45 protein-coding genes, 1 rRNA gene and 1 pseudogene (2 of these 47 running past the window's edge) are annotated in these 54,487 nt (G+C 28.9%); 45 read left to right on the forward strand and 2 right to left on the reverse strand.

The genetic code is table 11. From position 1 onward, the window contains the following. The 16 genes and pseudogenes from ACMX2D_RS04310 to ACMX2D_RS04380 form a co-directional block, all read left to right on the forward strand. A protein-coding gene (locus ACMX2D_RS04310; protein WP_414972834.1) for an RnfABCDGE type electron transport complex subunit G crosses the window boundary here: on the forward strand, window positions 1-315 show its 3' portion. 264 nt of this gene lie to the left of the window's left edge; the window shows 315 of its 579 coding nt (coding positions 265-579); its start codon lies off the left edge, out of view; it ends in the stop codon at window positions 313-315. A gap of 10 nt (window positions 316-325) precedes the next feature. After that, entirely contained in the window at window positions 326-940 is a 615-nt protein-coding gene (gene rsxE, locus ACMX2D_RS04315) for an electron transport complex subunit RsxE (RefSeq protein ID WP_009448318.1), read from the forward strand. After that, window positions 940-1,515 carry an electron transport complex subunit RsxA gene (gene rsxA / locus ACMX2D_RS04320; RefSeq protein WP_009447967.1) on the forward strand — a complete coding sequence of 192 codons (576 nt, stop codon included), beginning with the start codon at window positions 940-942 and terminating at the stop codon, window positions 1,513-1,515. The genes rsxE and rsxA overlap by 1 nt, the downstream gene beginning before the upstream one ends. 10 nt (window positions 1,516-1,525) lie before the next feature. Continuing rightward, window positions 1,526-2,359: an RnfABCDGE type electron transport complex subunit B gene (locus ACMX2D_RS04325; RefSeq protein ID WP_414971502.1), complete on the forward strand. Its 834-nt coding sequence runs from the start codon at window positions 1,526-1,528 to the stop codon at window positions 2,357-2,359. A gap of 142 nt (window positions 2,360-2,501) precedes the next feature. Continuing rightward, a complete protein-coding gene (gene fusA, locus ACMX2D_RS04330) occupies window positions 2,502-4,562 on the forward strand; it encodes an elongation factor G (protein WP_414972835.1) in 2,061 nt (686 codons plus the stop codon). A 144-nt stretch (window positions 4,563-4,706) separates the two neighbouring features. Beyond that, the gene (locus tag ACMX2D_RS04335; protein WP_414972836.1) at window positions 4,707-5,291 is read left to right on the forward strand and encodes a TetR/AcrR family transcriptional regulator; all 585 of its coding nucleotides are present in this window, start codon (window positions 4,707-4,709) and stop codon (window positions 5,289-5,291) included. Between the two features lie 422 nt (window positions 5,292-5,713). Beyond that, entirely contained in the window at window positions 5,714-7,930 is a 2,217-nt protein-coding gene (locus tag ACMX2D_RS04340; RefSeq protein WP_414972837.1) for a hypothetical protein, read from the forward strand. A 112-nt stretch (window positions 7,931-8,042) separates the two neighbouring features. Continuing rightward, window positions 8,043-8,999, forward strand: a complete 957-nt coding sequence (locus tag ACMX2D_RS04345) for an RluA family pseudouridine synthase (protein WP_414972838.1) — start codon at window positions 8,043-8,045, stop codon at window positions 8,997-8,999. 64 nt (window positions 9,000-9,063) lie between these two features. Beyond that, entirely contained in the window at window positions 9,064-9,348 is a 285-nt protein-coding gene (locus ACMX2D_RS04350; RefSeq protein ID WP_414972839.1) for a CC/Se motif family (seleno)protein, read from the forward strand. A 157-nt stretch (window positions 9,349-9,505) separates the two neighbouring features. Then, window positions 9,506-9,664, forward strand: a pseudogene (locus ACMX2D_RS07185) (hypothetical protein); the annotation flags it as partial. Between the two features lie 39 nt (window positions 9,665-9,703). Beyond that, a complete protein-coding gene (locus tag ACMX2D_RS04355; RefSeq protein WP_414972840.1) occupies window positions 9,704-10,243 on the forward strand; it encodes a GNAT family N-acetyltransferase in 540 nt (179 codons plus the stop codon). A 25-nt stretch (window positions 10,244-10,268) separates the two neighbouring features. After that, window positions 10,269-10,718 carry an ASCH domain-containing protein gene (locus ACMX2D_RS04360; protein ID WP_414972841.1) on the forward strand — a complete coding sequence of 150 codons (450 nt, stop codon included), beginning with the start codon at window positions 10,269-10,271 and terminating at the stop codon, window positions 10,716-10,718. Window positions 10,719-10,863: 145 nt separating this feature from the next. Next, window positions 10,864-12,690 (forward strand): glutamine--fructose-6-phosphate transaminase (isomerizing), encoded by a 1,827-nt coding sequence (gene glmS, locus ACMX2D_RS04365; protein ID WP_414972842.1) that lies wholly within the window; start codon window positions 10,864-10,866, stop codon window positions 12,688-12,690. A gap of 46 nt (window positions 12,691-12,736) precedes the next feature. Then, window positions 12,737-13,543, forward strand: a complete 807-nt coding sequence (locus tag ACMX2D_RS04370; RefSeq protein ID WP_414972843.1) for an HAD family hydrolase — start codon at window positions 12,737-12,739, stop codon at window positions 13,541-13,543. 8 nt (window positions 13,544-13,551) lie between these two features. Further along, window positions 13,552-14,742 carry a GspE/PulE family protein gene (locus ACMX2D_RS04375; protein ID WP_414972844.1) on the forward strand — a complete coding sequence of 397 codons (1,191 nt, stop codon included), beginning with the start codon at window positions 13,552-13,554 and terminating at the stop codon, window positions 14,740-14,742. Between the two features lies 1 nt (window position 14,743). Beyond that, window positions 14,744-15,832 carry a type II secretion system F family protein gene (locus ACMX2D_RS04380; protein ID WP_414972845.1) on the forward strand — a complete coding sequence of 363 codons (1,089 nt, stop codon included), beginning with the start codon at window positions 14,744-14,746 and terminating at the stop codon, window positions 15,830-15,832. 50 nt (window positions 15,833-15,882) lie between these two features. Here the strand turns inward: ACMX2D_RS04380 and ACMX2D_RS04385 are convergent, their stop codons facing one another. Beyond that, window positions 15,883-17,595, reverse strand: coding sequence for an MFS transporter (locus ACMX2D_RS04385; protein ID WP_414972846.1), 1,713 nt, complete (start codon window positions 17,593-17,595; stop codon window positions 15,883-15,885). Between the two features lie 371 nt (window positions 17,596-17,966). On the opposite strand from ACMX2D_RS04385, the gene ACMX2D_RS04390 reads away from it, so the two are divergent. The 9 genes from ACMX2D_RS04390 (at window position 17,967) to ACMX2D_RS04430 (ending at window position 25,458) form a co-directional block, all read left to right on the forward strand. After that, a complete protein-coding gene (locus ACMX2D_RS04390; protein WP_414972848.1) occupies window positions 17,967-19,244 on the forward strand; it encodes a DUF1576 domain-containing protein in 1,278 nt (425 codons plus the stop codon). A 2-nt stretch (window positions 19,245-19,246) separates the two neighbouring features. Further along, on the forward strand, window positions 19,247-19,606 hold the full coding sequence (locus ACMX2D_RS04395) for a hypothetical protein (RefSeq protein ID WP_009448387.1): 360 nt from the start codon (window positions 19,247-19,249) through the stop codon (window positions 19,604-19,606). A gap of 99 nt (window positions 19,607-19,705) precedes the next feature. After that, the gene (gene sufC, locus ACMX2D_RS04400; RefSeq protein ID WP_414972850.1) at window positions 19,706-20,446 is read left to right on the forward strand and encodes a Fe-S cluster assembly ATPase SufC; all 741 of its coding nucleotides are present in this window, start codon (window positions 19,706-19,708) and stop codon (window positions 20,444-20,446) included. 2 nt (window positions 20,447-20,448) lie between these two features. After that, complete coding sequence (gene sufB, locus ACMX2D_RS04405) at window positions 20,449-21,864, forward strand: Fe-S cluster assembly protein SufB (RefSeq protein ID WP_414972851.1); 1,416 nt, start codon at window positions 20,449-20,451, stop codon at window positions 21,862-21,864. A gap of 11 nt (window positions 21,865-21,875) precedes the next feature. Next, window positions 21,876-22,907, forward strand: a complete 1,032-nt coding sequence (locus tag ACMX2D_RS04410; RefSeq protein ID WP_281703737.1) for a SufB/SufD family protein — start codon at window positions 21,876-21,878, stop codon at window positions 22,905-22,907. 1 nt (window position 22,908) lies between these two features. Next, window positions 22,909-24,138, forward strand: a complete 1,230-nt coding sequence (locus ACMX2D_RS04415; RefSeq protein WP_414972853.1) for an aminotransferase class V-fold PLP-dependent enzyme — start codon at window positions 22,909-22,911, stop codon at window positions 24,136-24,138. Next, entirely contained in the window at window positions 24,128-24,553 is a 426-nt protein-coding gene (sufU, locus tag ACMX2D_RS04420) for a Fe-S cluster assembly sulfur transfer protein SufU (protein WP_004832840.1), read from the forward strand. Before ACMX2D_RS04415 ends, sufU begins: the two co-directional genes overlap by 11 nt. A 48-nt stretch (window positions 24,554-24,601) precedes the next feature. Further along, window positions 24,602-24,922, forward strand: coding sequence for a DUF1294 domain-containing protein (locus ACMX2D_RS04425; protein ID WP_269755359.1), 321 nt, complete (start codon window positions 24,602-24,604; stop codon window positions 24,920-24,922). Between the two features lie 8 nt (window positions 24,923-24,930). Then, window positions 24,931-25,458, forward strand: a complete 528-nt coding sequence (locus ACMX2D_RS04430) for a GNAT family N-acetyltransferase (protein ID WP_414972855.1) — start codon at window positions 24,931-24,933, stop codon at window positions 25,456-25,458. 128 nt (window positions 25,459-25,586) lie between these two features. Here the strand turns inward: ACMX2D_RS04430 and ACMX2D_RS04435 are convergent, their stop codons facing one another. Then, a complete protein-coding gene (locus tag ACMX2D_RS04435) occupies window positions 25,587-25,736 on the reverse strand; it encodes a hypothetical protein (RefSeq protein ID WP_009448088.1) in 150 nt (49 codons plus the stop codon). 281 nt (window positions 25,737-26,017) lie between these two features. On the opposite strand from ACMX2D_RS04435, the gene rpoB reads away from it, so the two are divergent. The 20 genes from rpoB to ACMX2D_RS04535 form a co-directional block, all read left to right on the forward strand. Continuing rightward, the gene (rpoB, locus tag ACMX2D_RS04440; RefSeq protein WP_414971521.1) at window positions 26,018-29,782 is read left to right on the forward strand and encodes a DNA-directed RNA polymerase subunit beta; all 3,765 of its coding nucleotides are present in this window, start codon (window positions 26,018-26,020) and stop codon (window positions 29,780-29,782) included. A 23-nt stretch (window positions 29,783-29,805) separates the two neighbouring features. Then, window positions 29,806-33,450 carry a DNA-directed RNA polymerase subunit beta' gene (gene rpoC, locus ACMX2D_RS04445; protein ID WP_414972875.1) on the forward strand — a complete coding sequence of 1,215 codons (3,645 nt, stop codon included), beginning with the start codon at window positions 29,806-29,808 and terminating at the stop codon, window positions 33,448-33,450. Window positions 33,451-33,502: 52 nt separating this feature from the next. Further along, entirely contained in the window at window positions 33,503-34,588 is a 1,086-nt protein-coding gene (locus ACMX2D_RS04450; protein ID WP_414971523.1) for an MGDG synthase family glycosyltransferase, read from the forward strand. A gap of 66 nt (window positions 34,589-34,654) precedes the next feature. After that, on the forward strand, window positions 34,655-35,041 hold the full coding sequence (locus ACMX2D_RS04455; protein ID WP_414971524.1) for a hypothetical protein: 387 nt from the start codon (window positions 34,655-34,657) through the stop codon (window positions 35,039-35,041). Window positions 35,042-35,437: 396 nt separating this feature from the next. Continuing rightward, window positions 35,438-36,157 carry an ABC transporter transmembrane domain-containing protein gene (locus ACMX2D_RS04460; protein WP_414972856.1) on the forward strand — a complete coding sequence of 240 codons (720 nt, stop codon included), beginning with the start codon at window positions 35,438-35,440 and terminating at the stop codon, window positions 36,155-36,157. An 84-nt stretch (window positions 36,158-36,241) separates the two neighbouring features. Continuing rightward, on the forward strand, window positions 36,242-37,036 hold the full coding sequence (locus tag ACMX2D_RS04465; protein WP_414972857.1) for an ABC transporter ATP-binding protein: 795 nt from the start codon (window positions 36,242-36,244) through the stop codon (window positions 37,034-37,036). Window positions 37,037-37,319: 283 nt separating this feature from the next. Next, a complete protein-coding gene (gene prfA, locus ACMX2D_RS04470; RefSeq protein ID WP_414971526.1) occupies window positions 37,320-38,390 on the forward strand; it encodes a peptide chain release factor 1 in 1,071 nt (356 codons plus the stop codon). Between the two features lie 5 nt (window positions 38,391-38,395). After that, window positions 38,396-39,295 carry a C39 family peptidase gene (locus ACMX2D_RS04475; RefSeq protein WP_414972859.1) on the forward strand — a complete coding sequence of 300 codons (900 nt, stop codon included), beginning with the start codon at window positions 38,396-38,398 and terminating at the stop codon, window positions 39,293-39,295. Between the two features lie 2 nt (window positions 39,296-39,297). Next, window positions 39,298-40,068: a YwaF family protein gene (locus tag ACMX2D_RS04480; protein ID WP_414972861.1), complete on the forward strand. Its 771-nt coding sequence runs from the start codon at window positions 39,298-39,300 to the stop codon at window positions 40,066-40,068. An 84-nt stretch (window positions 40,069-40,152) separates the two neighbouring features. Continuing rightward, complete coding sequence (locus ACMX2D_RS04485; protein WP_414972862.1) at window positions 40,153-40,731, forward strand: NUDIX hydrolase; 579 nt, start codon at window positions 40,153-40,155, stop codon at window positions 40,729-40,731. Window positions 40,732-41,079: 348 nt separating this feature from the next. Continuing rightward, complete coding sequence (locus ACMX2D_RS04490) at window positions 41,080-42,633, forward strand: ATP-binding cassette domain-containing protein (RefSeq protein WP_414972864.1); 1,554 nt, start codon at window positions 41,080-41,082, stop codon at window positions 42,631-42,633. Between the two features lie 305 nt (window positions 42,634-42,938). Continuing rightward, the gene (locus tag ACMX2D_RS04495; protein ID WP_414972865.1) at window positions 42,939-44,012 is read left to right on the forward strand and encodes a D-alanine--D-alanine ligase family protein; all 1,074 of its coding nucleotides are present in this window, start codon (window positions 42,939-42,941) and stop codon (window positions 44,010-44,012) included. A 2-nt stretch (window positions 44,013-44,014) separates the two neighbouring features. Continuing rightward, a complete protein-coding gene (locus tag ACMX2D_RS04500) occupies window positions 44,015-45,385 on the forward strand; it encodes a UDP-N-acetylmuramoyl-tripeptide--D-alanyl-D-alanine ligase (RefSeq protein ID WP_414972867.1) in 1,371 nt (456 codons plus the stop codon). Between the two features lies 1 nt (window position 45,386). Next, the gene (locus ACMX2D_RS04505) at window positions 45,387-46,514 is read left to right on the forward strand and encodes a M20/M25/M40 family metallo-hydrolase (RefSeq protein ID WP_414972869.1); all 1,128 of its coding nucleotides are present in this window, start codon (window positions 45,387-45,389) and stop codon (window positions 46,512-46,514) included. Window positions 46,515-46,522: 8 nt separating this feature from the next. Beyond that, window positions 46,523-49,429, forward strand: a complete 2,907-nt coding sequence (locus tag ACMX2D_RS04510; RefSeq protein ID WP_414972871.1) for an insulinase family protein — start codon at window positions 46,523-46,525, stop codon at window positions 49,427-49,429. A gap of 284 nt (window positions 49,430-49,713) precedes the next feature. After that, entirely contained in the window at window positions 49,714-50,883 is a 1,170-nt protein-coding gene (locus ACMX2D_RS04515; protein ID WP_414972873.1) for a double-cubane-cluster-containing anaerobic reductase, read from the forward strand. Beyond that, window positions 50,883-51,638: an acyl-CoA dehydratase activase gene (locus tag ACMX2D_RS04520; RefSeq protein ID WP_009447856.1), complete on the forward strand. Its 756-nt coding sequence runs from the start codon at window positions 50,883-50,885 to the stop codon at window positions 51,636-51,638. Before ACMX2D_RS04515 ends, ACMX2D_RS04520 begins: the two co-directional genes overlap by 1 nt. A 691-nt stretch (window positions 51,639-52,329) precedes the next feature. Next, on the forward strand, window positions 52,330-53,169 hold the full coding sequence (gene ispE, locus ACMX2D_RS04525; protein ID WP_414971538.1) for a 4-(cytidine 5'-diphospho)-2-C-methyl-D-erythritol kinase: 840 nt from the start codon (window positions 52,330-52,332) through the stop codon (window positions 53,167-53,169). Between the two features lies 1 nt (window position 53,170). Next, on the forward strand, window positions 53,171-53,995 hold the full coding sequence (murI, locus tag ACMX2D_RS04530; protein WP_414971539.1) for a glutamate racemase: 825 nt from the start codon (window positions 53,171-53,173) through the stop codon (window positions 53,993-53,995). A gap of 296 nt (window positions 53,996-54,291) precedes the next feature. After that, window positions 54,292-54,487: ribosomal RNA gene (locus ACMX2D_RS04535) — 16S ribosomal RNA — on the forward strand; it runs 1,330 nt beyond the window's last position.

The following is a 54,487-nucleotide window of genomic DNA, read 5'->3' on the forward strand; positions in this document are numbered from 1 at the left end:
GTTTTTAAGACTTTAGGAAAAAATGGCTATGGTGGAGATATTTCAATGCTTATGGCTATAAATACAGAAAATAAAACGATAGTTGGTTTTAAAGTTTTAAAACATAGTGAAACACCTGGTCTTGGAAGTAGAGTAACGACTGAAGAATACGCAAAAAGCGTTGTAGGAAATAAAGTTACTGAACATCTAGTTAAAAATTTACATCCGGATGCAGACAATGATATTCAAGCAATAACTGGAACAACAATAAGTGTTAATGCAGTTCTAAACGGATTAAATGCTGCAATAGATGCATTACAAGAACTTGAAAAGTAGGAGGGATAATATGAAATTAAAAAAGATTTTCTTTGATGGTATATTTTCAAATAACCCTGTACTTGTTCAACTTGTTGGTATGTGTTCTGTATTAGCTGTAACAACAAGTGTTGTAAATGCGATAGGTATGGGATCATCAGTAATATTTGTAGTAACTTGTTCAAATATTGTAATTTCCAGCCTTAGAAAATTTATTCCGGATAAAGTTAGAATTCCGGCTTATGTAGTAATTATAGCCACATTTGTAACATTGGTACAAATGTTCTTGGCAGCATATATACCTGCTCTTTACGATAGTTTGGGATTATTTATACCACTTATAGTAGTAAACTGTTTAATCCTTGCGAGAGCAGAGTCTTTTGCATCAAAGAATACAGTTTTTTCATCAATGGTGGATGGAATTGGGCAAGGAGTTGGCTTTACTTTTGCATTGGTTGTACTAGCAAGTGTTCGTGAAGTTTTAGGTAATGGAACTTGGCTTGGTTTTCCAATTCTTGGAAAAAATTATGTAAGTATCGGTGTTATTACACAAGCTCCGGGAGCATTTATTATTCTTGGACTTTTAGTAGCAGGGTTTAATATGTTAAGTAAAAAAGTTAGTGCTAAAAAAGAAGGGGGTAACTAATGGCTACAATATTAAAAATTTTAGTTGCATCAATTTTAGTAAATAACTATGTTTTAGGACAATTCTTGGGAATTTGTCCGTTGATTGGTGTATCAAATAAAGTTGAAACTGCATTTGGTATGGGTATGGCAGTTACATTCGTAATTACAATTTCAAGTGCTGTAACTTGGGTAATTCAAAAGACATTATTGGATACTTTAGGTCTTGAATATTTACAAACAATCGTGTTTATACTTGTAATAGCAACTTTAGTACAATTTGTTGAAATGGTACTTAAAAAAATGAGTCCAAATCTTTATAATGCTTTAGGAGTTTTCCTACCACTTATAACAACAAACTGTGTAGTTTTAGGTGTTGCAATTACAAATATACAAAAAGAATATAATTTGTTAGAAACAATATTTAATGGTTTAGGAGCATCACTTGGATTTTTATTAGCCATTGTTTGTTTGGCTTCTATAAGAGAAAAGTTGGAATTGACAGAAGTTCCTAAAAATCTTGAAGGAGTTCCTCTTACATTAATTACCATTGGACTTATGTCTCTGGCATTTTATGGATTTGCGGGATTAGTATAGAGGTGAGATTATGAATGAAATAATGATACCGGTTTTGTTACTTAGTATTTTAGGTATTTTATTTGCATTGATACTTGCATTTGCTTCAAAAGTATTTTTTGTAAAAGTAGATGAAAAAGTTATACAAGTTAGAAACGAATTGCCTGGAGCAAACTGTGGTGCTTGTGGATTTCCGGGTTGTGATGGTCTTGCAAAAGCCATTGCAGAAGGAACTGCGGGAATAAATGCTTGTCCTGTCGGAGGAGCTGACTTGGTAGAAAGACTTGCAAAACTTTTAGGCACAGAAGCAGGGGATGTTCAAAGAATGGTAGCTTGTGTAATGTGTCAAGGAGATAAGGATTTTGCAAAGGAAAAATACATATATACCGGCATTAGAGATTGTAGGGTAAACAACTCAATGCAAGGAGGAAGTAAGACTTGTGCCTATGGATGTTTAGGATGTGGGACTTGTCAAGATGTTTGTGGATTTAATGCAATAGAAATGATAAATGGAATTGCGGTTGTAAATAAAGAAAATTGTACAGCTTGTAATAAATGTATAGAAATTTGTCCAAAGAATTTAATTGATTTGGTTCCTTATGAACAAACGGTTATGGTAAAATGTAAGAGTTTTGCAGCTGGAAATGTTGTTAAAAATGCTTGTAAAGTTGGATGTATTGGATGTAAAATGTGTGCAAGAGTTTATCCGGAAGCATTTGTTATTGAAAACAATTTAGCTGTTGTAAATTATAAACAAGGTTTAGATGAAGAATTACTTTTACAAGCTGCAGATAAATGCCCTACAAATGCAATTCATCCTGGGTTATTAAAGAAAATGGCTGAAAAAGTAAATGAAGTAGCATAACTTAAGAGCGAGATTATTCGCTCTTTTTTTGTTGTTGTCTCTAGTTTTTTTATAAAAAAACTTGACTTGAAAACATTTCCATATTATAATATTTCTAAGGTATTAATTTATCTATTTTATGATATGTTAGGGGGAATTAGATATGAAATCATATTCTACAGAAAAGATTAGAAATCTTGCATTAGTTGGACATAGTGCCAGTGGTAAGACTTCAGTTTGTGAGGCATTACTTTATAAAACAGGCAATTTGAAAAGACTTGGTAAGGTTGAGGACGGAAATACCGTAACTGACTTTGATAAAGAAGAAATTTCAAGAGGAGTTTCTATTTCAACTGCTGTTGCACCTGTTGAATGGAAAGACTTTAAGATAAATTTAATTGACACTCCGGGATATTTTGATTTTAGTGGGGAAGTTTATAGTTCTCTTAGAGCTTCAGAAGCCGCTTTAGTTGTTTTAGATGCACAAAATGGTATTGAAGTTGGAGCTGAAAAAGTTTTAAAATATACTGAAAGTATTGAATTACCTAGAATTATCTTTGTAAATAAAATGGATAAAGAAAATGTAAACTTTGCAAAAGTAGTTAGTGATTTACACATAGCTTTTGGCAAAAAAGTTATTCCATTTACACTTGCACTTGGCGAAGGTGAAAATTTTAAAGGTATTATTGACGTTTTAAATAAAAAAGCTTATGAATATGATGGATTTGAAAGAAAAGAAGTTGAAATCCCTGAAATAAGAGTTGAAGAAGTAAATCATGTTTATGATACAATAGTAGAAGTTGTAGCAGAAACTGACGATGAACTTATGGAAAAATTCTTTGAAGGAGAAGAATTTAGCCATGAAGAGTTTATGAAGGGTGTAACAAGTGCATTGTTAAACGGTTCTGCTGTTCCTTTAATTTGTGGTTCTGCTACTACAGGAGCCGGAATAGATATGTTGCTTGATATTATCACTGACTATATGCCTGCTCCAAATGATGAAAGAGCAAAAAGAGGTTTTAGAAATGAAGATGATAATGTAAGAAAGATTGATGTGAATGAACCTTTCTCAGCAGTTGTTTTCAAAACTGTTGTTGACCCATTCGTTGGAAGAATATCAATATTTAAAGTTATGAGTGGAAAAATTACTAGAGATACAGAAATTTTTAACTCAACCAAAGATGAGATGGATAAGGCTGCAGGACTTTTCTTCTTAAGAGGAAAAACTCAAATAGAAGCATCTGAAATAGTTGCCGGGGATATTGGAGCTGTTTCAAAACTTAATTTAACTGAAACAGGAGATACTATTTGTGATAAGCAAAATAAAACTCTTTATAAGAAGATTAAATATCCAAAACCAAATCTTTATTTTGCAATAGAACCTAAATCTAAAAATGATGAAGATAAGATTTCCCAAGCTCTTCATAAATTACATGAAGAGGATCCAAGTTTCGTATCTGAAAGAAATGTAGAAACTAAACAACATTTGATAGGTGGGCAAGGAAATGTTCAACTTCAAATAGTTTTAGATAAACTTAAAAATGTTTATGGTGTAGAAACTAATATTATTCCTTTAAGAATTGCTTATAGAGAAACTATTAAAGGAAAGTCTGATGTTCAAGGAAAACATAAAAAACAATCCGGTGGAGCTGGTCAATACGGAGATGTATTTATGAGATTTGAACCTACAACAGAAGAATTTGAATTTACAGAAGAAGTTTTTGGAGGAGCTGTTCCTAGAAATTACTTCCCTGCAGTTGAAAAAGGTATTAGAGATAGTCTTGAAAAAGGGATTTTAGCGGGATATCCTGTTGTGAATGTTAAGGCAACTCTTTATGATGGTTCATATCACCCTGTTGATTCTAATGAAATGGCATTTAAAATTGCTGCTTCTCTAGCATTTAAGAAAGGAATGGAACAAGCACATCCTGTTTTACTTGAACCTATAATGAAAGTTGAAGTTAGAATTCCTGAAAGCTATATGGGAGATGTAATGGGAGACTTAAATAAGAGAAGAGGAAAAGTTTTAGGCATGGAAATGCTTGAGGATGGAACTCAACTTGTTATCGGAGAAGCACCACATTCTGAACTTTTTGAATATGCTATAGATTTAAGATCAATGACTCAAGCAAGAGGGGATTTCTCAATGGAATTTGATAGATATGAAGAAGTTCCTGCAAATATTGCTGAAAAGATTATAGAAGAGTCAAAGATAGAAAAATAGATAATTATAAGAACCCAACCCTTCCACGATGCTTCACATCTGGAGGGTTATCGGGAACCTTGTTGTTTCACAATAAATCCCATCCTTAAAAATTTAAGGATGGGTTTTTGTTAAAATAAATTTTACATAATTAGGAGTAAACAAATGCGAAATGAAAGATTACCTGCAGAAGAGAGAAAATGGCAGATAAGATATAGTGCTAAGGACGTTTTTCTTCGTAAGGGATTTCATAATACAACTATGGAGGATGTCATTGCAAATAGTGGCATGAGTAAGGGTGGAGTCTATAGATATTATAAAAATACTACAGATATGCTCTATGATTTAATGGAAGATGGTTGTGAATATAGATTCGAAATAGTTGATCATTTTTTGTCAGTAAATAAAAATTTAGATAAATACGATATTATATCTGAAGTTATTGTGGACAAAATTTTGGATGATAATGAACTTTCTAAAGTTTATACTATATTTCTTCAAGAAAAGCAATACGATGAAAATTTAGAAAAGTTATTCCAGAAGTTGAAAGAAGAAACTTTTATCTATTTGAATAAACTTTTTAAAAAAATTGGTTTAGATTTCAATTACGATGAGTATGATTTTTTAACAGATTTTATGAATAGTCTTATTTTAGGAAGAGATATCTTAAAGGTAAAAAGTAAATTTATAAAGAATAGAGCGATAATAAAAAATGTTATAATAGAATATTTAAAAATTTTGAAAGGGTAGTTTGACTACTCTTTTTTTGTGGAGTAATAGGAAAATTAGAAATTATTAAATTTAAAATGTTTAAAAAAATACATTATTACAATTTTGTAATATTATTTTTGGAAGAAATTTTTAATAAAATATTATAATTTTAACTTTATCAAAAATTTAACGAAATTTTTTAATAAAAATTCTTTGAGTAAATATAGTATCTATTTTAATAATATAACGTTTTATATCCATATTAATTAATTTATACTTTGATTTAGTTTTTACACTTTTATATAAGATAAACTATAAACAATTTTAGATATTGATTAAATGTAGCATGCTGATATTTATAATTGTAAAAAACAAATTATAGATATTTATCTGGCTACAGTATACAATTTTTTTATTATCAACTTTATGATAAAATAATAAAAAAATCAAGGAGGATATATATGAACCAAAAAATGTTAAAAAAATTTCTAGTTGGTTTACTAGCATTTAATATTTTTACTACAACAGCTTTTTCTACACAAGGAAATGATAGTAAAATTACATATGCACAAGAAAAACAAGATTTTACTTTTGTTGTTTCAGACCAAAACGGTCCTATTATGAATAAGGACTTTACTTTTGAGATTCTAAACGAAAAGGGTGAAATTACAGAAGTACAAAGTATGATGTCTATGCTGAATTTAAAACTTTCAGACGGCAAATATACTATAAGATTAAAAGATGCTGAATATACTATGAAAGATGTAAGTTTCACAGTAACAGATGGGGAAATTCCTAATTATGATAGTATTGTAAACTTAATGCTTACAAAGAAAAAAGTTGAAGAAAAAGCAAAAGAAAATTCTTTTACTATTATTCTAACTACTCAAAACGGGGATAAGAAAGATGTCGTAATGGGCAATTATGAGTTTGAAATTTATAATCAAGAAACAGGAAAGTTAGTTACAACAGCAACTTCTGATAAATCAATGTTAAATTTAAAGCTTCCTGATGGAATTTATACATTAAAACTTAAGGAAAATAATGATTACACAATGAAAGATGTAAGATTGGATGTATATGAAGATGATGGCTCTTACACTATTGATGAAAAAGAATCTATGGAGCTGAATTTAGTTAAAATTACATCTGAACCTGAAAAACCGGAAAATGAAGAAGCTAAAGGCTCCAAAGAAGTTTTAGTTAGAGTATTATTTGAAGGCAAACCTAAAGTTGATTTTAAAGTCGGTTTAATGGAATTTAATCCAATACCTAATATTATTCAACAAGGTTCAACAAATGAAAAAGGTGAAGTTAAATTCAGCGGTTTTAAGGGCAATGTTAAATACCAATTAAGACTTAGAAGTACAGATAAAACAATGACTTTTGAAACTGAAGTTTTTGAATTTACTACAAATGAAAAGGGTATGATTACAAAAATCAATGATAAAGAAGTAAATAGTGTGGAAGATGCTATAGTTGAATTTAGAGGATCTCATAAAGATTCTGAAAAATTTGATACTTTTCCTGTTGAATTTTATGCTAAATATAAAGACGGAACACCTGCAAAGGGAGTAGAGTTCTCTATAAACAGACTTTCTCCAAGATTATCTTCATACAGAAAAGCAAAATCAGATGAAAATGGAAAAGTTGTTTTTATGCTTGAAGGAGAAGCTCCAAAAGATGCTTCTTTTGGAAGATTATATAATATTACAATTTCAAAAATGGAAATGTTTAAACATAAATCTGTTCCTTTCGGTATGGATTTTACTGTTGATGACAAAGGAAATATAAAAGTTATAAGTGTTGAAAGAGAAATAGACGACAAGGAAACAGATACTTCAAATCCTGATAAATATAATAAGACATTTACTCTTGAAAAAGTAGATAGAACACAAATTTATAATGATTTTAAAGCAATTTATGAAAAGGCTGTTGAATACTTGAAAAATACTAAATTTGAAAGTGGCAAAGATGCAGATAAGGCAAAAAAAGATTTGGAAAATGTAATTGATGCTTCAAAGATAGAATTGGAAGAAACTATTCCGGAATATGCTCTTAAAAAGATTGAAGAATTAAATACTGCAATGGATAATTTGAAAAAATTTGAAATTAAAGATGAAGAGCCAAGCAAACCTGAAGAACCGGGTAATCAAAATAATCCAAATATGCCCGGAGACTCAAATCAACCTGACGAAAAAGTAAATAAGATTGTAAACGGCGAAGAAAAAGTTACTGTTGAAGGCGATGGTTTAAATGCTAAATTAAAGCTGATTGTTAAGAGATTGGATAAAAACACGGTTGATGCTTTAAAAAATAAAAATGCGGATTTGTTTGATATTTTCTTCACTCTTAAAAATAATACTGAAAAAATGCCAAACCAAAATTATAAGGTAACATTAGAAAAACGAAAAGGTGAAAGAGTTAAGGAAGTTTGTTATGTAAATGAAGATGGGAAATTGGAAAAGCTTGAATTTACACAAGATGATAAAAATGTTACATTTACAACTACTCACTTCTCAAAATACTCTATTGTATATGAAAACAAAAAAGAAGTTAAAAAGGAAGTTAAAAAATCACAAAAATTACCTAGAACTTCTATTGCAGGAATAAGTTTAGCTGTTCCGACATTACTTTTCGGAGCAATGATTGCTATAAATAAAAAGAGAAATAAATAGTTAATTTAAAAATCTCAAAGTTAAGGCTTTGGGATTTTTTCATTGACATAAAAATTTTTATCGGTTATAATTTGTTTTAATTGATTTGAAATTTTAGATAAGAGAGAGATTTATGAGAGATATTGAAGTTAATATAAATGATTCTGGGCAAAGAATTGACAGATTTTTAAAAAAATATTTGAATAATGCAAGTACTTCTATGATTCAAAAATTTTTGAGAACAAAAAAGATAAAAGTTAATAGGAAAAAGGTTGATTCAAACTATATTTTAGCTGAAAATGATGTAATCAATATTTTTATTTATGAAGAAGAACTGGAAAAACTGATTGTTTCAAAGTCAAAGAAATATTCATATTCTAAAAAACTTGATATTGTTTATGAAGATGAAAATATTATTGTTATGAATAAACCTAAAAATTTATTGTCACATGCATCTTCTAAAGAAGATTATGGAAATAATTTGGTGGATTTTATGATTGGATATTTACTTGAAAAGGGAGATTATAATCCAAGAGCTGAAAAGACTTTTGTTCCTGCAATAATTAACAGATTGGATAGAAATACTTCAGGTCTTATTATAGGAGCTAAAAATTCAAAGGCTATTAGAGAGTTAAATAGATTAAAAGAAAATTCAATAGAAAAATATTATAAGACTATTGTAAGTGGAAAAGTTAAGAAAAATTTTGTAATTAATGAAAAGCTTGAAAAAGACGAAGAAAAAAATAAATCTACTATTTCTAAAAACGGTAAAGACTCAATAACAGAAGTTTATGTCGAAAAAAATAATGATGATTTTAGCCTACTAAAAATAAAACTTATAACTGGAAGAACACATCAGATTAGAAGTCATTTAAGCAGTAAGGGTTTTTATATTATTGGCGATATTAAATATGGAAATGCAGAAGTTAATAAGTTTTTTAGAGATAATTTTGATTTAAGAAGCCAATTTTTACATGCTGAAACAATAATTTTTAGAAATATTGATGGGGATTTAAGTTATCTTAATGATAAAGAATTTTTTGCTCCTATGGATGAAATTTATAAAAATATAATCAGAAAAATATTTTGATAAAAAGTTAAATAACTTTTTTAGTGGGTATATTTTTCCTATCAGAACGTTAGGAGAGATGATTATGAAAATTATAATTGATGAAAAAGCAAAGAATTTTTTAAACAAAAAAAGCAACAGTGTTATCACTGTTGATGTTAAAGGTTGTAGTTCCTGAAGTGGAATTGTTTTAAAACCAATGGCTTCATTAGGTAAACCTTTAAATGTAGATAAGTACACATTAGAAAATGTAGATGGAATTGATGTGTATCTTATGAACGGTATAAAAGCAGTCAATGATACTGTTACTGTTTCAACTATAAGTTTTCTTTTTATGGAAAATTTAGTAGTTAATGGAATAATTGTTTAAAAAGACTGTTAATTCAGTCTTTTTGTTTGGAGGGATTTTTATTAAAGTTGTTATAAATAATAATGCAAAAAAACTTTTAAAAGAAAATCAAAGAGATATAATAGTTGAACTAAAAGGTTGGAGTAACTGAAATTGTTCAACTGAATTAAAACCGTCGGTTTCGATTGGTATACCAAAAAATACAAATGCTTTTGACTTTTTTGAGGTTGATGAATATAATGTATATGTAAGTAGAAAGATTTCTGAAGATGCATTTGTTGAAATATCTTCAGCAAATTTTTATGGTTTAGAATATTTAATAGCGATTATAAAATAATTATTATGTATGACCAATTTTAGAGATAAGGGTGATAATATGGCTAAAGATTTTAAATTGATTAAACCTACAATGGAATATGAAAAAGAAATACAAAATTTTAGAGAAGAATTTATAATAAATGGTGGAGATATGGACGGCTGTCTATCTTTAAGAAGAATGGAAAATATTTCTGACTGGATAAAACAGGTTGAAGATTTTTCCTCAGAAGATACCTGTCCAAAAGAATATGTTCCACAAACTCAGTTCATCTTTATCAGAGAAGAAGATAATAAAATAATAGGTGTTATTCAAATAAGACATTATCTAAACGAATTTTTTGAAAAATATGGTGGTCATATCGGATATTCAGTATGTCATTCTGAAAGAAAAAAAGGTTATGCAACTCTGATGTTAAAGGAAATTTTACCTATTTGTAAAGCAATGGGATTTGAAAAAATATTAATAACCTGTTTAAAAGAAAATGAAGCGAGTAAAAGAGTAATCATAAACAATGGAGGTATTTATGAATCTACTGTTTATGAGCCAAAAGATAAAGTTTATTTAGAGAGATATTGGATAGATTTGTCTGAAAAATAATCAGCATTTTTAGGAGTTAATAAATATGACAGATAAAATTAAAGATTATTGGGAAAATTTTTGTAAGGAAAAGAATATTTCTATGGATGCAAAATATGAAGCATGGAGTTTTGGAAATACTAAAGAAATGGCAGATGAGTTAGCAGATTTGGTCAATAAGGGAATCAAAACTGCTACAACTTCTGCATATGAGCTTTATGAAAATGATGAAGAAATTCCAAAAGTGGGTGAATACAATATTATTTTAGGTGGTTCAGGAGAACCAAAATGTATTACAATAACAAGAGAGGTATATATTTTAGCTTATAATTTAATATCTTTTAATCACGCTTGGCTCGAAGGTGAAGGCGATAGAAGTTATGAATATTGGAAAAAAGTTCATGATGAATATTTTAAGGAAGAATTTAAAAATTTAGGTAAAGATTTTTATGAACAAGCTCCTATGGTATGTGAAGTGTTTGAAAAAGTGTATTAGATAAAATATTACAAAAATAAGTTTTCTTCTATAATAAATTAATGTAAATTTAATTATATGATAAATTTTCTACTTGCAAAAATATGTAAAATATGATAACATTATTAAATAAGTAGCAGTAGAATTAATAAAAGGAGGAAATTTTATGTGCGGTATTGTTGGATATATTGGCAATTCAAATGCTATTGATAAGATTTTAAACGGACTTGAAACTTTAGAATATAGAGGATATGATTCTTCAGGAATTGCATTCTTGGAAGATAATAAGATAGATGTTGTTAAGACTGTTGGAAGAATTAGTAATTTAAGAGAAAAATTGGAAAATGAATATAAAAATAAAATTTCAAATATTGGTGTAGGACATACAAGATGGGCTACACATGGAGTTCCATCAGATGAAAATTCACATCCTCATTTGAGTATGAATTCTAAATTTGCAGTTGTTCATAATGGAATAATTGAAAATTATTTACATTTGAAGGAAGAACTTTTGAAAAAGAATTTTGTTTTTAAATCTGAAACTGATACTGAAGTTATTCCACAATTATTGGAAGATTTAGATGATGGAGATTTCTTAAGTACTGTTTTTAAGATGAAAGATAAAGTTAAGGGAAGCTATGCTTTTGGAATTTTAAAGGAAGATACAAGGGAACTTATTGGAACTAGAAAAGAGAGTCCATTAGTTGTAGGTATTGGAAAAGATGGATTTTATATAGCTTCTGATGTTATTGCTATTTTAAATTACACCAGAGATGTTATCTATCTTGAAAATGGAGACTTAATTCATTTTAAAGATGGAAAATATACTGTTTATGATGCAAAAAATAATGTTGTAAATAGAGAAATTACACATATTGATTGGTCTGTGGAAGCTGCTACAAAAGACGGATATGATCATTTTATGCTAAAAGAAATTTACGAGCAACCAAAAGTAATTGAAGCTACTTTCCGTAGAAGATTAAATGACAAAGATGAGTTAATTTTGGATGGAATGGATGGTTTATTAGATGGAAATTTAAGTAAATTTAACAAATGCTATATTGTTGCCTGTGGAACAGCTTATCATGCAGGACTTGTAAGTAGAGAAATTTTGGAAAAGGCTTTAAGATTTCCGGTAATTGTGGATGTTGCTTCTGAATTTAGATATTCAGACAGAATGATTGATGATAAGACTTTAGTTATAATAATCAGTCAATCAGGAGAAACTGCAGATACTTTGGCAGCACTTAGAGAGTCAAAAGCCAAAGGAGCAACTATTTTGAGTGTTACAAATGTTGTAGGTTCATCAATTGCAAGAGAATCTGACAATGTATTCTATACTTGGGCAGGTCCGGAAATTGCCGTTGCCAGTACAAAGGGATATACAACACAAGTTACAGCTCTATATATGATTGCTTTAAAATTTGGTGAAATTTTAGGAAATATTTCTTCAGATGAATATAAGAATATAATTGCTCATCTAAAGGAATTGCCAAATAAGATAGAATTATTATTAAAAGATACAGAAATTTACAAAAAAATTGCATTGGAATTAATGGATAAGACTACTTGTTTTTATTTAGGAAGAGGTCTTGACTACTATACTGCTATGGAAAGTGCATTGAAATTAAAAGAAATATCATATATTTATACTGAAAGCTTTGCGGCGGGAGAATTAAAACATGGAACTATTGCATTAATTGAAGATGGTACACCTGTTTTTGTAATTGCAACTCAAGAGAGATTATATGAAAAAGTTATTTCAAATGTAAAAGAAGTAAAGGCTAGAGGAGCTAAAGTTTTTGAAATATCTCAGTTAGATAACAATTTTGGTGTTTCAGATGAAAGAATATTAATTCCAGGTACTATAGAAATTTTAATGCCTATTATTTCTGTTGTTGCTAGTCAACTTATTGCTTACTATGCATCATTGGCAAAGGGAAACGATGTTGATAAGCCAAGAAATTTAGCAAAATCTGTTACGGTTGAATAGAATTAAAGGGACTGGGAAGTCCCTTTTTTATATAAAGGAGAAAATTATGTATAAATTAATAGCTCTTGATATGGATGGAACTACTTTTAACGAAAATCATGAAATATCTGATGAAGTTAAAGATAGTTTATTTTATGCTATGAGTAAGGGTGTAAAAATTGCATTTATTTCAGGTAGAGAGGAGTTTACAGTTAAAGAGATTTTAAAGAGTTTAAAACTAGATACTTATTATGGAGCTTTAAATGGAAGTTTAATTTCTACAACTTATAGTGAAATTCCAAAATTTGTAAAGAGTTTAGAAAAGAAGTACCTTTTTGATATTTTAGAAATAATTGAGAATAATGGTTTTTCACCTATTATTTTCTTAAAGAATTTTATTTTTACCAAAGATTCAAAGGATGAATATGTTGAAATTATTTCAAAATTTATAAATCCTGAAATATCTAGAGTTAAAGATGTAAAAGAATATATTATAGACAATAATTTGGAAGAAAAAGTTTTGAAAATAGGAATTTGTCAAGAATATGATGTATTAAAAGAATTGGACGATAAATTTACTGATACAATAAAGAATGAATACACTATTTCTTTTTCTCTTCCTTTTTTTCTTGAGTTAATGGCAAAAGATACGGATAAAGGCTCTTGCTTAAAAGAAATATGCAGACTTAACAATATTGATATATCAGAGACTATTGCAATGGGCGATGGAGAAAATGATATACCTATGCTAAATATTTGTGGACTTTCTGTTGCAATGGGAAATGCAATGGAAAATGTTAAGAAGAATGTGGATTATATAACTGATACGAATAAAAATGATGGGGTTGCAAAAGCCATAAGAAAATTTGTTTAGAGGAAATTATGGAAAAGAATTTTGTTGAAAAAATCGAAAATGTAGAAAGTTTTGTAAATGAAGTTATTTTAAATGCAATTAAAAATAATGCTTCAGATATACATTTTGAACCTAGAGAAGATAATTTTTATATAAGATACAGAATAGATGGAGAGCTTATTGATGTTTATCAAATAAATAGTTTTAATGCTCCGATTATTATTTCTCGTATAAAAATTATTTCAAAAATGGATATTACAATTAAGAGAATGCCACAAGATGGAAGATTGGATTTCGATTATAATGGAAATTTAGTTGACATCAGAGTTGCATCAGTTCCTGTGATTTTGGGTGAAAAAATTGTAATGAGAATTTTAAATGCGGGAAATTTTAAAATAGATATAGAAAATCTGGGATTATATGATGATGAAAGACAATTAGTTGAAAATATAATAAAAAGTCCAAACGGAGTTCTAATTATAAGTGGTCCTACGGGAAGTGGTAAGTCATCTACATTGTATTCATTTGTAAAAAAATTACAAAACGAAAATATCAACATAATTACTTTGGAAAATCCTGTTGAAGTTAGAATTAGTGGAATAAATCAAATAAATATAAATTCTGCTTTAGGGCTTGATTTTGCAACAGGTCTTAGGGCGATGTTAAGACAAGATTTTGAAGTCGGATTAGTTGGAGAAATGAGAGATAGAGAAACTGCAAATATAGCTCTAAGGGCTGGAATAACAGGACATCTTATCTTTACAACTTTGCATACTTCAGATACAGTTTCAGCAATAATCAGACTTTTAAATTTAGGAATTGAAAATTATGTTATCTCTTCTGGGGTAATAGCAATTCTATCTCAAAGACTGGTTCGAAAACTTTGTCCGAAATGTAGAATTAAAAGAGAATTAAAAAATTTTGAAAAAGAGATTTTTAAGAAAAATAATCTTGAATCACCTGAATATATCTATGAAAAATGTGGTTGTGAAGATTGTAATAGAGGATATATTGGTAGAACTTTAATTTTGGAATCATTAATTTTAGATGATGAAATAAAAGAAATAATAAATGGAAATTGCAACAGCGTAAGGCTTTATGAGTATTTTATAAAAAATGGAAATGAAAGTTTATACAAAAACGGACTTAGAAAAATAGCAGACGGAATAACGAGTTTTGAAGAAGTAAATAAAATTTTATTTTCATTGGGAGAGTTTTAAAATGAGCTTTAAAGAAAAAGTTTTTAATATTTTAAATATGGAAATTGGAAATAAACACAATTTATTGGATTTAAGTATTTCTTTAAAAGAGGCGGGACTTCTCTTAAAATCAAATATTAATACTGCCGAAACGATAAACTTACTTTCAAAAACTTCTCCTAATAAGAATTTAAAGAGAATTTTTTCAGAAGTTTATGAAAATTTATTGCAGGGACATGATTTATATAATTCCTTTTTAAAGGTCCATAAATTTGATAATTTATTTTTATCTTTAATAAAGTCAGGAGAAAGTTCTGAAAGACTTTCAGAAGTTTTTTTATATCTTTCATCATATTATGAGAAAAAGTATAAATTAAAACAAAAACTTATAAGTATATTAACTTATCCGATTATTTTGTTGTCGGTTACAGTTGTCGTTTTAATTTTTCTTTTGAATAATGTAATACCTGTATTTTTAGATATTTTTAACGACAGCAATATTGAATTACCGGCTATTACAAAACTTTTAATTAAAAGTATGGATTTTATTAAATATAATTATTTATTTGTAATTTTAGGAATTTTGATTTTTATTGTATTTTTAAAACTAATTTTTAAAAAATATAAAGTTAGAAAATTTTTTGGAAAATTGCTTTTTAAAATTCCATATATAAAGTCACATTATCAAAACTATATCACTTCCATAATTGCAAAGAATTTTACTATTTTATTAAATGGAAATATAAATATAGTTGACAGTTTGGAGATAATAAAAAATTCTACCGGAAATGTCTTTATAAAAGAACATTTAGAAAATGCTATTCTGGAAATAAAAAGTGGTAAATTAATCTCAAAATCTTTAGGGGACGATTTGATTTTTAATCCGGCATTTATAAATATGCTTGCAATAGGAGAAAGTAGTGAAAATTTAGTTGAAATACTAGAGAGTGCAACTGAATACTATGACTCAAAGATAAATTATTCTGTTGATAAAATTTTACAATATTTACAACCCGTAATAATTATTTTAATTTCTCTATTTGTTGCATTTATAGTATTTGCAATAGCAATACCAATTTTTGATTTATCAAATGGAATAAGTATAGAATAGCAATATATGAAAAAGCAAGTTGGTTAAGCCAACTTGCTTTTCTTTTTTTATTATTTTTTTACTCCTGTAACATTAAATGTACCGTCATCGTTTTTATATCCTGAAATTTTAAATTTATCATTTTCTTTTGCGAAAATTAAATCATTTGAAATGGAAACTCCTGCAATATAGATTAAATTATCTTCCTTTGTAGTAAAGTAGAAGAATGTATTGCCTTCAATATTTACAGCTTTTATTTCTTTTATAGTTCTCTCAACAGATGAATTGTTCTCTGCATTTGGATCAATTAAATCTGCATTTAATTTATTATAATTTTTTACAGTTTCGTTAATGTCACTACCTACAGCAACATTTTGATATTTTTGTGCATCTATAAGTGCGAAAAGTTTTGTAAGTTCTGCTCCGTCTTTTAAACTCATAAAATATGTCGGTCGATTATTTAAGTTTATTAGAATAGGGAATGTTGAAGTATATCCCTTCTCTTGAACACTACCTCTTGCACTTTCCATAACTGAAAATTCTTCGGCAGAGGAAACGGGATAAAATTTTGTCTCTTTTGTTCTCATATTTACAAGTACGAAACCGATATTTGATTTATCTGAAAGAACAGAAGTTATCCCTGTATAAAAATAAATATCTTCACCAATTGATAGATAATTATATCCCTTTGTAGGTTTTGTAACGCCGGTTTGTTTTATATATCTATTTATAAATCCCTTTTTATAGACACCATTGAAAACAAGTTGTTCTTCAATCATTTCTGCAGGATAAACTCTATCTACCCAAGCAGGTACATCTTTTTTATCGTGTTCCTTAATTTCTCCGGAATTTGCATCTATAATTAAAACTTTACTTACATCCATACCTCCAACTAAATTAATAGTAGGTTTTAGAACGGATGCAACCCAGAAAGGATTACCTTCATCATCTATCTCAAAATTTATTTCTCCGATTATATAAGTCGGTCTTTTAAGACGAATATGTCTTTTTATATTTCTATTTAATTTATCTGAAAAACTATAAAAAATTGGTTTTTCAAGTTTTACAAGTTTTGTATCTTGACTTGCCATATCTACAGAAATATAATATCCAAGACCCTTTGATTGATTTACAAACCATTTAACAAGTCCTGAATAGGTAAGAGGAGTAACTCTAAATGGCTTTCCTTTTATATTTATTTGGGGATATGTTGGGTCAATATCATATTGTGATACCAAATCTCCTCCGATTTCACCAAGTTTTCTTGAGCCTAATCTTTCGGCGGTTGTCTTGTCAACGACTGGGATTTGATTAAAATTAATAGGCTTTACATCATCTTTAAAAATACCTTCTTGCTTATCAATAAGATTTGAATATCTTTTTGCATTGAAAGCTTGGGAAGATAATAAAGTTGCAAAAACGTAAAAACCAATAGAAGCAACTAATATTGAAACTAAAATTTTTCTAAAAGCCTTACTCGCTTTATCATTTACATTTTTTACATTTTCCAAAAATGAAGAAAATCCTACAAAACTCAATGCGATTACGCCAAGAAAAAAGTAAAATGAAATATGAGCATAGTTTATAATAGGTAATGCAATATAGAAGAATAAAGCTGAAACTATAAGCATAAATATTAAACTTTGTATAAAAACAGAGCCACTTGTTTTAACTTTCTTTTTTTGAGTAAATTCAAAAATCTTTTCTCCATATTCATTTTGATGGGATGTCTTTTCAAATTCATCTTTTATGGAAGATAAAATTCTATTTACATATATTTTCATATAAAATCCTCCTTTACAAGACTATTTTAACATATTATAACAAAAAAATATACTTAAACAATATATAAGTAATAACATAATTTTTATTAATAGAAAAACATAGAGGAAAAAGAAAATTTTAGATAGTTTTATTGAAAAAAAGTAGCTTAAGATGTATAATTTAATTAACGACGATAACGTCTTTATTTAAAAAAACAATTAAAATAGATAATTTTTTAAAACTTGTTATCGATAATAAATATCGATATTAAAAATATTAATTTTATTGTAGACACTAAATTTAATAATCTTTTTTTCTATTTAAGTACTTTAGCTGTTCACATTTCTTTTTTTATATGTTACAATATATGTGAGGAAATTTTGGAGGAAATGTGTTGAGTAGAGAAAAGATATATGTAAAAAACCATTATAGATATGATGCGATATTTATATTTTCTATTTTGGCGATGTCTGTAGGCTTGCTTTTTGACAGTCCTAAAGAAATTTTAGACGGTTATATTAATATTTTAAAATCTCCAAGTCATTTACTTACTGATTATATGGCAGTAGGTGGAATAGGGGCAACATTTTTAAATGCTGGTTTACTTATGTTATTAGCATCTTTTGTGTTGTGGAGAAGACAACAATTGTTGACAGGTCCTATTATAGCTGCACTTTTTACACTTTTCGGTTTTTCTCTTTTTGGAAAAAATCTATTTAATACAATTCCGATAACTTTTGGAGTCTATCTTTATGGTAAAATAGAAGGTTTGAAATTTAATACTTTAACAATGAATAGCCTTTTTGGAACTGCACTGGGTCCTGTTGTAAGTTATATTTGTTTTGGAATAGGGTTACCGTTTTTTAAAGGATTACTTATTTCTTATGCTGTAGGAATTTTAATTGGAATGCTTATCCCTGCACTTTCTGCATCATTTTTACGTTTTCATCAAGGTTATAGCTTATATAATATTGGTTTTACTTGTGGAGTTATCGGACTTTTTATTCAAGGAGTTTTTAAATCTTTTAATTTAGAAGTTAAAAATGTAAATGTTGTAAGTAAAGGAAATTTACGGATAGCAATTATTATGTATATGTTTTTTATCATAGTTTTTGCTTTGGGATTTTATCTAAATGGATTTAGTTTTAAAAACTTGGGGAATTTGCTTAAAAATAGTGGTAGAGCACCTTCTGATTTTGGTAATATCTATGGTAGAGGTGTTAGCATGATTAACATGTCTGCACTTGGACTTCTATATACAACTTATGTTATTTTTATGAATCAACCGTTAAACGGACCTGTACTTGGAGGGATTTTTACCATTTTCGGTTTTGGGATATTTGGGAAACATATAAAGAATGTATTTCCAATTCTTGTTGGAACAGTTATAGCTTACTTTTTTAATATTTACGATCCACATAGTGTATCTGCAACTGTTACAATTTTATTTGCTACAAATCTAGCACCGGTTTCGGGAGAATATGGTTTTTTTGCGGGGATGTTTGCAGGTTTTTGTCATGTTTCAATTGTTTCCAGTGTTGGACTTCTACATGGAGGCTTAAACCTTTATAACAATGGATTTTCGGGAGGTTTTGTGGCAGCAACTTTAGTCCCGGTTTTTGATGCAATCAAAAATTCAAGATTTTTTGATAAAAACGAGGAGGAATAATTTTGAATACAATTAAAAATGAAGAGCATTATGCTAAATTAATAGTTAGCGGACTTGTTCATTATTATTTTAGTAAAAGAGTTCAAGATTTAAAAATAGATTTTAAAATAGAAAAGAATTCCTTGAGAGTTATAGCTGAAGGAAATGTTAAAATAAAACCGAAAGATTTGGAAGAATTAAATAGAATATCAAATTCTGCCAGACTTCCGGAGTTTGAAAATTATTATGAAAATCTAATTGGATTTGGAAGTGACTCTAGCGATATGTCTAATATAGATGCTTTGGGTTCTATGGTTGACGAAGCTATTGTTTCTTACTCAGAAGATGGTCTTTTGACTATATTATTAGTTAGAAATTTCTAGCCTTTAATATTTGGAGAAACGTACATATTAGTTTATTGTTATATGCTCTGGGTATTATAACAATTATGCTAAATAAAACTACTATAAGGAGTAACATATATGAAAATATTAGAGGTGAAAAATCTTCATGTTAATGTTGGAGATAAGGAAATTTTAAAAGGTATCAATTTAGATATCTTTGAGGGAAAGGTTCATGTCATCATGGGACCTAATGGAGCGGGAAAATCTACACTTACTAATGCTATTATGGCTCATCCTAATTATGAAGTTACAAATGGCGACATATTTTTTAAGGGTGAAAACATAAATGAATTAAGAGCGGATGAGAGAGCAAAACTTGGAATGTTTATGTCTTTTCAAAATCCGGAAGAAGTTCCTGGAGTTACAGTTTCAAATTTCATCAGAGCTTCAAGAATGTCAATAACAGGAGAAAAAGAAAGTGTTATTGAATTTCAAAGAGAGCTTGAAGAAAAAATGGAAAGTTTAACTATGGACGCTTCTTATGCTCAAAGGTATTTGAATGTCGGCTTTTCCGGTGGAGAAAAGAAGAAAACTGAAATTTTACAAATGGTTATGTTAAATCCTGCACTTGTAATGTTGGATGAAACTGATTCCGGACTTGATATTGATGCAGTTAAGGTTGTTTCTGAAAATGTTGAAAAATTTAAAAGTGAAAATAAATCAATTTTAATCATAACTCATCACAGAGCAATTTTATCAAGAATCAAACCGGATTATGTACATGTTTTGTATGATGGCAAAATTGTTAAAACATCAGATGCTTCTTTGATTGATAAAATTCAAAAAGAAGGTTATTCTTGGGTTGAACAAGAGGTGTAGTTATGACATCAGAAAGAAAAAAAACGCAAGTAGAAGAAATGGACAGAGGTGTCTATGATATAAAAAACGAAGTAAGGTATTTTTCAAAAACTGAAAAAGGCTTAACTCGTGATATTGTTATGCAAATTTCCAAAGAGAAAAATGAACCTGACTGGATGTTGGAATTAAGACTTAAAGCATTGGAAGTTTTTGAAAAATCTAAAAATCCAAATTGGGGACCCGATTTGTCTCCTGTTGATATAAATGAAATTACAACATATATTCGTCCGGACGCAAAAATGAGTGAAGATTGGAATGAGTTGCCTGAAGATATTAAGGGAACATTTGATGCACTTGGTATTCCGGAAGCGGAATATAAAAGTGCACTTTCAGGAGTTGGAGCTCAATATGACAGTGAAGTTGTTTATCATAGCTTAACTGAGAAAATGAGGAAACAAGGAGTTATTTATACAGATTTTGAAACTGCCGTAAGAGAATATCCTGATATAATAAAAGAATATTTTATGACTTGCATAAAACCTGAAGATCATAGATATGCTGCTTTACACTATGCAGTTTGGAGTGGTGGCTCCTTTGTTTATGTTCCAAAGGGGGTTAATGTAAGTATTCCTTTACAATCATATTTCAGACTTAATGCACCGGGTGCGGGACAATTTGAACATACTTTAATTATTATTGAAGAAGGAGCATATTGCCATTTTATTGAAGGCTGTTCAGCGCCGAAATATAATGTTTTAAATGTTCACGCCGGAGCAGTTGAACTTTTCATAAAGAAAAATGCAACTTTAAGATATTCTACAATAGAAAATTGGTCAAGAAATATGTATAACTTAAATACAAAAAGAGCAATTGTTGATGAAAATGGAACTATTGAATGGGTTTCAGGATCTTTCGGTTCAAAGGTAAGTCTATTATATCCAATGAGTGTGTTGAGAGGAGAAGGAGCAAAAAGCGAATTTACCGGAATAACTTTTGCAGGTAAAGATCAATATTTGGATACCGGTGCTAAAGTAATTCATGCAGCTCCAAGAACAAGCTCATCAATAAATTCAAAATCCATATCTAAGGGTAATGGAGTTGCAATTTATAGAGGCCTTGTAGATGTAAAACCTAATTGTCCCGGCTGTAAATCAACTGTAACTTGTGAATCCTTAATGTTGGATCAGGAATCTCAATCAGATACAATTCCTGTTATAAATATTCAAACATCAGATATTGACTTAGGTCATGAAGCAAAAATTGGTAGAATTGACGATGATGTAATTTTCTATCTAATGAGTCGCGGTATTCCTGAAGAAGAGGCAAAAGCTATGATTGTTAGAGGTTTTGCTGAACCGATTGCAAAGGAATTACCTTTGGAATATGCTGTTGAAATGAATGCTTTGATTAATCTAGAACTTGAAGGAACTATTGGTTAGGAGGTGTCTGTATGAGAGGAAATTTTATACCAAGTAATACTTGGAATGCAACAAGAGTTAATAATACAGAAGTACTATTACCTAATTTAAATCCAAAAGAATATTCTTTAATTAAGGATGAAAATAAAAATCTTAATTTTTCTTATGAAAAATTTTCTTTTTCAAATGAAATAACTGAAAAATTAAAAGAATTTACAAATTTAAAAATGGATTTTGTTTCAATGAAAGAAAATTCTTTAAATCAAGTTGTTTCATTAGAATTAAATGAAGAAAACAATCAATTAGTTGATATTATAAAAATAAGAGCTGAAAAAAATTCAACTTTAAACTTAACTTTGGATTATTTTTCAAAAGAAACTGTTAAAGGCTTTAGACATTCTATTATAGAAGTTGAAGCTGAAGAAAACAGTGATGTAAAAATTTATATTTCTCAAAGATTTTCCTTAGATGTTTTGAGTATTCAAAGTGTTTACTATAGAGTTAAAGAAAATGCTAATGTTGAATTTGTTCAAGTTGATTTAGGAGGCAGAGAAAATTATGTTTCCTATATAGGAGATCTCGTTGATAACAATTCAAATGTCAACGTAAATTCTATTTATTTTGGCAAAAACGAACAAAAATTAGATTTTAATTATGTGGCAACTCAAAGAGGACGTGCTACAAATTATGATTTGGCGATTAAGGGAGCATTAGCTGATAGAGCTCAAAAGACTTGTAAAGTTACTATTGACTTTAAACGTGGTTCATCAACTTCAAAGGGATCCGAAGAAGAATATGTAACATTACTTTCTGATGATATAAAAAATGTTGCAGTTCCGATTTTGCTCTGTACTGAAGATGATGTTGAAGGAATTCATGCAGCGAGTGCGGGGAAAATTGATGAAAATATACTATTTTACATTATGAGTCGTGGTTTTAGTGAATCTGAAGCAAAGAGATTGATTTTAGAATCAAAATTTGCTGAAACTATTGACTTGATAGATAGTGAAGAAATAAGAGAGAGAGTTTATACAACTTTATCCAAAAAACTTTCGGAGGTATAATATGACTAAAACTATTCTTGATATTAGAAGAGATTTTCCATATTTGAATGAAGAAAAAGTTGGGAAAAAAGTTATTTATTTAGACAATGCAGCTACAAGCCAAAAGCCACAAGCTGTTATTGATACTATAACAAATTATTACTCTTATCAAAATGGAAGTCCACATAGAGGCAGTCATTATTTAAGTATGTCTGCGACTGAAATTTATGAGGGAACAAGAAAAAAAGTTAAGAATTTTCTTAATGCAAAGAGAACTACCGAAATAATTTTTACAAAAAATGCAAGTGAGGCACTTAATTTAGTTGCCTATTGTTATCTTACTAAATTAGAAAAAGATGATGAAATAATGCTTAGTATTATGGAGCATCATAGTAATTTATGTACTTGGCAATTTTTAAAAGAAAAAACAGGTGCTAAACTTAACTATATTTACCTTGATGACAATTTCCAATTGGATATGAAATCTTTTGAAGATAAAATTTCTGATAAAGTAAAATTAGTATGTATAACTGCTGCTTCAAATGTAGTAGCTACAATGCCTGACATCAAAAAAGTTATTGAAATCGCTCATAAAAACGGAGCAAAAGTTTTAGTTGATGCATCACAAATAGTTGCACATAAAAAACTGGATGTTCAGGATTTAGATGTTGATTTCTTAGCCTTTTCAGGACATAAAATGTTAAGTGCAATGGGCGTTGGAGTGCTTTATGGAAAGTTTGACCTCTTAAAAGAAATGGATCCATTCCTTTATGGAGGAGATATGATTGAATATGTTTATGAAGATTATTCAACATATCTTTTACCGGCAGGCCGTTTTGAAGCAGGGACACAAAATGTAGGAGCAGTTGCTTCGCTAGGTTCTGCTATTGACTATCTAGAAGAATTGGGATTTGATTATATAGAAAAACTGGAAGGAGAACTTATGAATTTTGCTTTTGAAGAAATGAAAAAGCTAGATTTCATAAAGACTTATACTACAAAGGACAAAAATAGATGTCCTGTAATAGCTTTTAATGTAAAAGATGCTCATCCTCATGATGTATCTTCAATACTTGATAGCTTTGGAATTGCAATAAGAAGTGGGCATCATTGTGCAGAGCCTTTGCATAGATATTTGAATGAAAATGCAACTTGTAGAGTGAGTTTTTCTTTCTATAACACTAAAGAAGAAGTAGAATATTTCATTGATAAATTAAAAGAAGTAAGGAGAATATTACATCTTGGACATTAGAGAAATTTATACTGAGATAATAACAGAAGAAAGTAGAAATACAAAAAATAAAAGATATTTGGAACATCCGACTCACGAAGAAAAAGGTCATAACCCAAGTTGTGGAGATGAAATTACATTACAATTAGATATTGAAGACGGTATAATCAAAGATGCCTCTTATGTTGGAGTAGGTTGTGCAATCTCCCAAGCCTCAACATCACTTATGATTGATTTAATTAAGGGAAAGACTTTAGACGAAGCAAAAGAACTTTGTGAAACATTTTTAGCAATGATTACAGAAGGTCTTGAGGGCGATGAGCTAAAAAAACTTAAGGATGCTATAGCTCTTCAAAATATTTCTACAATGCCTGCAAGAGTTAAATGTGCTGTTCTTGCTTGGCATACATTAAAAAATATACTTGAAGCTAATTAAATATGGTCGTAGCTCTTTTGAGTTGCGACTTTTTGAATAGGAGGGTATATGAGGATATTTTTTATATTATATTTGCTTTTAGACGGTTTGTTATACAACTATAAATTATTGATTTCTATAATTTTTATAATGAATTTAATATCTTTTACAATATTTTATATTGATAAAAGAAAAGCTATAAAAGGCAAGAATAGAATTTCAGAGAATAGCTTATTGTTATCAGCTTTTTTGTTCGGCTCTATTGGTGCTTTTCTATCCATGCAAATATTTAGACATAAAACTAAAAAGCTAAAATTTAGAATTTTAGTTCCGCTATTTTTTGTAGTTAAAGTTTTGATTTTATATTATTTATATAAATATATGTTTTAGGTGATGTTATGAAAAATATTAGATTTTCTACAGAAAGATTGAATATAGCAGATATGCGGTTTTCCGATTGTGATTACGCAGCGAAAGAATGGGGAAATGAAATATCCGGAAAATATATGTGTGATCCATTTTACAAAAATGGAGAAGAACTTAGAGATATATTGAAAGATGAGTTGGAAAATTCGGAAAAATGGACTGACGATTTCTATTTTTCAGTTTTTAAAAAAGAAAATGATGAAATAATAGGAACTGCTTGTGCTTTTGAAGTTGAAAAGAGTAAGAAAATATGGGGCATAGGATATTCGATAAAGCTAACTGAATGGAATAGAGGTTATGGAACAGAACTTGTTAATGGTTTGTGTGAATTCTTAAAATTATATAATGTAGAAATTATAAACACATTAATTGCAAAAGAAAATATTTCATCTCTGAAAATTTGTTTTAAGAATGGATTTGAGATTTTTAAAGAAACTGAATTTATTAAATCAGGAACGGATATAAAATATTCAGCATATGAACTTAGAAAAAAATTATAAAACAATTAAATAATTAAAGTCAAAGATATGAAAGAATTAGGAATTATTTAAAGGAAGTAATAAATTTACTTCCTTTTTAAATGAAAAAATTTCACTAAAAAGCGGAATTTATAAAAAAATATTAAAAGTTAAAATTTATCTTTAAATAAATCGTATAAATTAAAAGCTATTGCTATTGCCATACAAGTAATTGTAATAGTGGAAAGGTTGTTGAAATCAAATATAATTAAAAATACTAATAAAGTGGTTACTAAATAATTTGTCCATTTTTTTCTCATAACTGCCTCTTATAGATTAATATTAAATAATAATTTATTGAACTATCAAAACAATATATTTACAACTGTATTATACCATAATATAGTATTTAATTAAAGTATTCATAATGTAAAATTAAAATTATTAGGTTCAAAGGTCAATTTCTGTCTAAAAAAATGAAAAAATTCTAAAAAAGACTTTACATTTTACAAAAAATCTGTTAAAATTTAAAGATAATAATGTAATAGTGGGATAATATGTATTTTTATCTTTTTTTAATTTTTCAAAGGGGTGAAGTTTTATGACGCATACTGAAAAGTATGGAATCACAGAAAGGGTTAGTTATTCAAAAATTCAAAATGTTTTGGATCTTCCAAACCTAATTGCCATTCAAACTGATAGTTATGATTGGTTTATTAAGCAAGGAATTAGAGATGTTTTTGACGATATTAGTCCGATTAGAGACTATTCCGAAGCTATGAAGCTGGAATTTTTAAATTATCGTTTAGAAAATGCTCCAAAGTATTCAGAACAAGAATGTAAGGATAGGGATATGAACTATTCTACACTTCTAAAAGTTGATGTTCGTTTAACAAACAATAATACAGGTGAAGTTAAAGAACAAGAAGTGTTTATGGGAGAAATTCCATTGATGACTGACAACGGGACTTTTATTATTAATGGGGCTGAAAGAGTTATCGTAAGTCAGCTTGTTAGAAGTCCGGGTGTATATTATGGAGAAGAAATTGACAAGTCAGGTAATAAGTTATTTTCTTCAACAGTAATTCCAAACAGAGGTGCTTGGTTAGAATATGATACCGACACAAATGGAGTTGTAAGTGTTCGTATTGACAGAACAAGAAAATTGCCTATAACAACTATGATTAGGGCGTTGTTATATGAAACGAATGAAGAAATGGTTGAAAATTTCGGAGATATTAAAGAACTTCATACTACTTTGGAAAAAGATATAACAAAGAGTTATCAAGAAGCTATTCTTGAAATTTATAGAAAATTAAAACCGGGGGATCCTGCTACTGTTGAAAGTGGGGAAAGTTTATTACATAATTTACTTTTTGATCCTAGAAGATATGATCTTGCAAAAGTTGGTAGATATAAATTTAATAAGAAATTAGCTTTAAGAAATAGATTAATAGGAACAATTTTAGCTGAAGATATTTTCAAGACTGATAAATTTGGTGAAATGGAAAAAATTGCAAGTGTTGGAGATTATATTTCAGAAGAACTTGCTGAAAAAATTGAAAATGCAGGATATAAGAGAGTTCATGTAAAAGTTGAAGATAAAGAGATTATCGTTGTTGGTAACCACTTTGTTGATATTAGTGCGTTTGAATTAGGATTTGACATTACATGCAATGGACTTTCAGAAAAAATTTACTATCCGGTTATGATGGAAATTTTAGAAGCTGCATCAGAATATGAAGGCGAAGAATATGAAACACAAGTTAAGAGAGCTGTTAGAAATAGAGTTAAAGAGCTTTCTCCTACTCATATTATTCGTGATGACATCGAAGCTACTGTAAGTTATGAATTTAACTTATTTTATGGTCTTGGAATTTGTGATGATATTGACCATTTAGGAAATAGAAGAGTTAGAGCTGTTGGAGAACTTTTACAAAATCAATTTAGAATTGGTTTATCAAGAATGGAAAGAGTTGTTAGAGAAAGAATGTCAACTCAAGATCCGGACCTTGCTACGCCTCAAGGACTTATTAATATAAGACCACTTGTTGCGTCTTTAAAAGAATTCTTCGGTTCTTCACAATTATCACAATTTATGGATCAAAACAATCCACTTGCAGAACTTACTCATAAGAGAAGATTATCAGCATTAGGACCTGGTGGTCTTAGCAGAGATAGAGCAGGATACGAAGTAAGAGACGTTCATGAAAGTCACTACGGAAGAATTTGTCCGATAGAAACTCCAGAAGGTCCAAACATCGGTCTAATTACTTCTCTAACAACTTATGCAAGAGTTGATCAATATGGATTTATTGAAACACCATATCGTGTTGTAAATAATGGAATTGCTACAAAGGACATTGTTTATTTAACTGCTGATGAAGAAGATGAAGTTATTATTGCTCAAGCTAATGAACCACTTGATGAAAATGGACGTTTTGTAAACGAAAGAGTAAGTGGTCGTGGTATTAATGGCGAAAATGATATTTATCCAAGAGATACAATTCAACTTATGGACGTTTCTCCTCAACAAATTGTATCAGTTGGTACAGCAATGATTCCTTTCCTTGAAAATGACGATGCTACTCGTGCGTTGATGGGTTCAAACATGCAAAGACAAGCAGTGCCTCTACTTGTTACTGAAGCTCCTATTGTAGGAACCGGTATAGAACATAAAGCGGCAAGAGATAGTGGTGTTGTTATCGTTGCTAAAAATTCAGGAATTGTTACAAAAGTTGATAGTGATGAAATTCATATTAAAAGAGATTTAGATAATGTAGTTGATAAATATAGATTACTTAAATTTAAACGTTCAAACCAAGGAACAACAATTAATCAAAGACCTATAGTTAATGAAAATGACAGAATAAATGCAGGAGATATTATTGCCGATGGTCCTTCAACTGAAAATGGAGAAATTGCATTAGGTAAAAATATTTTAATGGCATTTATGAACTGGGAAGGCTATAACTACGAAGATGCGATGTTGTTAAATGAACAACTTGTTATAGATGATGTTTTAACTTCATTACACATTGAAGAACATGAATGTGAAGCGAGAGAAATCAAATTAGGTTCTGAAGAAATCACAAGAGATGTTATAAATATCGGTGAAGATATGAGAAAGAACTTAGATGAAAATGGTATTATAAGAATTGGTGCTGAAGTTAATTCAGGAGATATCTTGGTTGGTAAAGTATCACCTAAGGGAGAAACTGAATTAAGCGCAGAAGAAAGACTTTTAAGAGCTATTTTTGGAGAAAAGGCTAGAGAAGTAAGAGATACTTCTTTAAGAGTTCCTCATGGAGAAACAGGTATTGTTGTAGATGTTAAATGTTACAGTAGAAAAAACGGAGATGAATTACCACCAGGAGTTAATGAAGTGGTTAGAGTTTATGTAGCCACTAAGAGAAAGATTAATGTAGGGGATAAAATGTGTGGTAGACATGGTAACAAAGGGGTTATTTCAAGAATAATGCCTCAAGAAGATATGCCATTCTTACCGGATGGAACTCCTTTACAAATCGTTCTTAATCCATTAGGGGTACCTTCTCGTATGAACATCGGACAAGTGCTTGAAGTTCATTTAGGACTTGCAGCTAAAAGACTTGGTTGGAAAGTTGCAACACCAGTATTTGACGGAGCAAGTGATGTTGATGTACTTGATGCATTAAGACTTGCTGGTTGTCCTGAATCAGGTAAAATAAGACTTAGAGATGGAAGAACAGGAGATGAATTTGATAATCCTGTAACTGTTGGTTATATGTATATGTTAAAACTTCACCATTTGGTAGATGAAAAAATCCATGCTAGATCTATCGGACCATATTCTTTAGTTACACAACAACCACTTGGCGGTAAAGCACAATTTGGTGGACAAAGATTTGGAGAAATGGAAGTTTGGGCATTAGAAGCATATGGCGCAAGTCATACTTTACAAGAAATGCTAACTGTTAAGAGTGATGACATTGTAGGTAGAGTTAAGACTTATGAATCAATTGTTAAGGGTGTAAATATTCCTGAACCGGGAATTCCTGAATCCTTCAAAGTTCTTATGAAAGAATTACAATCATTATGTCTAGATGTAAAATTGATTGATGAAGAAGGAGAAGAAATCAAACTTAGAGAAAATTCTGATGAAATAAAGGCTCAACTTGTTTTAAATGAAGAGTACGCCAGAGAAGAAGAGGAAGAAGAGGAAGATTTTGACTTTGATTCATTCTATGAAAAATCAGAAAATAAGGAAGAAGATTTTGACGGTTTTGACCTTAGTTTTTTAGAAGATAAAGATGAAAAAGAAAAAAACAGTTCAGAAGAAGTAGATAAGTATAAAATGTTTATAGAAGAAGATATTGATCAATAGCATAGAGGAAGGGAGTGGACTCCTTGTTGGAATTAAATAATTTTGATGCAATGAAAATTGGCTTGGCTTCACCTGATAAGATAAGAAGCTGGTCAAGAGGAGAAGTTAAAAAACCAGAAACCATAAATTACAGAACACTAAAACCGGAAAAAGATGGACTTTTCTGTGAAAAGATATTCGGACCGGTAAAAGACTGGGAATGTAATTGTGGTAAGTATAAAAGAATAAAATACAAGGGAAATGTATGTGAAAAATGTGGAGTTGAAATCACAAAGTCTAAAGTAAGACGTGAAAGAATGGGTCATATCGAACTTGTTGCTCCGGTTTCACATATCTGGTATTTCAAAGGAATACCTTCAAGAATGGGACTTATATTGGATATGAGTCCAAGAGCCCTTGAAAAAATACTATATTTTGCAAATTATGTTGTTCTTGATGCAAAAGATACTGACCTTTATGTTAAGCAATTACTAACTGAAGGTGAATATGGAGAAGCTTGTGAAAAATTTGGTGCAGAAAATTTCAGAGTTGGAATGGGTGCTGAAGCAATTAAAGAGCTTTTAGAAAATATTAATTTAGATAAACTTTCAGATGAGTTGAAAAAAGGTCTTGTGGATGCAACAGGTCAAAAGAAAATTAGACTTTCAAGAAGACTTGAAGTTTGTGAAGCTTTCAGAAAATCAGGAAATAGACCTGAATGGATGATTATTGATGTTGTTCCTGTTATTCCGCCTGATTTAAGACCGATGGTTCAACTTGAAGGTGGTAGATTTGCAACTTCAGACTTAAATGATTTGTATAGACGTGTTATAAATAGAAATAACAGATTGAAAAAACTTATAGAAATTCATGCTCCTGAAATCATTATGAGAAATGAAAAGAGAATGTTACAAGAAGCTGTGGATACATTAATAGATAATGGAAGACATGGAAAAGCAGTAACAGGAGCAGGAAATAGAGAACTTAAATCTCTATCAGATATGTTAAAAGGTAAAACAGGAAGATTTAGACAAAACTTACTTGGAAAACGTGTTGACTATTCAGGACGTTCTGTAATCGTAGTAGGTCCGGATTTGAAATTCCACCAATGTGGGCTTCCTAAAAAAATGGCTCTTGAGCTATTTAAACCTTTTATTATGAAACAATTAGTTGAAGATGGAATTGTTCATAATATTAAAAGTGCTAAGAAATATGTAGAAAGATTAAATTCAAATGTTTGGGACATCTTAGATAAAGTTATTAAAGATCATCCTGTGCTTTTAAATAGAGCACCGACTCTTCATAGACTTGGTATTCAAGCGTTTGAACCGGTTTTAGTTGAAGGAAAAGCAATAAAATTGCATCCATTGGTTTGTACTGCATATAATGCCGACTTTGACGGAGACCAAATGGCTGTGCATTTACCTTTATCAACTGAAGCCCAAGCAGAAGCAAGACTTTTGATGCTTTCTACAAATAATATTTTAGCACCAAAAGACGGTAAGCCTATCACAACTCCTACACAAGATATGGTATTAGGTTCATATTATTTAACAAGTGGAACTGTTGAAGAACAAGCCGTTCGTTCATTTATGGATTATGATGAAATGTTTAAGGCTTATTCTACAAATAATGTTAAAATTCATGATACTGTTAATATCTTGTATAGAGATGAAGAAACAGGAGAAAGTCAAATCGTAAAATCAACTGTTGGTAGATTTATATTTAATGAACATATTCCACAAGATTTAGGATTTGTTGATAGAAGTAAAGACAAATTCTCATTAGAAATAGATAGACTTGTAGATAAAAAAATGCTTGGTAAGATTGTAGATAAATGTTTTAGAAAACATGGAAATATTAAAACTGCTGAAGTATTAGACTATATTAAATCTACAGGATATAAATATTCAACTGTAGGAGCTATTTCTATCTCAATGAATGACGTAATAGTTCCTGAAGAAAAATGGGAAATTCTTAAAGAAGCGGAACATAAAATTGCAGTTTATGAAGAATTGTTTAGAGATGGTTTAGTTTCTGAACAAGAAAGATATGAATATGTAATTTCTGTTTGGACAAAAGCTACTGAAGATATTACAAAGATTCTTGTTGCAAAACAAGATCCTACAAATAGTATCTCAATTATGGCGGACTCAGGAGCCAGAGGTAATATCAACCAAATTAGACAGTTAGCCGGAATGCGTGGACTTATGAGTTCTGCAACCGGTAGAATTGTAGAAATTCCTATTAAAGCAAACTTTAGAGAAGGTCTTTCAGTTCAAGAATTCTTTATCTCAACTCACGGTTCCAGAAAAGGTCTTTCAGATACCGCTCTTAGAACAGCTGACTCTGGATATTTAACAAGAAGACTTGTAGATGTTTCACAAGATGTTATTGTTAGAGAAGACGACTGTTGTACAGATGAATATGTATTAGCAAAAGACTTTAAAGATGGAAATGCTATAGTTGAAAAACTTGCAGATAGAATCGTAGGAAGACATTCATTTGAAGATGTTTTAAATCCTAATACAGGAGAAATACTAATTTATAAAAATGAAATGATTACAGAAGCTTTGGCGGAAAAAGTTGAAAAACTTGGAATTACAGAATTAAAAGTTCGTTCAGTTTTAGGTTGTAAATCAAAACATGGTGTTTGTGCAAAATGTTATGGACGTAACCTTGCAACAGGAAACCCTGTTAATATTGGTGAAGCAGTAGGAATTATAGCTGCTCAATCTATCGGAGAACCTGGTACTCAGCTTACGATGAGAACATTCCACTCAGGTGGGGTTGCCGGTGTTGGAATTACTCAAGGTCTTCCTCGTGTTGAAGAACTTTTTGAAGCTAGAAAACCTAAAGGACTTGCTTATATAACTGAAATAGATGGTACTGTAAAATTAGTTGATAATAAGAAAAGATATGATATAGTTGTAACTGCTGAAGACGGTGATGAAAGAATTTATGCTATACCTTATGGAGCTAGAATTAAAGTTAAAGATGGAGAAGAAATCAAAGCAGGTGATATGCTTACTGAAGGTTCTATAAATCCACATGATATTTTAGCTATAAAAGGTCCAACTGGTGTTCAAGAATACATCACTAAGGAAGTTCAAAAAGTATATCGTAACCAAGGGGTAGATATCGACGATAGACATATTGAAATTATTATAAAACAAATGCTTTCTAAAGTTAAAATAGATACTTCAGGAGATACTAATTTCTTAGAAGGAAGTTTAGTTCCTTTCAGAGAAGTAGAAGCTGTTAATAGAGAAATGCTTGAAGAAGATAAAATGCCGGCTACATTCGATAATGTATTACTTGGTATTACTAAGGCATCTCTTGCAACTGAAAGTTTCTTATCAGCTGCATCATTCCAAGAAACTACCAGAGTTTTAACTGATGCTTCTATCAAAGGAAAAGCAGATGGATTAATAGGATTAAAAGAAAATGTAATCTTAGGTAAACTTATCCCTGCAGGAACCGGTATGAAAGTTTATAAATCTATTGAAATTGACTATGAAACAATGGAAGAAGAAGATAGACTTGCTAGAGAAGCTGCTCTTGAACATGCTGAACCTGAAGAAGATCATACATTTGATGAATTAAAAGCAGAAGCAGAAGTAAAAGAAGAAGTGGAAGTAAAAGAAACTGAAATTGATACTGAAGAAGTAGAAATAGTTGAAGAATAACATTTAGAGTCGGAAAAAACTTTCCGACTCTTTCTATAAAGTGAGGCATAAGATGAAAAAAGCTTTAATTTTAACTGCATCTTTTGGTGGGGGACATAATAAAGCTGCAAATAATATTAGAGAGAAACTCGAACAAAGAGGTTTCGATGTAGAAGAAATAGATTTGTTAAAGGAAATTTCAGAAAAGTTAGACAGCTTACTCGTTGGCGGATATTTGGGAATTGTAACTAAGACACCTGAAATTTATGGGCTTATTTATAAGGGAACTAATATAACTCAAACACAAAATGTTTTTTCAAAACCAATTTTAAATATGTTGAGTAATAAAATATTACCTATATTGGAAGAAAAAAGACCAAGTGTAGTTATTGGAACTCATGTTTTTGCTATTGGAATTATGGAACATATAAAGCAAAAAAAATATTATGATGTTCCATTTATTTCGGTAATTACCGATTTTATAACGCATAAAATGTATTTTAGTGATTATGTTGACTATTATATTGTAGCGACCGAATTTACAAAAAACAGAATGATTGACGATGGAATAAAAGAAGAGAGAATTTGTGCTTATGGAATTCCTATAAGTGACAATTTTAAAGAAAGACATTATGAAAAAAAAGAAGGCTTTAATATTTTAACTATATTTGGAACTTTGGGAATGAATGATTTTTCGGAATATATTATGCCGATTTTGGATATTTCAAATGATATAAGACTTACTATGGTCTGTGGTAAAAATGAAGAATTAAAAGAAAAACTTGAAAAAAAATATAGTCTTTTTATAGATGAAAATAGACTTGAAATTTTAGGTTATACAAATGAAGTTGCAAGGCTTATGGAAGAAAATCAACTTCTGATTACAAAACCCGGAGGGCTTACAGTTACGGAGGCAATAATTAAAAATATTCCGCTTATAATTCCATTTTTCATTCCGGGACATGAAGAAGAAAATAAAAACTTCGTTGTTGAGGAAGAGATTGGAGTTTATGCTGATGGTATTAATGCTGTTGTAAAGGAGATAAAAAAGTTTTACAAAAATAGAAGAAGAGTGGAATATATGTCTTTAAATATGAAAGATATTGCTGAAGGTTTTTCAGTAGATAAGATTGCAGAATTAGTTGAAAAAATAAGCTAAATTTATTGACAAAAAGGATGTCTTATAGTATAATTCATCGTGGATAGAGATTTTAGGAGGTTTTATATGAAAATTAAAAAATATTTAATTTCTGCTATGGCTATATTATTAATGGGTTCAATGGTTGCTTGTCAATCAAAACCGGCTGAAAATAAGAAAGCAGAAGAAAAGAAAGAAGAAAAGAAAGAAGAACCAAAGATGGAAAAGGCTTCTGAAGAAGAAAAAAATGCAACTATAAAAGCATTAGAAGCTCAAAAAGCTATCGAATTAGAAATTCCTAATTTAAAGGATGCTGACAAAGAAAGCATTCAAAAAAAATACGAAAGCTTGATTGCTCAAGTTAAAGAAGATAAAATGGGCAAGGATGAAGTTGTTAAATTAGGAAAAGCTGCTGAAAATTACGTTAAAAACGTAAAAGCATCAAGAGGCGAAAAAACTGAAGAAAAAAAATAAGATGATATTTTTAATGAGAGTTTATTAACTCTCATTTTTTTATGAAAAAGTATTTTAAGTAAGATTATTTCTAAAAAATGGGGTATATATGAATTACATACTTTTAGATTATATTTAAAACAAAAAATAAAAGCGCACTAATCACAGTTTTACTAGTATGTAACATCACACTTAAAATTTATAGAAATTAAGCTATGTATATTTGCATAGCTTTTTTTTATTTTGAAATAACAAGGTTCCTTAGATATTCTCCCGTTGAAAAGCTTGGTAGAATGGAGTTTTTTTGAAAATTTTGAAAGAAAAAATATATTTGTAAAAAAATATTATCTATGGTACAATGACTATGAAAAATGTCTAAAAGATTTTTTTATTAATAAAAAATAATGGAGTTTAGTAATGAAAAAATTAAAGAAAAATATTTATCTATATTCTATATTGATCGTTATTTTTAGTATTTTTACGGTTTATTCAAATGCTAATATGCCAATGATAATTAAGGAAATTACAGATAGTATTACAGAAAAACAATTTGATAGAATTTTTGGATATTTTGTAAAATATGCACTACTAATAGTCTTAGTTTTGTGTTCTGAATTTATTGGTAAATTGTTGAATGCTAAATATAGAAGATTATTATATATGAGACTTAGAAATCTTTTTATAAGAGGAATTTTGTTAAAGGGTAAAAAGGGAGAAAATCCTCAAGAGCTTTATTCTATTTATAATAATGAGATAGAATCTGTTGTAGAAGAATACTATTTAACAATACCACATATTATATTTCAAGCAGTATCTATTATTTGGTATATGTATTTGCTGTTTTCATTAAATATTCTTGCATCATTTATTATTCTAGGAACAAATATTATATCAATTCTAATTCCTTATTTTTTTGAAATAGATATGCAAAGAATAAAAGAAAAGAGCATATTAGGACTAAGGCAGTTGAATACGGCTTTTTATGATATTGTTGAGGGAATAAGCACTATAAAAAGATATTTCGTAGAAAAAAATATAAATAATAAAATGGAGTCTATTTCATCTGATGAGCAAAAATATGGTTATAGATATAGCATAAAAAATGCAGTTTTAGAAATTAGTATGGGAGCAATTTAGTTTATATCCCAGTTTCTAATATATTATGTTGTAATCAGTTCAATTATCAGCGGAAAAGAAACTATCGGAGCTTTTATAGCAATATTGCAATTATCTGACTTGTTAATCTATCCGATTAATACCATTTCCAGCTATTTGATAACTGTATTTTCTATAAAGAAAGTTAAAAATGATTTATTTGAAACATTATCCGATTGTGAGTTTGAAGAAAATAAGCAAGAGAGAGTTGAAAAAATTGAATTTGAAAATGTAAGTTTCTCTTATAATGAGAATAAATATATTATTGATAATTTTTCAAATGTTTTTGAAAGTGGTAAAAAATACCTTATTAGAGGTCAAAACGGCTCAGGAAAGAGTACGATTTTGAAATTACTGTTTGGGGAGTTTGAAAATTATAGCGGAAATATAAAGATAAATGGTAAAAATATAAAGAATTATCCTGATATTTCAAAAAATATTGTCTATGTTGAACAAAATTCGTTTCTATTTAATGAAAATATAGTTTCAAATATAACTCTATTTAAAAATATTGAGGATAATTTGATATATGATATTTTAAATAAAGTAAATTTGGATAAAAAGCTTATAGAAAATAGAAATGAAAATTTGAATGAATTAAATCTTTCAATTTCAGGTGGTGAAAAACAAAAAATTATAATTGCAAGAGCATTACTTAGAAATAGTAATTTTTTGGTATTTGATGAAGCTATGAGTAATATTGATAAAAATTCAATTTCAATAATTGAAAAAATGGTTCTAAATGATAAAAACTTCGGCTTTATTAATATATCTCACAATTATTCAGAAGAAAATGTAAAAATGTATGACTACATTTTAGAATTTACAGGAGAAAAAATCAACATAATAAAAAATCATTAGTAAAAATTTCATTCCCGATACTTATGTGTCGGGTTGTTTTATAGCAGATTTTTTAGGGAAAAAAATTTACAATATGTGTATATATGTGATATAATATAAGTAGCTTTGCGCCTTATGGCAAAGCTACTTATATTTCATCATAACTACCATAGAAAAAGTATCGTAAAGGAGTTATGATTTAATTATTAGCTTTATGCCTGTTGATAAAGCTATATATTTTAGATAAAAATAAATTGTTAAGATAAATTAAAGTTAATTGCAGTTATAAAAGGAGAGATATATTTTGTTTGATAAATTAGAACTGTTAGTTGAAAAATTTGAGGAACTTGAAAAGAAAATTATAGATCCTGAAATTATGAAAGATATGAATGTTTGGCAAAAACTTGCCAAAGAACATGGCGATATGAAGCCAATTGTTGAAAAATATAGAGAATATTCTAAACATAAGAAAGAACTTGAAGAAAATAAAGAAATGTTAAAGGAAAGTTTAGACGATGAAATGAAAGAACTTGTTAAGGAAGAAATTTCAGAGCTTGAAGATAGTATTGAAAAGGAAGAACAAGATCTTAAAATTTTGTTATTACCAAAAGACCCTAATGATGAAAAGAACGTATTTATGGAAGTAAGAGCCGGTACCGGCGGAGATGAAGCGGGACTTTTTGCAGAAGATTTACTTAGAATGTATAGAATGTTTGCTGACAAACAAAGATGGAAAACTGAAATAATGAGTATTTCAGAACAGGGAGTTGGTGGAATAAAGGAAGTTGTTTTCTTAGTTAAAGGTAAAGGGGCATACTCAAAATTAAAATATGAAAGTGGTGTTCATAGAGTTCAACGTGTTCCTGCTACAGAATCAAGTGGAAGAATTCATACTTCTGCTGCAACTGTTGCGGTTTTACCTGAAGTTGAAGATGTGGATGTTGTTATAAATCAAAATGATTTAAGAATTGATGTTTATAGAGCTAGTGGTAATGGAGGACAATGTGTAAACACAACTGACTCCGCTGTAAGAATTACGCATATTCCAACTGGACTTGTTGTTACTTGTCAAGATGAAAAATCACAACTTAAAAACAAAGATAAGGCAATGAAGATTTTGAAATCAAGACTTTATGAAAAGTATCAAGAGGAACAAAATAAAGATATTGCAGATGCGAGAAAATCACAAATAGGCTCAGGAGACAGATCTGAAAGAATAAGAACTTATAATTTTCCACAAGGAAGAGTTACTGACCATAGAATAAATATGACTATTTATCAATTGGATAGTTTCTTAAATGGAGATATTTCCGATATGATAGACGCTCTAATTACAAGTGATCAGGCAAAAAAGATGCTGGCAATTGCGGAGTAGATTATATGAATTACAATTTACAAAATAAATTAACTAAATTTGGTATTTATATTGTATTGTATGTGTTTGGGATATTTGTATTTTTTAATTTAGTTTTTGACAAAAAAGAAATGAAAACAGAAGTTACGGTCAATAATGTAGAAGAAATTAAAAATTTGAATGCAAATGGAATAGATGTTAGTAAACTTTCGACAAAGGTTAATACAGGAAAGAAAGCAAATATTTTGTCTGAAAAAACTATTCTGGACGGACTTAATAACAGTAATGACAAAGAGATTCAAGAAATTTTAAAAAGTAAAGATAAGCTGAGTTTTAGTTATTTAGCTTTGCTTTACAGAAATCCGTCCGCAAAACTTTTTATAAAAGATAAACTTGAGAATAGGACTGTAGATAATTTTATTGGAGAAAGTGTTGATTTTAAAAGAGATATTCCGTATTATTTGCAATGGGACAGACGTTGGGGTCAAAAGAAATATACTGATGAAAATATTGCTATAAACGGTTGTGGTCCTACGTCAATGGCAATGGTTATTTCCGGACTTTTAAAAGATGATTCCATTACACCCGTTGAGATGGCAAAATATGAAGAATATGCTGAAGGTTCGGGAACAGGGTGGCAATATTTTACGGAAGTTCCCCAAAAATATGGCATTAAAGTTAAAGAGCTGTCAACAAATGAAAAAATTTATAAGGATGAGTTAAAGAACGGAAGACCTATAATTGCAAATGTAGGACCCGGAGATTTTTCTTCAATTGGACATTATATTGTTTTAGTTGGAGTTGATGAAGACGGAATGTTTATTATAAATGATTCAAGCAGTCCTACAAATACGAATGAAAAATGGAGTTTTGAAAGATTGAAGCCACAGATAAAGAATTCTTGGTCTTTTGATAAAGGAGAGTAGTTTTGAATTTTTTAGAAAAAATTTTAGATTTTTTATTTTATTTTTTTAGATCTGAACCGGATGGATATGATATAGAAAAATACGGTTTTACCCATATTGTACTTGTTGTAATTGCTTTTATGGGGGCTATTTTAATTTATAGATATAGAGATAAAATAAAAAATAGTAATAAAAATATTTTAAAAATTTTTGTTATAGTATTGTTTTTACAACAATTAATATTATATGCTTGGTATTTGTTAAGCGGTTCATTTTCAATTGAAACGAGTTTACCTTTATATGATTGCAGAGTTGCGATTTTATGTTTGATATATGGAGTATTTTTTAATAATGATAAGTCAAAAAGGATTGGGATTTATTTGGGCTTTGTAGGCTCAATTGTTGCTCTTTTGACACCGGAGTTGGATAAATTTGTATTTCCACATTATACTTGGATAAGTTTCTTTGTAGGACATACTATGTTGCTTTGGGTGAGCTGTTATATATTCTTTGTTGAAGAAATAGAAATTTCCTTCAAAAAATATACAGAAGTTTTTGTTTTTACTAACATCTTGCATATAGCAGTTATAATTTTTAACAGTTTTACAAAATGTAACTATGCGTTTTTATCAGAACCCCCAATTTTTAAAGATGTAGCCGGTAGATTGCATCCAATAACATATATTGCAATTATGATGTTGATGTTAAATTTTGCATTATATCTTGTACATTCATATTTTATGAAATCAAGAGATGGAAAATTTAAAATAATAAATAGAAAGATTGAGAATTAAAAATAATTGAGGATGAATTAATAATGTAATAAATAAAAAAGTGGATTTAAGAATACACCTGATTTTCTTTGGAGGATAATGAATATGGGTATGTATGAAAAAATATTTGAGGATTATGTAAAAAACAATAAAAACGAAGAAGATTTTAATATTATATGTAATCAATTACATAATAAATCTGATAGAAATTTGATTGATAGAAAGAATTTTACTGGTCATTTTACATCATCGTGTTTTGTTGTTTCAAAAAAAACAAACAAAATTTTATTAGTTTATCATAATTTTCTAAAAAGATATTTACAACCTGGAGGACATATAGAACCTACAGATTTAAATCCTTTAGAGTCTTCAAAAAGAGAACTTTTAGAAGAGACAGGTATAGAAATAGAAAAGTTGACATATTATAAAGCAGATTTGTTAAATGAGCTAGTACCACTTAATATTTCTGTTCATAAAATTCCTGAAAACATAATTAAAGAAGAGAAAAAACATTATCATTATGATTTGCAATATTTATTTTTCTGTGAAGAAGAATTAGATGTTAATATTGATTTAAGTGAAGTTAATAATTTTGAATGGGTTGATTGGAAGGAATTTAAAGAAATGTCAATTTATAAAAATATAGCTAAGAAAATAGAAAATGCTAAAAAGCTTTCTATGTAATATAGGTTCAGATTTTAAAAATATGTACTTATATTAGAATTACAGAGGATACTGAAGATAATATATTAATTTAATTACAATAAAAAGTACTGCATTCATTACTTGTTTTCAAGTTTTTGAAGCAGTACTTTTTTATTGTGAAGGTTTAATAATTCAAATTAGATTTTGTCTTACTATTTTTTCTTTTTTTGGTATATAAAGCACAACAGGATAAGTTACAGCTAATGTTGAGAATATAATTGAATTCGTATAAATATTGATTAAAAATTTTTATAGAATTATGAAAAAATTTTTAATTTATGGTATACTACAATGTGGTATTTATATTATAAAGGAGGAGTTTTAATTATGAAAAGTTTTTTATTACATATCAGAACATACATTATTATTAGTTTATTTTTATTTTTATCTGAAATAACAGCCACATCAATTATTTTACTTTTTCCGGGATTATTGATAGATTCTTTCATTAATAATAAATTAAGTTTAATAAATATGATAATATTATATATTGTAACATTTTCTATATATTTACTTATTACTTATATTTCAAATAGAGTTGCTGATTATCGACGAATAAAGTTTGAAAAAAAGATTAAACAAGATTTTTTTGAGTCTATCATGAGAAAATCATTTTTGAAATTTTACGAGTATGATTTAGGGGAATATATTTCTATTCAATCTAATGACATAACTCAAATGTGTCAAAATTATCTAAGTCCGCTATTGGCAATTTTTAGGTCTATTATTATGATTATTATTTTTGGAATTTCTTTAATTATATTTACGGATACAATTATAGCAATGGTCATAATAGTCTTTTCTTTTTTTGTAGTATTTGTTCCGAAAATAACAGAACATAGTTTATCAAGAAAAAATGAAGTATATACTAGAGCATTGGGAAAATATACGAGTTCAGTACAAAAATATTTTGTTTCTCATGATATATTGGATAAAAAAGGAATTGAGAAGATAAATATTGTTCATAGAGAAAAACTTGACAATTTAATGGATAAAAATATGGATTTTAGAAAAGTTAATAGTTTAGCGTTGGTAATAAATGGTGGTGTTGTGGAGTTTATATCTATTGTTACTTTTATTGTAGTCGGATATTTATTGTATAATTCTAATATAACTATTGGAATGGCTACAATAGCATTTACATATAGTACAAAATTTATGGAGCCTATTTTTGAATTAAATCTGAATATTGGAAGAGTAAAATCTGTTAAGAAAATTAAAGAAAAATTAATAAGTATACTAAAAACAGAAAATAAAAGTTATAAAACAATAAAAAAACTTGAAAAAATATATTTTAATAATTTAAAAATAACTTTGAATGATAATATGTTAGTTTATGATGAGTTAAAGTTGGATTTTCCAAAAAAGTATTTAATTACTGGAGAAAATGGCTCCGGAAAAAGTGTTTTGGCAAAATTAATTATGGGATTTTTGGTTGCTAATGAAGGGAAAATATTGTATAATGATTTTAATTCAATAAATATATCAGAGCATATAAGTTATGTCCCACAAGTTCCTGTAATTTTTGAAGGTTCATATATTGATAATATTACAATTTATGGAACTTATAGCTATAAAAATTTAGAATTATATGAATCTTGTTTTCCTTCACGGGTGATTAAAAATATAAAATCAAATGAAAATTTAGAAAATTTGAGTAGTGGAGAGAAACAGATTATAGCAATAATCAGAGCTTTTTGTAGTGAAAAGGAATTTATTATATTAGATGAAGCTTTATCAGTGATGAATCAGATTACAATTGAAAAATTTATGGAAACTATATTTGATTTAAATAAAAGTATAGTAATAATAGCACATAATGTTGATGAGTATAAAGATAGATTCTATAAAACATATAAAGTTATTAGAAAGGAGACTTAAGTTGGAAATAGAAGCTTTGGATGAGATATATTTAAATAATATATAAATGATTTAGTAACTAAGGTTGAGGATTAAAAAATTCTCAACTTTTTTATTGGGAAATTCTAATATTTTAAATTAGATTTTGTCTTACTATTTTTTCTTTTTTGATACATATAGTCCGGCGAGAGAAACTATAGCTAATGTTGAGAATATAATTGAATTCGTTATAAATATTGATTAAAAATTTTTATAGAATTATGAAAAAATCTCAATTTATGGTATACTATAATGTAATATTTATATTATAAAAAAGGAGTTTTATTATGAAAAATTTATATTTACTATATGGAGGAAAGAGTACAGAACACGAAATTTCTGTTTTAACTGCAAAGTCCGTTATAAATAATTTAGATAGAAAAAAATATAAGATATTTCCTATTTATATAGATAAATTTGGAAGATGGAATTATTTAGGAGAAAATACTAAAAATATTGAAAATGAAAAAGAACTGTTTGTAGAAGGAAGTGGAAATGTTACAAATTCCATTTCAAAGTTTTTTGCAAAAGACTTTATAAATGAAAATGCGATTTTCTTCCCTGCAATGCATGGTACATTTTCTGAAGACGGAACTATTCAAGGATTTTTTGACATAATGGACCTTACTTATGTTGGAAATAATGTTTTATCTTCCGCAGTTTGTATGGATAAGGGAACTGCGAATGACGTCTTTGCAGGAAATGGAATTTTACAACCTGAATATTATTTAGTAACAAAATACGAATTTGATAAGAATAAGGATTTACAAATTAAAAATATTATTGAAAAAATCGGAGAAGTTTCTTTTGTAAAGCCTTGTAATGCAGGTTCAAGTGTTGGAGTTACAAAGGTAACAAAAAAAGAAGAAATTGAACCCGCTCTTGTTGAGGCTTTTAAATATGATAATAGAGTTTTAGTTGAAGAAGCTGTTGTTGGCGATGAGCTTCAAGTTTTAGTTATGGGAAATAATATTTTGAAAGCTAGTTTACCCGGTGGTGTAAAAGTTACTAGAGAATTTTTTGACTATGAAGCAAAATACTTTGACGAAACTACAGATCATATTATTCCTTGGGATTTAACTGATGAAGAAATTAAAGAAATTCAATCTGTAGCAAAAAGAGCCTATGCAGTTACAAATTGTAAGGGTTTTGCTAGAGTTGATATTTTTGTAAGAGATAGTGATAGAAAAATGCTCGTAAATGAAATTAATACAATTCCGGGAATGACTGCTGTTTCTATGGCTCCTGCAATGTATATGAAAACTTTCGGAAAGACTTATAGCGATTTTTTGGACGAGTTAATTGATCTTGCGGTTGAAAATAAAAAAGAAAAAGATTCTTTGACTACAAATAGGGGGTAATTATGTTAAAAGCAACTTTGGAAACTATCGCTAAAATAGTTGATGGTAACTTGATAACTACAAGTATGAAAGATAGAGTTGTAGAAGGAGTTTCTACAGATACTCGTGACATAGAAGTAAATAATCTATTTATTCCTCTTGTTGGTGGAAGATTTGATGGACATAATTTTGCCTTTGAAGCTATAAAAAAAGGAGCGATTGCTACTTTATGGGATAAAAGGCATCCTACACCATATCTTGATGCAGGAGTAATTATTGTAGATGATACTCTACAAGCATATCAAAAACTTGCAAGTAGTTATTTAAAGGCAACCGGAGCTAAAGTTATAGGTATAACCGGTTCTAATGGAAAGACTGGAACTAAAGATATTTTAGCATCAATTTTAAGAGAGAATTTTAGAGTTCATAAGACTGCAAAAAATTTTAATAATGATATTGGACTTCCTAAGACAATTATGGAAATGAATTTGGATGATGAAGCTATTGTTCTAGAGATGGGAATGGATCGCTTTGGAGATATTAGAACACTTACAAATATTGCAAATCCTGATATTGCAGTTATTACAAATATTGGAGATAGTCATTTGTTAGAGCTTGGAACTAAAGAAAATATAGCTAGGGCAAAGTTTGAAATTTTAGAAGGGTTAAAACCTGATGGAATTTTTATTTATAATAATGATGATGAGATTTTAAGAGAAGTTATAAAAGAATATACTATTCCTCAAAGAGTTATTAAAATAGGTACAAGAGAAGATTCCGACGTAATTATAAGACCTATTCGTTCTGATGAAGAGGGAAGTAGTTTTTCAATCGGAGAATATGCTTACAGTATTCCTTTTATTGGAAAACATCAAATTTATAATGTTTCAGTAGCAATTACAATTGCAGGACTTTTAGGAATGAATTATGGTGACATTGTAAGAGGACTTTCAAATGTAAAACTTACAGGAATGAGAATGGAACTTATGCATTTGCCAAGTTTTGATGTTTTAAATGACTGTTATAAGTCCAATCCTCAAAGTCTAACGTCCTGTATAGAAACAGTTTATACTATGAAAGGTTACAAAAATAAAATTTTAATTCTTTCCGATATGCTTGAACTTGGAGAAAATGAAAGAAAACTTCATTTTGCAGTAGGAGAAAAGATAGACAAAAATAAGATTGATTATGTGATTTGCATTGGAGAGTTGGCTAAAGAAATTTATAATGGAGCAAATAGAAATTTCAATGTAAATAATCTTTTCCACTTTGATACTAATGAGGAAGTTGTAAAGAAAGTTAAAGAAATCATTTCAGATGATACTTTAATTATGGTAAAGGGAAGTAGAGGAATGAAACTAGAGAATATAATTGAAATGTTAAAGGAGATTTAGTATGAATAAAGAAAGACTTTTAAATATATTTTTGGATTTGGTAAAGATTTATTCGCCGTCAAAAAACGAAATAAATGTTATGAAATATATAACGAAAAAATTGGAAAGGCTAGGAGTTAAATATATTTTGCATGACCATTCAGCAGAATATGGTGGTAATACTCCTGTTATTATTGCAAAGCTTGAAAAAAATTGTGAGGATGAAAGATTAAAACCAATATCACTTTCTGCACATATGGATGTTGTTGAACCTTCAAAGGATTTGGATGTTTATGTTGAAGACGGACTTGTTAAAACAAGAACTGAAACAACTCTAGGAGGAGATGATAAGGGCGGAGTTGCAATAATTTTAGAAACTTTTGAAAATTTAGTTGAAAATAATTTGCCACATAATGATGTATTTGCAGTTATAACTCCGTCAGAAGAAGTTGGACTTTTGGGTGCGAAATCAATTAAATGGGAAGAAATTCCAGCTGAATTTATGCCTGCAAAAGATATGCTTGTTCTTGACAATGGTGGAGGAGCGGATTTAGTAGCTGTTGAAGGACCTTGTATGTATAAGATAAATGTTCATTATGAGGGAGCTTCTGCACATGCGGGAATTGAGCCTGAAAAGGGAAGAAGTGCGATCATAGCTATGAGTAATGCTATTGCAAAGATGAAAATAGGAAGATTAAATGACCATACTACTTCAAATATCGGAAGTATAATATCTGACTTTCCGACAAATGTAGTTCCTAAAGATTGTAAAATCAGAATGGAAGTTAGATGTTTAAATGAAGTTGAAGCAAAAGAAAATGTAGATAATTATATAGATATTTTTGAAAAAACTGCAAAAGATTTTGAAGTAAAATGTAATATTGAAGTTAAATATGATTATCCACCGCTAAAACAAATTGACGGAAATGCCTTATTAAATAGAGTTTTAGATGCTTATAAAAAAGTTGGAGTTACAGCAAAACCTATTAAAATAGGTGGAGGTTGTGACGGAAATATTTATTTAAAAAATGGTTTCAATTCTGTGATTTTAGGAGTTGGAATGTATAAAATTCATACAATTGAAGAATATTTAGTTATTTCTGATATGGAAAAAACAGCTGAAGCTGTTTTAGAATTCATTACAAAATAGGGGGCAATATGTATAAAGGATATAAATTAATTCAAGAAAAATATATAAAGGATGTAAACTCTGATTGTGTTTTGCTTGAACACGAAAAGACAGGCGCTAGAGTTTTTTTGATGAAAAATAATGATGACAATAAAACTTTTGGTATTGGATTTAAAACTATTCCTACAGATAATACGGGAATTTGCCATATAATTGAGCATTGCGTACTTTCAGGTTCAAGAAAATTTCAAACTAAAGAACCTTTTATGGATATGGTTAAAATTAGTACAGCAACATTTTTAAATGCTATGACTTTTCCTGATAAAACAGTTTATCCGGTTTCAAGTAGAAATGAAAAAGACTTTAAAAACTTAATGGATGTATATATGGATGCTGTTTTTTATCCGGTAATGAAAACAGATAGAAGAATTTTTATGCAAGAAGGTTGGCATTATGAACTTGAAAACGAAGAAGACGAGCTTAATATCAAAGGTGTAGTTTATAACGAAATGAAGGGGGCTTATTCAGTTCCCGAAACAACTCTTTATTATAGAGTAAATAATGCTCTTTGCCCTGATACTGTTTATGCCAAAGAATCGGGTGGGGAACCTTATGAAATTCCAAAATTGACTTATGAGGATTTTTGTGAATTTCATTCAAAATACTATCATCCTTCAAACTCATATATTTATTTATATGGGGATTGTGATATGGAAGAAAGACTTGAATTTTTGGATAGAGAATATCTTTCAAAATTTGAAAAGGAAGAACTTGACAATTTTGAAGGAAATCAAAAACCTTTTGATAAGCCTAAAAATGTCTTTGATGAATATTCCGTTTCTAAAGATGAAGATATTAAAAACAAAACATTTTTAGCCTATGTTTCATGTTTTGGAGAAAGTGATGGATTAAAAGATGGAATTATCTCAAAGTTATTAAATGACCTATTAGTTGAAATGCAAGGTGCTTATTTAAAAGAGGCAATTCTTAAAGAAAATATCTGCGAAGATGTTGCACCTATTGCTATGGAATCTACAAAATTTTCAAGTTTTGGAGTATTTATTGTAAATTCTGAAAGAGAAAATTTAGATAAATTCAAAGAAATTGTTGAAAATACTTTAAGAGACATAGTAAAAAATGGAATTGAAAAAGATAAGTTGATGGCTGTTTTAAATAGGACAGAATTTACTGTAAGAGAGCTTTTAAATTCTACAACTGCCGGAATTGAATGTATGATGCATATTTGCGATAATTGGTTATATGGTAAAAATCCTATGGATTCACTTTCTTTTGACGAAGCATTATCAGAAATTAGAGAAGAAATTTTAAATAATAGATTGTTGGAAAGAATCATTGAAGAAAAGATTTTAAATAACAATCACAAGGCGTTTATCATTCTTTCACCAAGTGCAGGACTTAATGACAAAAAAGATTTAGCTCAAAAAGAGTGGCTAAAGAGATATAAGGAGTCTTTAAATAAAATTCAAGTTGAAAAAATAATTGAAAACACAAAGAATTTAATTGAATACCAACAAACAGAAAGCACTGATGAACAAAAAGCTACAATTCCGAAGTTGAAAATTGAAGATATAGATAAAGAAACTTTAAAAATTCCAAATGATATAGATAAAGTTGAAGATATAACAGTTTTAAAACATAATATTTTCACTTCAGGCATTAATTATGTAGATATTTGTTTTGATTTAAAGCATATTTCAAAAGATGAAATAGTATATTTATCATTAATCGAAAATTTATTAAAATCTTTGGATAAAAAGTCAATGACTTATAAAGACTTTTCAGTTGAAACATTTTTACGTTGTGGAGGAATTTCAACTACAATTGCAACATTGACAAATTCAAAGAATAGAGAAAAATTTGTTCCTAAATTTATTGTTAGTGTAAAATTCTTCACTGAAAAACTTAAAGAAACTGTCGAACTTTTAAAAATCTTATTAAAAGAAACAATTTTTACAGATAAGAATAGAATAAAAGAAGAAGTTTTAGCTATAAAAGGCGAATTAGAACAAGATGTTCTAGGCGCAGGACATTTATATGGAATAAATAGAGCAAAATCATATTTTTCAAATAAAGCATATTATGATGAAAAAGTCAAAGGAATTGATTATTTGAAGTTTATTCAAGATTTAGCTGAAAATTTTGATGAAAAAATTGATAATGTAATTGAAAAAATGGAATTTGTTTACAATAGAATGTTTAAGTTAAATGAATCAATTGTAAATATAACAACAACAGAGGAAAATTTCGAAAGTATAGAAAAAGAATTTGTCGGACTTGTAAAAGAGTTTCCTAAAATAGAAGATTCTTCTTATGATTTTACATTTGAAAAAGAAAATTTAAAAGAAGGAATTGCGACTTCTTCTGATGTAAATTATGTTACTTTTGCAGGGGATATGAAAAAGTATGGTGTTGAGTTTTCAGGAAGTTTTGCATTACTTTCCAAAATTTTGAGTACGACTCATATGCATAATAATATCAGGGCAATTGGTGGAGCTTATGGTGCCGGTTTTAGTATAACTAAAGATAGTGAAATAATTATGTTTAGTTACAGAGATCCTAATTTAAAATCTACAAAAGAAATATTTTTAACTGTTGGAAAATATGTATCAGATATGGAAATAAATGATGAAGATTTAGAAAGTTTTAAAATTTCATTAGTGAAAGATTTTAATCCATTACTTACACCAAAACATAAAGGTTATACTTCTATGATTATGTATATTACAAATTCTGATGAAAAGGAATTGGAAATATATTTAGAACAACTTTTAAATGCAGAATTAGAGGACTTAAAAGGTCTTTCAGAAGTAATTGATAAAGTATTAAGTCAAGATACTTTTGTAGTTGTAGGAAATACAAATAAAATAAAAGAAAACTCTGAAGAGTTTAATAATATTGTAGTTTTGAAGAAATAATATTATGATTGAATTTTTAGAGAAAGGTTAAGAATACTTAACCTTTTTTTATTGTGATTATTAAACTGTTTTATTTTTAATATTGATGAAGATTTAAGCTTATAATATTTCAATATGCAAAAGAGATGAGTTCATTGTTGGCTTGTCTTTTTTGCTTATAATAGTTTTTTCTTATGAATAATCATTATTTAATAAGAAAAAACAATTTAACATTTTAAAGTAAATGATATATAATCTATTTGTAAGCATTTTGATTTACTTTTATAACTAAAAAAGGAGATAAAATGGAAAAATATAAGAATAATTTTAAACTTCCTAGTAATTTTGAGGATTTTAATGAAACAAGAAAAAATGGCTTTTTAAAAATGAAAGAATTAAAGGAATCAGGAAAAAAGGTTGCAGGTATTTTTTGTACATATACTCCGCAAGAAGTTATTTATGCTGCGGGACTTATTCCTGTAAGTTTATGTGCCACAACTGAAGATTCTATAAAATATGCTGAAAGAGATTTGCCAAAAAATCTTTGCCCACTTATAAAATCAAGTTATGGTTTTGCTGTAAGTGATACTTGTCCATATTTCTATTTTTCAGATATTGTAATTGGGGAAACAACTTGTGACGGAAAGAAAAAGATGTATGAGCTTATGGGAGATTTTAAAGATGTTCATGTTATGCAATTGCCACAAAATAATCAGGATGGATTATCTTTAAAACTTTGGACTAATGAAATTTATAAATTAAAAAGAAAGTTGGAAGAAACTTTTGATGTTGAAATAACTGATGAGAAATTATGGGAAGCAATAAAAACGGGAAATCAGGAAAGGAAAAATTTAAGAAATTTTTTTGAACTGGGAAAACTAAACCCATCACCTTTAAGTGGAGTAACAATGAGCGGAACTCAAGATGCTTTTGGTTTTAATTTTAATAGGGAAGAAAAAAATCAAAGTATCATCGAAAAGACTAAAGAAGTTTATGAGATGTGGGAAAAAGAGCTTAAGGGTAAAAAAAGTGACAGACCAAGGATTTTAATTACTGGTTGTCCTGTGGGTGGAATTCGTGAAAAAATATTGACTAAAATAGAAGAAGCCGGAGCGGATATTGTAGTTTATGAAAACTGTTCTGGAGTTCGTGAAAAGTTAGAACTTATTGATGAAACATTAGATAATCCAATTGATGCAATCGCCCAAAAGTATTTAAATCTAAGTTGTTCAGTTATGTCACCTAATGAAAAAAGATTTAAAGATTTGGATATGTTAATAGATGAATATCAAGTAGATGCAGTTATTGAAATAGTGCTTCAAGCCTGTCACACATTTGCTGTAGAATCTACAAAAGTTAAAAAGTTTGTAACGGAGAAAAAAGGCAAGCCATATATGTATATAGAATCTGATTATTCTATGACGGATGTAGGACAGGTTTCCACTAGAATTGAAGCGTTTTTGGAGATGATATAATGAATATAGGAATAGATATAGGCTCAACAGCCTCAAAAGTAGTCGTATATGATAAGGATAAAGATGAAATACTTTATAAAATATTGATGCCTTCGGGTTGGAATAGTAAAGAAACTTCTGGAGAAATTTACAAAAACTTAGTTGAAAATGGATTTGATGTAGATAATTCATATGTAGTAGCAACAGGATATGGAAGGGTTTCTGTTCCTTATGCTGATAGGGTTGTTACTGAAATTACAACTCACTCAAAGGGCGCTATGTATCTGTTGAAAAGAGATTGTGATGTTATAGATATTGGCGGGCAAGATACAAAAATTATAAATATTTCAAACGGTATGGTAAGTGATTTTATAATGAATGATAAATGTTCAGCCGGAACGGGAAAATTCTTGGAAGTTATGAGTAACAGACTTGGAGTTACTTTAGATGAAATGTTTGAATTATCTAAAATCGGAACTCCAATACCAATAAGCTCAACTTGTACAGTTTTTGCTGAATCTGAAATTATTTCTCTTATGGGACAGGGAAGAGCAAAAGAAGATATTGCAAGTGGAGTTGTTCATTCAATAGCGAATAAAGTTGTAGGACAAACTAGAAAATTTAGAAATGAAGCTGATTTATACTTTTTGACAGGAGGTTTTTCTAACAATCCATATATGGTTGAGCTTTTAGAAAAACTTTTAGGGAAAAAAGTAGAAACTCATGAATTGGGTAGATTTGCAGGAGCACTAGGTGCCGCTCTTATGGGAAAATAAGAACCCCACCTATCCACGACGCTTCGCATCGGGAGGGTACCCGGGAACCTTGTTGCTTCGCAATAAAAACCCCACCCTTCCACGACGCTTCGCATCGGGTGAGTACCCGGGAACCTTGTTGCTTCGCAATAAAAACCCCACCCTTCCACGACGCTTCGCATCGGGTGAGTACCCGGGAACCTTGTTGCTTCGCAATAAGAACCCCACCCTTCCATGATGCTTCGCATCGGGTGGGTACCCGGGAACCTTGTTGCTTCGCAATAAAAACTCCACCCTTCCACGACGCTTCGCATCGGGTGGGTTCCCGAGAACCTTGTTGTTTCACAATAGATAAAAAGTTCTGATAAAAGCAGAACTTTTTTGTTGCAAAAATAAATAGCAAAAAAAGAAAGCTAAAAGCTTTCTTTTAAGTGTTACGGTGATTTGGGGGTACACCGTAATTTGGAGAGAGTAACTCATTAAAATTCAATGAGTAATATAGGTTATGTTATTCTTTAAAGTAAAACATTTTTAGGTCTAAGCACTAAAATTTTACCTAGTCAAAGTATAACACTTCTAACTAAAAAAGTCAATACTTTTTTCTATTTATTATAAATAAATTTTTTTAAGTATAATAAGTAAATTTTGTCTTTTAACTAAAATTATGGTAAAATAACTTAAAGTATATAAAGTGGATGATAAAGGAGATTTTATGAAAAAGAAATCTTATGCAAAAATAAATTTAACTTTAGATGTAATAGAAAAAAGGCAAGATGGTTATCATAATATAGATGGAATTATGCAAATGATAGATTTATATGACGAGGTTGAAGTTAAAATTTCTGATGAATTTAAAATAACTTCTAATTCAAAAGATATTCCTTTAGATGAAAATAATTTAGTTTATAAAGCCTATCTTGCAATGAAAGATAAATATAAATTTAGGGAAAATTTTTTAATACATATAGAAAAAAACATACCGGTTTCTGCAGGAATAGCGGGTGGTAGTACGAATTCCGCTGTTGTAATAGAAATGATTGATGAAATTTTAGGACTCAATATGAGCTTGGAAGACAGAAAAAAAATTGGGAGAAGTATAGGAGCGGATATTCCTTATTTACTTGTTGGGAAAACAGCAAGAACGAGAGGAATTGGCGATGAGCTTGAAATTTTAGATAGGTTACCGGAAACGAATATTTTAATTGTAAATAATGGGGTTGAAATTTCCACACCATATATATATTCTAATATTGTTCCAACAGGAAATAGTGATAGAGCGGAGAAACTTGTAAGTATATATAAAAATAAAAACTATGATGAGTTTATTGATAATTTATATAATGTAATGGAAGAAGTATCAATTTCATATTGTCCTGAAATTCAAGAAATAAAAGACAAAATGTACGAATTTAATTGTGTTAAATCTCTTATGAGCGGATCGGGACCAACTGTATTTGGAATTTATAAGAATGATAAAGATATTGAAAATGCATATAATTATTTTAAAAAATTATACAAAAATACTTTCAAAGTAAAAACAATGGAGAGATAATATGGATAATAGATCAATAGGAGTTTTTGATTCCGGAATAGGAGGACTTACTGTTGTCAAAGAATTAATGGAAATTTTGCCTAATGAAAAAATAGTCTATTTTGGAGATACAGCAAGAGTTCCATACGGGAATCGAAGCGAAGACACCATTAAAAGATTTTCAAAAGAATGTATTGAATTCTTGGATAGAAAAGATATAAAAGCTTTAATTATTGCTTGTAATACTGTTTCTGCAGTTGCTCTTGATATGCTTAAAGAAATATTTGATATGTATATATTGGGAGTAATTGTTCCTGGAAGTAAAATGGCAAATAATATAACAATAAATAAAAAAATAGGTGTAATAGGAACTAATGCCACTATTTTAAGTGGAGCTTATGAAAAAAATATAAAGAATGAAAGTATTGAAAATATAGTATATTCAAAAGCATGCCCTCTTTTTGTTCCCATAGTAGAAGACGGATTGTCCGATACGACTATAGCTATGGAAACAACAAAATTCTATTTAGATGAATTAATAAAAGAAAATGTAGATACTATTGTAATGGGGTGTACTCATTACCCAATATTAGAAAATACAATAAAAACTGTTGTTGGGAAAAATATAAATTTAGTAAATCCGGCTAAAGAAACAGCGATTGAAATGAAAAATTATTTAGAAAAAAATAGTTTACTAAATGAAGAAGTTCAAAATAACAAAAATAACATATTTTATATAACGGACGATGAAAATAAATTTAGAAGAAATTTGTTAGATTTTATAAATATTGATAATCCAAACATTAAGAAAATAAATTTAAAAGAAAAATGTATTGATGAGAAATAGGGATGTATAATAATTGAATGATAATTATTATAAAAATGACTACAAAGCTAGAAAAAAGTATTGACAACTATAAAAATAATTGATATAATAAAGACCCAGTGAGAACTGGGTCGCTTTTTATGTAAAAAATTTTTTATAAAAATTTTTAAAAAAAGTGTTGACAACCAAAAAAATATGTTGTATAATGTAATGGTTGTTGTGAAACATTAAAAATTTCATATAGTGATAAAAACTTTGAGAGTACAAAGAAAAACAATAATTTGGTGTAACAAAAGTCAGCGAGAGCAGACGAACTTTTAATAGAGAGTTTGATCCTGGCTCAGGACGAACGCTGGCGGCGTGCTTAACACATGCAAGTCGAACGTGATTTTTGTAGAAATTCTTTCGGGAATGGAAGCAAAATGAAAGTGGCGAACGGGTGAGTAACACGTGAGCAACCTACCTTACACAGGGGGATAGCCGTTGGAAACGACGATTAATACCGCATGAGAC

Source organism: Parvimonas oralis (assembly GCF_047608425.1).
Taxonomy (GTDB): Bacteria; Bacillota; Clostridia; order Tissierellales; family Peptoniphilaceae; genus Parvimonas.

What these genes read in the sequence shown, in the direction of transcription:
- rsxE (WP_009448318.1), top strand. Translation starts at nt 326, where the DNA reads ATGAAATTAAAAAAGATTTTCTTTGATGGTATATTTTCAAATAACCCT.
- rsxA (WP_009447967.1), top strand. Translation starts at nt 940, where the DNA reads ATGGCTACAATATTAAAAATTTTAGTTGCATCAATTTTAGTAAATAAC.
- ACMX2D_RS04325 (WP_414971502.1), top strand. Translation starts at nt 1,526, where the DNA reads ATGAATGAAATAATGATACCGGTTTTGTTACTTAGTATTTTAGGTATT.
- fusA (WP_414972835.1), top strand. Translation starts at nt 2,502, where the DNA reads ATGAAATCATATTCTACAGAAAAGATTAGAAATCTTGCATTAGTTGGA.
- ACMX2D_RS04335 (WP_414972836.1), top strand. Translation starts at nt 4,707, where the DNA reads ATGCGAAATGAAAGATTACCTGCAGAAGAGAGAAAATGGCAGATAAGA.
- ACMX2D_RS04340 (WP_414972837.1), top strand. Translation starts at nt 5,714, where the DNA reads ATGAACCAAAAAATGTTAAAAAAATTTCTAGTTGGTTTACTAGCATTT.
- ACMX2D_RS04345 (WP_414972838.1), top strand. Translation starts at nt 8,043, where the DNA reads ATGAGAGATATTGAAGTTAATATAAATGATTCTGGGCAAAGAATTGAC.
- ACMX2D_RS04355 (WP_414972840.1), top strand. Translation starts at nt 9,704, where the DNA reads ATGGCTAAAGATTTTAAATTGATTAAACCTACAATGGAATATGAAAAA.
- ACMX2D_RS04360 (WP_414972841.1), top strand. Translation starts at nt 10,269, where the DNA reads ATGACAGATAAAATTAAAGATTATTGGGAAAATTTTTGTAAGGAAAAG.
- glmS (WP_414972842.1), top strand. Translation starts at nt 10,864, where the DNA reads ATGTGCGGTATTGTTGGATATATTGGCAATTCAAATGCTATTGATAAG.
- ACMX2D_RS04370 (WP_414972843.1), top strand. Translation starts at nt 12,737, where the DNA reads ATGTATAAATTAATAGCTCTTGATATGGATGGAACTACTTTTAACGAA.
- ACMX2D_RS04375 (WP_414972844.1), top strand. Translation starts at nt 13,552, where the DNA reads ATGGAAAAGAATTTTGTTGAAAAAATCGAAAATGTAGAAAGTTTTGTA.
- ACMX2D_RS04380 (WP_414972845.1), top strand. Translation starts at nt 14,744, where the DNA reads ATGAGCTTTAAAGAAAAAGTTTTTAATATTTTAAATATGGAAATTGGA.
- ACMX2D_RS04385 (WP_414972846.1), bottom strand. Translation starts at nt 17,595, where the DNA reads ATGAAAATATATGTAAATAGAATTTTATCTTCCATAAAAGATGAATTT.
- sufC (WP_414972850.1), top strand. Translation starts at nt 19,706, where the DNA reads ATGAAAATATTAGAGGTGAAAAATCTTCATGTTAATGTTGGAGATAAG.
- sufB (WP_414972851.1), top strand. Translation starts at nt 20,449, where the DNA reads ATGACATCAGAAAGAAAAAAAACGCAAGTAGAAGAAATGGACAGAGGT.
- ACMX2D_RS04410 (WP_281703737.1), top strand. Translation starts at nt 21,876, where the DNA reads ATGAGAGGAAATTTTATACCAAGTAATACTTGGAATGCAACAAGAGTT.
- ACMX2D_RS04415 (WP_414972853.1), top strand. Translation starts at nt 22,909, where the DNA reads ATGACTAAAACTATTCTTGATATTAGAAGAGATTTTCCATATTTGAAT.
- ACMX2D_RS04425 (WP_269755359.1), top strand. Translation starts at nt 24,602, where the DNA reads ATGAGGATATTTTTTATATTATATTTGCTTTTAGACGGTTTGTTATAC.
- ACMX2D_RS04430 (WP_414972855.1), top strand. Translation starts at nt 24,931, where the DNA reads ATGAAAAATATTAGATTTTCTACAGAAAGATTGAATATAGCAGATATG.
- ACMX2D_RS04435 (WP_009448088.1), bottom strand. Translation starts at nt 25,736, where the DNA reads ATGAGAAAAAAATGGACAAATTATTTAGTAACCACTTTATTAGTATTT.
- rpoB (WP_414971521.1), top strand. Translation starts at nt 26,018, where the DNA reads ATGACGCATACTGAAAAGTATGGAATCACAGAAAGGGTTAGTTATTCA.
- ACMX2D_RS04450 (WP_414971523.1), top strand. Translation starts at nt 33,503, where the DNA reads ATGAAAAAAGCTTTAATTTTAACTGCATCTTTTGGTGGGGGACATAAT.
- ACMX2D_RS04455 (WP_414971524.1), top strand. Translation starts at nt 34,655, where the DNA reads ATGAAAATTAAAAAATATTTAATTTCTGCTATGGCTATATTATTAATG.
- ACMX2D_RS04460 (WP_414972856.1), top strand. Translation starts at nt 35,438, where the DNA reads ATGAAAAAATTAAAGAAAAATATTTATCTATATTCTATATTGATCGTT.
- ACMX2D_RS04475 (WP_414972859.1), top strand. Translation starts at nt 38,396, where the DNA reads ATGAATTACAATTTACAAAATAAATTAACTAAATTTGGTATTTATATT.
- ACMX2D_RS04485 (WP_414972862.1), top strand. Translation starts at nt 40,153, where the DNA reads ATGGGTATGTATGAAAAAATATTTGAGGATTATGTAAAAAACAATAAA.
- ACMX2D_RS04490 (WP_414972864.1), top strand. Translation starts at nt 41,080, where the DNA reads ATGAAAAGTTTTTTATTACATATCAGAACATACATTATTATTAGTTTA.
- ACMX2D_RS04495 (WP_414972865.1), top strand. Translation starts at nt 42,939, where the DNA reads ATGAAAAATTTATATTTACTATATGGAGGAAAGAGTACAGAACACGAA.
- ACMX2D_RS04500 (WP_414972867.1), top strand. Translation starts at nt 44,015, where the DNA reads ATGTTAAAAGCAACTTTGGAAACTATCGCTAAAATAGTTGATGGTAAC.
- ACMX2D_RS04505 (WP_414972869.1), top strand. Translation starts at nt 45,387, where the DNA reads ATGAATAAAGAAAGACTTTTAAATATATTTTTGGATTTGGTAAAGATT.
- ACMX2D_RS04510 (WP_414972871.1), top strand. Translation starts at nt 46,523, where the DNA reads ATGTATAAAGGATATAAATTAATTCAAGAAAAATATATAAAGGATGTA.
- ACMX2D_RS04515 (WP_414972873.1), top strand. Translation starts at nt 49,714, where the DNA reads ATGGAAAAATATAAGAATAATTTTAAACTTCCTAGTAATTTTGAGGAT.
- ACMX2D_RS04520 (WP_009447856.1), top strand. Translation starts at nt 50,883, where the DNA reads ATGAATATAGGAATAGATATAGGCTCAACAGCCTCAAAAGTAGTCGTA.
- ispE (WP_414971538.1), top strand. Translation starts at nt 52,330, where the DNA reads ATGAAAAAGAAATCTTATGCAAAAATAAATTTAACTTTAGATGTAATA.
- murI (WP_414971539.1), top strand. Translation starts at nt 53,171, where the DNA reads ATGGATAATAGATCAATAGGAGTTTTTGATTCCGGAATAGGAGGACTT.